This window comes from Paraburkholderia sp. JHI869, from assembly GCF_038900775.1.
Taxonomy (GTDB): Bacteria; Pseudomonadota; Gammaproteobacteria; order Burkholderiales; family Burkholderiaceae; genus Paraburkholderia.
Genome location: NZ_JAYMSC010000013.1, coordinates 57030 through 114700 on the forward strand (window position 1 = coordinate 57030; position 57671 = coordinate 114700).

The following is a 57671-nucleotide window of genomic DNA, read 5'->3' on the forward strand; positions in this document are numbered from 1 at the left end:
TCGCGATGACGCAGCTCTCCGACCTCTACAGCGCGATGAGCGCCGCGAACAACGAGGTCAAGAAGCACCTCTATAACAACGCAAAGGTACGTTATGAGGAGGCCGAAGCAAATTTCCATCTATTCTCGGGCGTGAGCGCCGTCATGGTCGCGCTCGGGCTGCTCGGCGCGGGCCTCGGCTGGGTGATGCTGCGCCGCGCGATCATGGAGCCGCTCAATTACGCGCTCACGAGCCTCAATGAAATATCCTCGGGCAATCTGAGCCAGACTGTGCGCGCGCAGCGCCGCGACGAAATGGGCCTGCTGCTGGAAAACATCGAAAAAACCCGCAAGGAACTGGGCTCCGTAACGGGCGCAGTGCGCTCGGGCAGCGAATCGGTTTCGGTGGCCACGCGCCAGATCGCGGCGGGCATGATCGACCTCTCGGCGCGCACCGAGGAACAGGCTGCGTCGCTGCAGGAAACAGCCGCGAGCATGAACGAGCTGACGTCGGCGGTTAAGCAGAATACCGACAACGCGCGCCAGGGCAGCACGCTCGCGCAAACGGCGGCAAACGTGGCGTCGCGCGGCAGCGACGTCGTGCAGGACGTGGTGAGCACGATGAGCGAGATCGAAGGCAGTTCGCACAAGATCTCCGAGATCACGGCCATCATCGAAGGCATCGCGTTCCAAACCAATATCCTCGCGCTCAACGCGGCTGTGGAAGCCGCGCGCGCGGGCGAGCAGGGCCGCGGCTTCGCCGTGGTCGCGAGCGAGGTGCGCTCGCTCGCGCAGCGTTCCGCCGCGGCTGCCAAGGAGATCAAGGACCTCATTGTGAATTCGGTGGCAACCGTTTCGCACGGCACGGAACTCGTTTCCACGGCGGGCGCGACGATGGCCGAACTGCACACGTCCGTGCAGCGCGTGACTGCGATCATGAACGAGATCGCGTCCGCCTCGGAGCAACAGCAAAGCGGCATCGAGCAGGTCGACACCGCCGTCACGCAGATGGACGAAGTCACGCAGCAGAACGCGGCGCTCGTCGAGCAGGTGACGGCTGCCGCCCAGGCGCTCGACACGCAATCCACGAAGCTTGCTGGCACCGTGCAGGTGTTCCGCGTCGGCTGAGCGCGCCTCTTATAATCGGAAATCGAAGCGACGGCGGGCGCCTCTGTCCCGCAGTCGCGCTTAACGATTTTTCGTACGCGAAGAGGAACGCCGCATGTATATCGCCATGAACCGATTCAAGGTCGCGCTGGGCTCCGAGGCCGCATTCGAGGAAGTCTGGGCCACGCGCGACACGCATTTGAAGCAAGTGCCCGGCTTCATCGAATTTCATCTGCTCAAAGGCCCGCAGCGCGAAGACCACGTGCTCTACGCGAGTCACACGATCTGGGCGAGCCACGCGCACTTCGAAGACTGGACGCGTTCCGACGCATTTCGCGCGGCGCATCGAAACGCGGGCAATGCGGGCGGCGCGAACCGTCCGGTCTATTTGAGCCACCCCGAGTTCGAAGGCTTCGAAGTGGTGCAGACCGTGAAGTAAGCGGCGCACGCGAAATCACGAAGACGCATCGGTAAATCTGTGCACGCGCTGCGCCAAAGCTACACGCTCGCAGCGCGCGTCGGCCCCTGACGCAGCATTGCGCGGCACGATCCTCGCGACAATCGGCGGCTGTAAAAAGTGCCGCTGCGCCCCGCGCTACCCGCCCCTCTCTCCTCGCTCTCCCTTGCATCGCGCTGCATAGCGCGCCATTGGGCCCAAACCTTGCTTGATACAAGCCCCCGCCCTTGCGCGCAATGGCGTTGGAGGCGCGCGCCATCGCGTCCCCAACCGACGAGCCCATGAAGAAAAAAACCGCCACCCGCATCGTAGAAGGACAGCCGTTTCCCCTCGGCGCCACCTGGAACGGCCGCGGCGTGAACTTCGCGCTCTTCTCCGCGAACGCAAAAAAGGTCGAGTTGTGTCTCTTCGACAAGAACGGCCTGCGCGAACTCGAACGCATCGAGTTGCCCGAATACACCGACGAGGTGTGGCACGTGTATCTGCCCGACCTCGAACCGGGCGCCATCTACGGGTATCGCGTGCATGGGCCGTACGAGCCGCAGGCGGGCCATCGCTTCAATCCGAACAAGCTGCTGCTCGATCCCTATGCGAAGGCCCATGTGGGCGCGCTGCGCTGGCATCCCGCCGTGTTCGGCTACACGATCGGCAGCCCCGACGGCGATCTTTCGTTCGACACGCGAGACAGCGCGCGCTATGTGCCGCGCTGCCGCGTGGTCGACCAGGGCTTCACGTGGCATCACCCAATGCGCGAGCGCGTGCCGCGCGAGCGGACGATCATCTACGAAACGCATGTGCGCGGCTATACGATCCGCCATCCCGACGTGCCGCCTGAAGAACGCGGCACCTTCGCGGGCCTCGCACAAACGCCGGTGCTCGAATACCTACGCGGGCTGGGCGTGACATCGGTCGAACTGCTGCCGATTCATACCTTCGTGAACGACTCGCACCTGCTCGAACGCGGCCTCACGAACTACTGGGGCTACAACACCATCGGCTTCTTTGCACCGGACCCGCGCTACTCGGTGGGCGAACACGGCTCGATCGACGAATTCAAGAACATGGTGGACCGGTTGCACCAGGCCGGGCTCGAAGTGATACTCGACGTGGTTTACAACCACACGGCCGAAGGCAGCGAACTGGGACCGACGCTCTCGTTTCGCGGCATCGACAATGCTTCGTACTACCGACTGCCTGAAGACCGGCGCTACTATATCAACGACACCGGCACGGGCAATACGCTCAATCTCTCGCACCCGCGCGTGCTGCAAATGGTCACGGACAGCCTGCGCTACTGGGTGCTCGAAATGGGCGTGGACGGTTTTCGCTTCGACCTCGCGACGATCCTCGGGCGCGAGCCCTATGGTTTTGACGAAGGCGGCGGCTTTCTCGATAGCTGCCGTCAGGACCCGATCCTCGCGAGCGTGAAGTTGATTGCCGAGCCCTGGGACTGCGGGCCGGGCGGCTACCAGGTGGGCGGCTTCCCACCCGGCTGGATGGAATGGAACGACCGCTTTCGCGACACCACGCGCGCCTGGTGGAAAGGCGATGAAGGCCGTGCCCCCGACCTCGCCACGCGCCTGTGCGCGTCGGGCGACAGCTTCAACCGGCGCGGGCGGCGGCCCTGGTCGAGCGTGAACTTCGTCACCGCGCACGACGGCTTCACGCTGAACGATCTCGTTTCGTACAACGATCGCCACAACGAGGCCAACGGCGAAGAGAACCGCGACGGCCATGGCGACAATCTCTCGTGGAACTGCGGCGAGGAAGGCCCGACCGACGACCCCGAAATCCGCGCGTTGCGCGAGCGCCAGAAGCGCAACTTCCTCGCTACGCTGCTGCTTTCACAGGGCACGCCGATGCTGCTCGCGGGCGACGAGTTCGGCCGCACGCAGCGCGGCAACAACAACGCATACTGCCAGGACAACGAGGTGAGCTGGGTAGACTGGGAAGGTATTGACGACACGGGCCGCGCACTCGCCGACTTCGTGCGCAAGCTCACCGCACTGCGCCATGCGCTGCCGGTGCTGCGGCGCAACCGCTTTCTCATCGGCGAGCACAACCCCACACTCGACGTTACCGACGTCGAATGGCTCTCGCCCGCGGGCGTGCCGCTCGCTCAGGAGCAGTGGGACGATTCGGCCATGCGTTGCTTCGGCATGCTAATCGATGGACGATCACAGACGAGCGGCATCATGCGCCTCGCTTCGGATGCGACCATGCTCATCGTGCTCAACGCCTATCATGACGTGGTGGAATTCACGCTGCCTTCGGTGCCGGGCAACGATCAGTGGCGTTGTCTCATCGACACGAATATGCCCGTGCGCGACGAGTTGCCCGAATTCGAAGCGGGCGATATGTACCAGGTGACGGGCCGTTCGCTGCTGCTGTTCGCGCTGCATGCGCGCGGCGCGACGCAGCGCGTGTTCGACCGGCTGGAGGAAGACCTCACGGGGTGAACGGCATGCGTTTTTGCGGAGTGGCGGCGAAGCCGCCGGTCCGTTTTCCGAGGCGTGGCGGGGCTGACAGTTAGTTGCACAACGCGGCGAACAACGGCCGCCTCAGCGCAGCACCGCCGACATCGCCGAGAAGCTATTGAGCGTGCGCACGAGGTATTCGGCAGTCGGCGCCGGAAACCGGATCACGCAGCCCGCCACGCGCTCGACACTCGGCCACTGCGCAAAGAGATCGGCAAGCGCGCTCGTCTGCGTATGGAGTTCGCACGTGCGCACACGCGGCGCCGCGCAGGCGCGGTCCCACCACTCGCCGTCGCGCGCGACCTGCCCCGCGGCTTCGCGTGCCGCGTCGCGAATCCGCTCGCGGCTCGCAGCGGGCGTCAGCAGGTCGCCGCTCGCGTGGCCGCTGGCCCGCTTCACCACTACGAACTTCGCATCGGGGAAAGCGGGCCGCGTTTCGCGCTCGAACACATCGTCGCCGCTCAGGAGCGCCACCCGTGCGCCGTATTCCTGCGCAAGCGCGCCATATAGCCCTGCCTCGCCGGTTGCGACGCCATCCACGAGCACGCGCGCAAACGCGAAGCTGTTGATGGTGTGCGCGAGCATGCCGCGGCTTTGCGCCATAGCGTGATAGCCGATCATGAAAACGAGCGCGGGACGGTGTTCGAGCCCCGCCATCATGCCGAGCGTGCGAGGCTTGCCGAGTATCACGCGTGCGCGCGCATCGATCTCGTCGAGCAAGAGGTTGTTGAAGCCGCCATGCGAGTCGTTGACCCACACTTCGCTCGCGCCGCCCGCGAACGCGCCTTCCACGGCAGCGTTCGCTTCTAGCGTCATCCAGCGGCGGGCCTGCTCGTACTCGGCATTACCCGCGCGCGTTTGCTGAACGTTGAAGACACCGCCTATGCCTTCGATATCGACGGAAATAAGTACCTTCACGCTTGCGCCCCGCCTGCAAGCAGATCGGCGAGGTCCGGCACCGCTTCGCGCAGTGCGAGACGCACGTGGCCATCGCGGCCTTGCACCGTGCTTGCGCTCCACAAGGCGTCGAGAATCGCCTGCTCGATGCAATCGGCGCTGGCCTGAAACAGCGGGTCGAGTTGCGAGTCAGCGAGCAAGGGCGGCAACGCGTGGGTCGGCGCGTCGTGCGCCAATGTGTACGCCGTGCTGAACGCCAGCGCGATATCGCCGCTGCCGTGTCCATAAACGGACCCCGTGCGCGCAAGACCCGCTGCTGCGCGCATCGAAACACGCCGAAGCTGACGCGAGTCGAGCGGCGCATTCGTGGCGATCAGCATGATGATCGACCCCTTCTCGGGCTCCTGCGTTGCCGGCGCCGCACGCGCCGCAAGCTCGCGGCCCACGGGCACGCCGTCGATCGTCAGCATGGGCAGGCGGCCAAAGTTCGCCAGCACAAGCGCGCCTACTGTGTATTGCGCGAATGCCGTCTGCACCACGCGCGACGCCGTGCCGATGCCGCCTTTCAGGTCGAAGCTCGACATGCCGCGGCCCGCGCCTACGCTGCCACGCGAGAAATCGGCGTTCGCCGCAGCGCAGGCAGCGAGATAGTGCTCCTCGTGAATCGCCAGCGCCTGAATATCGTTCAGATAGCCGTCATTGCACTCGAACACGAGCGGATTGACGGTAGGCAGACCGCGCCCAATCTGTGGATTCGCCTCGACTGCTGCGCGAATCTGCGCCTGCGCAAGCGTGCCCACACCGAACGTGTTGGTCAACGCGATCGGCGTTTCGAGCACGCCTAGCTCGTCGAGCTGCATGAGCCCGATGCTCTTGCCGAATCCGTTGATCACGCACGCGCTCGCCGGCACCTTCTCGCGAAAGACGTCGCCTGCATGGGGCATCACCACGGTCACGCCCGTTTGCACATCGCCGGAGTCGAGCGTGCAATGACCCACGCGCACGCCGCTCACGTCGGCAATCGTTCCGGTCGCGCCGCTCGCCAGTGTGCCGATATGCGGCGCGGTTTCTCCGCGATTCGTGCTCATGCACGGTCCAGTTTCGGGTCGAGCGCGTCGCGCAGGCCGTCGCCCAGCAGATTGAACGCGAGCACAGTGAGGAAGATGGCGAGGCTCGGGAACAGCGCGATATGCGGCGCCGTGACCATATCCGCGCGCGCCTCGTTGAGCATGGCGCCCCACTCCGGCGTGGGCGGCTGGGCTCCGAGACCAATGAACGACAGGCTCGCTGCCGTAATGATCGAGGTGCCGATACGCATGGTCAGATACACGATCACGGAGGACACCGTGCCCGGCAGAATATGCCGCATGATGATCGTCCAGTCCGACGCGCCAATGCTGCGCGCGGCCTCGACATACGTGAGGTGCTTGAGCATGAGCGTGTTGCCGCGCACGAGCCGAGCGAACGCCGGAATGCTGAACACGGCCACCGCGCAAACCACATTGATCATGCCGTTGCCGAGGATCGCCACCACACCGATGGCGAGCAAAATGCCTGGGAATGCGAACAACACGTCGGCGACACGCATGGTGATGCGGTCCCACCAGCCTTCATAGTAGCCCGCAAGCAAACCGAAGAACGTGCCCACCACGGCGCCCAGCGCCACCGAAAGAAAGCCCGCCGCGAGCGAGATGCGCGTGCCCGCGAGAATGCGGCTGAAAATATCGCGGCCCAGCGCGTCCACGCCGAACCAGTGTGCAGCCGAAGGACCCGCGTTGAGCGAGTCGTAGTCGAAGTAATTTTCCGGGTCGTAAGGCACGAGATGCGGCGCGAACACCGCGATCACCACCAGCAGCAGCACGAATGCGCCCGCGCCGAGCGCGACATGCTGCTTGCGGAACTTGCGCCAGAATTCGCGCCACGGCGTGCGGATCGCTTCGTCCTGTGCGCGTACGGCTTCGTTTAGGGTCGTGCTCATGACGGGCTCACCTGAATCGAATGGTCGGATTGATGACCGCGTACAGCACGTCCACGATCAGATTGATGACGATGAATTCGAGCGAGAACAACAGCACCTCGGCCTGAATCACCGGGTAATCGCGCATCGCAACCGAATCGACGAGCAGGCGCCCGAGGCCCGGCCAGTTGAACACCACCTCCACGACGATCGACCCGCCCAGCAGGAAGCCGAATTGCAGGCCCATCATCGTGACGACGGGAATCATCGCATTGCGCAGGCAATGCTTGATCACCACCCATTGCTCGGCCACGCCCTTCGCGCGCGCCGTGCGCACGAAGTCTTCGTTGAGCACTTCGACGAACGAGGCCCGCGTGAAGCGCGCCATCACGGCGGCCACCGCCGCGCCGAGCGTAACGGATGGCAGCACATAACTGCGCCACGAACCGTCGCTCACCACGGGCAGCCAGCCCAGGTGCACCGAGAACAACTCCATGAGCGCCATGCCGAGCGCGAAGGCCGGAAACGAAATGCCCGACACCGCGAGCGCCATGCCGATGCGATCGGGCCAGCGATTGCGCCACACCGCAGAGACGATGCCGATCGCCATGCCGAACACTACGGCCCACACCATGCTGGTGAGCGTGAGCAGCAACGTGGGCATAAAGCGCTCGCCGATTTCGGTGACGACCGGGCGCTTGCTGCGCATCGACACGCCAAAGTCGCCTTGGGCGATGCGCACGAAGAAATGGAGGAACTGCTGCGGCAGCGACTGGTCGAGGCCGAGGTCGGCGCGCACGAGCGCGACCGTGGCGTCGTCCGCTTCGGGACCGGCCGCGAGGCGCGCGGGGTCGCCCGGCAGAAGGTGCACGAACAGGAACACCAGGACCGCGACGATGAGAAGCGTCGGCAGGAGACCCAGCGAGCGTTTGACAATGAAATTCAGCATGAGCGCGTTACTGCATTCAGGCGTGCGCGCCGCGCCGGACTCGAACGTTCCGGCGCGGCGCGCAACGCATTAGCGAATCGAGATCTCGTCGAAGTTGAACGAGCCGTCCGGCGCCACGTACGCGCCGGCCAGGCGCTTGCTGCGGGCGTACACGACCTTTTCCTTCACGAGGAACACCCACGGTGCGTCGGCCCAGATGCGCTTTTGTGCATCGGCGTAAAGCGCCGTCTTCTGCGCGCGGTCCGTCGTTTCGAGCGCCTTCGCGAGGTCCTGGTCGACTGCGGGGTTCTTGTAGTACGCCGTGTTCATCAGCTTGGGCGGCCACGATGCCGAAGCGAGCAGCGGCGAGATGCCCCAGTCCGCCTCAGCCGTGGACGACGACCAGCCGATGTAATACATGCGCACGCCCGCCGTTGCCGCGTCCTGCGCGCTTTCCACGCGCGCGACCGCGGTGCCCGTTTCGAGCGCTTCGACGTTCGCCTTCACGCCCACTTGCGCGAGCTGCTGCTGCACGAACTGAATGGCCTTTTGCGCGGTCGAGTTGTTATACGCCGACCACAGCGTCGTTTCGAAACCATTCGGGTAGCCAGCCTGCTTGAGCAGTTCGCGCGCCTTGGCTGGATCGTACGGCCACGGGCCGAGCTTGACCGAATAGTCCACGCCTTGCGGCAGCACGCCGTCCGAAGGCAGCGCGTAGCCCGCGAACGCCACCTTCGCGAGCGCGTCCTTGTTGATCGCGTAGTTCAGCGCCTGGCGCACGAGCGGATTGTCGAACGGCTTCTTCGCGGTGTTCAGGCTGATATAGCGCTGGATGATCGAGGGCGTAGCGATCAGATCCACCTTCGGATTCGACTGGAACGCGCTCGCCTGCTCGAACGGAATGCGGAACGCGAAGTCCGCTTCGCCCGTGCGCATGAGCGCCGCGCGCGTGTTGTTGTCGGCCACCGGCTTCCAGTCGATCTCGTCGATCTTCGGGTAGCCCTTCTTCCAGTAGCCGTCGAACTTGTGCACGACGAGGTCGCCCGCCGGGTCCCACTTCACGAACGCGAACGGGCCCGTGCCCACCGGATGCAGGCCGATATCCTTGCCCCACTTCTTCATGGCGGCGGGCGAGATCATCACCGCCGACGGGTGTGCAAGCACGTTCACGAATGCCGAGAACGGCGCATTCAGCGTGACCTTCACGGTATCCGGATCGACCACTTCGGTCTTCGCGATGCGCCGGAACATGTTGTAGCGCTTCAGGTGATTCGCCGGGTCCGTCACGCGGTCGAAGTTCGCCTTCACGGCCGCCGCGTTGAAGTCGGTGCCGTCCTGGAACTTCACACCCTGGCGTAGCTTGAAGGTGTAAACGAGGCCGTCGCCGCTCACTTCATAGCTTGTGGCCAGCACGTTGGTGAGCTTCAGGTCCTTGTCGAAACCGAACAAGCCCTGGTAGAACGACTTCGAAACCGCCTGCGAGAGCGTGTCGTTGGCGTCATACGGGTCGAGCGTCGAGAAGGTCGAATCGACGGCCATCACGGCGCGCTGTTCAGCGGCTTGCGCGGCCGTCGCACCGGCGATCAACGCGAGAGCCAGTGCGCTACCCTTCATCCATGTTTTGACTTCTTTCATCAATCAGGTCTCCATACCAGTGAATCTTGACGACTCAGCGAAATGATCCAGCTAAAAACAAACGATTGCGAGGCAATACCGCGTTTTCAGTAAGCGCCGCCCACCCGATGCTTCGCAACGAAGTGACCGGGCCCGACCGCCACGAGCGGCGATACCTGCGGCTCGTCGCCCATCGCGCGAATCGGGCTCGGCAGTTCGTCGGCAGCGAGCACGCGCTTCGCGTGGCGGCGCGCAGGATCGGCGATCGGCACGGCGCCCATGAGCTTCTTCGTATAGGCGTGCTGCGGGTTCTCGAACACGGCGCGGCGCGGACCGATCTCGACGATCTGCCCCAGATACATCACCGCCACGCGATGGCTCACGCGCTCCACCACCGCCATGTCGTGCGAGATGAAAAGGTACGCCACGCCGAGCTCCTGCTGCAGGTCGAGCATGAGGTTGACGATCTGCGCCTGCACGGAAACGTCGAGCGCCGACACCGATTCGTCGGCGATCACCACCTTCGGGTTCATCGAAAGCGCACGCGCAATGGCAATGCGCTGACGCTGGCCTCCCGAGAATTCGTGCGGGTAGCGTCCCGCCGCCGACTTCGGCAGGCCCACGCGGTCGAGCAGCCATTCCACGCGCGCCTGCGCCTCAGTGCCCTTCGCAATGCCGTGCACGAGCAGCGGCTCCATGATCGAGAAGCCCACCGTGAGGCGCGGGTTGAGCGAGGCGAACGGGTCCTGAAAAATGAACTGGATATCGCGGCGCAACGTCTGCAACGCGGGTCCGCTGAGGGTGCTGATATTCTGGCCACCAAACTCGATCGTGCCGCTCTGGCTCTCTACGAGGCGCAAAAGCGAGCGGCCCGTGGTCGACTTTCCGCAACCGGACTCGCCCACCAGCGCGAGCGTTTCGCCTGCGTGAAGATCGAAGCTGACTTTTTCGACCGCATGCACGCGGCCCGTCACCTTGCCAAGCAGACCGCTGCGCACGGGAAAGCGCGTAACAAGATCGCGCACGCGCAGGACCGGCGCGGCATCCGTTTTGGGCGCGTTCGCTGCGACCTTGGAAGCGACGCTCGGCTGCGCTGCCTCGTTCATCGACAGCAGCGGGAATTTCCTGGGCAAGTCGGTGCCTTGCATCGCGCCGAGCTTGGGCACGGCGGCAAGCAACGCCTGCGTGTAGCGATGCGAAGGCGCGGCGAAAAGCGTATCGGACGCGCCCTCTTCCACTTTCTCGCCGCGGTACATCACGAGAATGCGGTCCGCCACTTCGGCCACTACGCCCATATCGTGCGTAATGAACACGACGCCCATATCCATCTCGTCCTGCAGACCGCGAATAAGTTGCAGGATCTGCGCCTGGATCGTCACGTCGAGCGCCGTGGTGGGCTCGTCGGCGATCAGGAGCGCGGGCTTGCACGAGAGCGCCATCGCGATCATCACGCGCTGACGCATGCCGCCCGAAAGCTGATGCGGGAAGCGGTCCATCACCCGGCGCGCCTCGGGAATGCGCACGAGGTCGAGCAGGCGCAGCGTTTCGGCGCGCGCCTGCGAGGCGTTCATCTGCTGATGCAGCGCGATCGCTTCGCTGATCTGGTTGCCCACCGTGAACACGGGGTTCAGCGACGTCATCGGCTCCTGGAAGATCATCGCGATGTCCGCGCCGCGCACCGAACGCATGGTCGATGCACTCGCACGCGTGAGATCGAGCATGCTGCCGTTGCGGCGGCGCAGGTCGATGCTGCCGCCGGTAATGCTGCCGCCGCCGTGCTCGACGAGCCGCATCAGCGAAAGCGAAGTGACCGACTTGCCCGAGCCCGATTCGCCAACGATAGCGAGCGTCTCGCCGCGATCGACGTGGAACGACAAATTTCGCACGGCTTCGAACGTGCCCGCGCCACGCCTGAACGACACGCCGAGATTGCGAACGTCGATCACGCGGTTCGGCGGCAGCACCGCCGTATCTGCGGTATCAAGAGAGTGCGAGGACATCTGCACGATGAGGATTCCTTCGTTTGATGCGCAAAGCGATGCGCCGCTTAAGCGTAGATCGACGCAACGGGCGCTTCGCCCACGCGCGCGTAGCCGCGATACATGCCTTCGGTGTTGAACGGCAGCACCACGTTGCCTTGTGCGTCCACGGCGATCAGGCCGCCACGGCCGTCGATGCGCGGCAATTGCTCCATCACGACATTCGTGGCGGCTTCGGAGAGCGAAACACCGCGATATTTCATTTGCGCTGCCACGTCGTAGGCTGCGACCATGCGCATGAACATTTCGCCCGATCCGGTGGTGGACACCGCGCAGGTCGCGTCGTCGGCATAGCAGCCCGCGCCGATCAGCGGCGCGTCGCCCACGCGGCCCACCTGCTTGTTCGTGATGCCGCCTGTGGACGTCGCCGCTGCGAGGTGACCGTGCGCGTCGAGCGCCACGGCGCCCACTGTGCCGTACTTGCGGTTCGGATCGATGGGCTCATGCGGCAGGCTCTCTTGCGCGGCTTTCGCTTCAAGCGTCGCGCCGTCGTGATCGAGCATCGCGCGCGCTTCGCCACGCGCGAGCTGCCACTGGCGGTAGCGCGCATCGGTATGGAAATAGCCGGGATCGACGAATTCGAGGCCCTGTGCCTGCGCAAACGCTTCCGCGCCTTCGCCCGTGAACAGCACGTGCTCGCTCTTTTCCAGCACGCGGCGCGCCGCGAGCACCGGATTGCGCACGCGCTTCACGCAGCACACCGCGCCCGCTTCGAGCGTGCGGCCGTCCATGATCGAGGCGTCGAGTTCATGCGTGCCCGCGGACGTGAAGACCGAGCCATGGCCCGCGTTGAAAAACGGGCAGTCTTCGAGCAGGCGCACCGCTTCTTCGACTGCGTCGAGCGCGCTGCCGCCTTCGGCCAGGATGTGTTGGCCAGCCGCGAGAATGCGGTTCAGCGCGTCGAGATACTGGGCTTCGACTTCGGGCGCCATCGAAGCGCGCAGGATCGTGCCGGCGCCGCCGTGAATGGCAATGACTGCATTCGATTTCATGACTTCTTTTTCGTTGGGGAAGACGGGGCCGAAGGCGCGGCAGGCGCCTGCGCCGAGGTGAGCCACGGCAGCACCGATTCGGTGATGGCCGCCGCGGCGACGACGGAATCTTTCGCGCGCAACGCCACGGCGTCGCAAAGCGCTTCGATGACGGCCAGCACCGCGGCTTCGGAGTTCGCCGCGAGACGCCGTTCGGAGCGGATCAGCAGCGTGAGATCGGCGAAGCGCGCGAGCGGCGAGTCGATGCTGTCGGTGAGCGCGAGCACGCGCGCACCCAGTTTCGCGGCGTGGCGCGAGAGCTTGATCGTGTCGTCCACGTAGCGCGGAAACGCAATGCCGATCACCAGATCGTCCTTGTTCGCGCCGAGCAGCCTGCGCGCCGAATGCGTGGGACCGCCGACCGTGGAAAGCGCCTGCACGTTGTCCAGATACGGCAGCAGCGCGTTCTCCATGAGCCCGGCGAGAAACGCGCTCGTGCCCGAGCCGATCACGTACACGCGGCGCGCCGAGAGGATCGCGTCCACGGCAGCGGCGGCCGCTGCGCTGTCGATCGACTGGCGCGACAAGCGCAGGTTCGACTCGGCCTGCTCGAGCGACGCGCCGAACAGTTCGGCACCGCTGGTAGGCGATTCCTGCGCGCTGCGCAGGCGCTCGACCGGCGCGAGCGTGGCCTCGAAGCCGCGCACGAGCGCCTCGCGAAACTGCGGATAGCCGTCGAACCCGAGCGAGCGCGCAAAGCGGTTGGCCGTGGCCACCGAAGCGCCCACCGCGCCCGCCAGTTCGTCGATACGCATGGTCGCGGCGTGGAACAGGTTCGCGAGCACGTACTCGGCCATGCGCCGGTGGCCCGGCGTGAGAACGGGCATCGCGGCGGTGATACGCGCGACGATCTCGGCTTCGGGTGATTCGGGAGTTGACGGTCGGGCTGGCATTCGTGGGCCGAAATTGGGACGGCGAGTCCGTAAATGAAATTACATAGACGGATCTTAGTGAAAATTAATTTTCATCGCGCCGGGGGTTTACCCTATTCGAGCGAAGCAAGGGGGAAATTAGCTTGAGCGCGCGCAACGAAACGCGAAGTGACTCGTCTCGACGACGTTGCAGATTTTTGAGAGAAGAACCCGGCAGAAGCTGGAATGAAACGTCGCCCGCAGGCGAGATGAGGCGAGCGGCTCGGCGTGGGAAGTGAATCCGCACTTGCCGCCAGCATGGCGCCAGCGGCATTCGAATCAGTCAAATGAAAACGGCATGCGCTGCGTCACGCCGCCACCATCGCCTTGTCGCGAGACCGTCCCGCGACGACGAATGCCTTCGACACCTCGCGGCGGCGTGCTATCCGAGGTGACTGCCATGGCTACCAGCAGATCAGTGACGATCACTCTTGTCGGCCGGGCCTCTGAAAACTCGTAGAGGAGAAAAGCGGCACCGTATGCGGGCGCCGCATTACTCCACAAGAGCGTCGTCTCTTCACCCTTCCCGGGTTGGTCCGCCATCCTCACGACCCATCACAATCCACGTCACCGGGCCCTCGCGGCGGTCGCGGCCAATTCCATCGGGGAACACGTCGCCTTCCTTGAACATGCGCTCCTGGACGAACGCACCCGGCGATTCGAGCACGCCCCAACGACCGGCATACGGGCAGCGCTCGCCGGTCCTGCGCGAGATATGCGGCTTCGGAGCGTCAGCGGCGCGGGCGGCGGCCTGCTGCTCTCGTGCATAGTCCACCAGGTCTTTCGGATACACGAGATTGTCGCGATAGCTGCTGTCGTCAATGTCCCATAGCACCGTCACCAGCGCAGCTTCCAGACACCAGTAGCCGAAGTACAGGCCATCGGTATGCGCACCGTGCCAGTAGGTTGGCTTCATGCCCTTGTACCAGCCCTCGACAAACTCCTTGACCAGTGCGGGCCGTTCTTCCGGCGGCGCAACCGTCGCACGCGCAAGTGGTCGGTACGGTTCAGGATGCAGCAGCACGCGCGGCGCTTCGACGCGCGTGCCAGTCAATGCCAGCACCACGTTCTCGAAGAGCCCGTCGCGCCCCCGGTTGTACTTGTGGGTCTTGTCCACCCAGCTCAGCACCGTTGGAATGAATTCAGAATGGCCCAGCAGCTTGCACAATGCCAGCAGCCAGAAGACGCACACGTAGGCGTCGAGCTGGGTGATTTCCAGCGTGTCGGCCACGTTCTCGGGTGGATTCTTGCTGCGCGGCGAAACCTCGTGCTGAATGTAGACATCGAATCGCTCGATGATCTCCGGCAACTGCGCCTTCAGATCCTCAACGGGCTTGCCTGCTGTGTAGTCGAGAAGAAGTGACTCTAAGCTATTTGATGCAATGGACCATCGATGACGCGAATCGGCGCCAATCGTCTTCGGCTTGTTTGAAGCGAGCGACTCTTGGGATAGCCAAATTCTGTTTTTAAAGCTCCTCTCGTCAATGAGATAGTCTTTTTCGCTTAATAATTTCTGTCGCCGTGTCTTACTGAAACTCACGATTCGGTTCTCCTAGAACGTGTTGCCGCCAGGCTGCGATAGTGTGGGTTCCGGTGTGGCCGGCGCCGATTCCAGGTCCATGCCAGACGTTACAACGTCGATCAGCACAAGTAACTTGGAATCTGAGCCTGCTGGACCTGGCAAACAGATGAACATCCAGCGAGCGTATCCGGCTTCTTCGATCTCATTTCCCTTCCTGTCTCTCTCGTCGGAAGTCATGGCACCGCTTTTTACATTACGCCGCAATGCCTGCGGAATTCTCCTCTCGGACCAAGGCTCGCTCATCTGCGTGCCGTCACACTTCGTTTCCCCCAATCGACGTTTTGCTTCCTTCTTTATCCCGTCAGTATCACTGGGATCAAAGCCCTTCGAGATGTGCTTTGCTTCAAACACCACGAACAGCGGATACGTTGCCGGACTCGTCGCCTCTGGATTGAGTGCCTTGTACTGAGGTTTTGGCGGTCGCGACGTTTCAGGAATGAACACAAGCTTTCCTCCAGGCGGTGGCTCGCTCACGATATTCGGCATCGGGTTCGGCGCGCTCATGTCGCCCTGCTTCTCGAACAGGCCATCGAGACCCCGGCCCTTCGGTGGATCGACAAGCCGCATGTAGCCTAGCGACTTCTCCATCAGGACATAGCCATCGTTCTCGCACTTCGCACCGTTCTGCTTGTTGACTTCCGTTTGCGGCTTGCACTCGTTGTTGACCGTATTCACTACGACGGTGATCTTCACCTGCGGCGCGGGAATCGCCAGCTTTTTTTGTCGTGCATAGGCTTGCTGCTGCTCGCGAATTTTCTTCAGCGCCTCGTCTTCTCCGTCGTTCAGACTGGGGGAATAAGTCAGCAGCGCAATCCCGACGATGATAGGCAACGCAAGTCCGGTCACAATTTCCGTGAGGGTTGCCCCCTCAGCCTCAGCCTCAGCCGCGACGGGAAGCACGGGATTGGGCACGTCCGTCACAGGGGGGCTTTTGAGCCAAGGCGAACTGTCCGGGGCCACAAACGCGACCAGGCTCGACGCCACCTTCAGCTTGCCGTCTTCCTCCTTCAGGGGCATCAGCCACGCCTGGGCTTCCGCCTGCGCCTTCTTCCCGCCGCCCGACCAGTCGAACAATTCGACGTACTGTTTCGCATTGCCATAAGCCTGGCTATGCATGAATGCCCGCACATCCAGCCAGGTTCCGCCGTCGTTCACAATGCCAAGAAAGGTGCGCGACGTGCCGTAGCTCGGCATGAAGCCCGAAAAGAGAAACGACAACTGGTCTGAAGCAAGCGAGCGCTCGCCGCCACTGAGCACCCACGACAGGAAATCGCGTACGAGGTAAAGGAAATCGTCATCATCGTGAAATCCCTCTACACGCGAGAGCCATTGTCCGGCAATCGCCAACGCAGATTCCTGCCGACGGATCACATCAATGGGGTAGAACATGGCGAGAAAGCGCTCGATTTCTGCCACGGACATGCGAACCGCGTCCCTCAGGTCCGGCTTGACCTGGGAAATGGGCAAGACTCTTGCGATCATGAAAGAAATTTCCTCACAAGGCTGATACCGGTTTGCGCGTCGGTGGCCGCACCCGAGTCGATATTGGGCCGCTTCGACTCCCCCATCCATGGGCGCGCGTCCTCGCTCAATTCAACCGTTGCCTTGTCTCGCGGCACGCCGTACAGACGAGCGAAACCCCTGGCGTCGAGCGTGCCGGAGCGCGTTGAGCCGTCCTTGAGACGAACCGTGTATGGCGCGTCCTTGACCGGCTCCATGTCCGCATAGTGGTGGTTGATTTCAAGAAAGTTAGGTGAATCGCCCACCTTGCCCGTCGGCAGTACGGGAAGGTCGGGCCCCTGCGACGCCTTGCCCTGTCTCTGCACAGTGATGGTCTTGAGGAAGAGGTCGCCGGGGCCGCCGAGCGTGATGCTGCCGTCCTTCAACTGCACGAACGCGCCGCCGCACTCCAGGATGATTTCCTTCGCGGCAGACAGATTGACCTTGCTGTTGACGCTGCCGGCGGTCACGTCCTTGTCCGCTGTGAACGACATCGGTCCGTCCTGCGCCTGGAGCTCGACCGGGCCTTTCGCCGCGAGGATTTTCAGCCCGAACTTCTGCGCGAACAGCGAAATCTTTTCGCCCGCTGCGACCGTGAAGCGCTTCAGTACGCTCCAGTCCGCGTTCTTTCCCGCCACGGCGTTGATGTTGTCCTGGGCCGCCAACTGGATGCCGTGCCCCGTGACTAGCGCCGCCGATGCGGGCGTACTCATGAGTAGCCCCGGCTTTTTCAGGCCATCCAGATCGTCCTTCATCTGCTGCTGCGCGTCGGTGTCGGCGGGTTGGGCCTTCGCGCTGCTGGCGGATGCCGCGAGCGCCTTCGCGGTCGCCAGCGCGCTTTCAAGCTGCGCGATGGTCTCCTGCATGTCCAGTTGCTTGCCGGTGGCAGCAAGCCGGTCATACGCCGTGAGCATCAGTCCCTTGCCCGCGCGATTGACCCCGTAACCCGATGTTCTCGTCTCGAAGCCTTCGCCCCGATATTCGAGTTTGTTGTTCACCAGGTAGCCGAGATTCAGTTGTGACTTGCTGGAGTGTTCGGTGCTGAGCTTGACGCCTTCCTGACCCGCCCAGTCCTCCATGCGCAGCTTGTTGTTGCTCTGCGTACGGATCACGTTGCGCGAGAGCCAGCGCCGGTCACTCGTGACCAGATCACGAGACTGCGAATGGTGATGAAACGCAGAAATTTCCGGTTTGTCTGGATCCGCATCCCGAAATGAAATGACGGCTTCGTCGCCGTCCAGCGCCGGAAAGTGCATGCCGGTCTGCCCGTTGCCCGCGAAGGGCTTCGCAAGGCGCAGCGGTACGCTCTCGCCACCGTCGGGCCACGGCTCGAAGTCCAGATCAAAGCGCACGACATAGCGCCCGTCCTTGTTGACGTACGCGTACGTGTAGCGGTCCGGGCTGCAAATCCGTGCGCTGAGTGTGCCGGCCACTTTGGCCCAGTTCTGGGGTTCCAGCTCCAGACGGAAGCGCCGGTCGGCAGGGATGGCCCTGAACGTGTTCGAATAGGGTTTGTCACGCGCGCCGCTGTGCGTGATTTCGATCACGACCATGCCTTTGGGCGCATCAGGCAGCACGATATCCGTTTCGAATACGCGTGCGCACTGCAACGCGAGCACGTTGCTTTCGCCTTCATAAACCACCTGGTGCGCGATCGCCGCTTCGTGTCTGAGTTGCGCCTCCCACCGCGCCCCGGCCGCGTCGAGGTGGTGCGTGCCGTAGACATAGGACTGGCCGTAGGTGGTGGGGTCGCCGGGCGCGGTATTGGCTTCGTCTCGACAACGCTCCCAGGCCGCGTCCGGGTTGTAATCGGCGACCACGAACGACTGCGGCACGGTCTTCGTGTGCGTCTTCAGCGACGTGACCGCCTCGATGCCGCCCGACTCGAGTCCGGCGGCTTCACGGTACGGCACGACGAGTTGCGGCTCATAGATGTAATGGTCGATGTCATCGCCGTAGGTCACCTGGTCGCCGTACTCGCTCTCGGTCATGTAGGAGTAGACCCCGGCCTTCTCCTGCATCATGCGGCTGTACGCAAAATCCGCCATGCCGTACTGCATGCGGAAGGCGTGCTGGGGATACGATCTGCGCAGCCGGAAGCTGAACTGATGGTCCCGTAGCCCATGGGCACACAGACACGCGGCCAGAATGTCGGGCGTGGTGGCGTGCTGGAAAATCCTGTTGCGCGTGACGGCCTTCAGACGGCCCAGATGGGACTGTATCTCCACCTCGTACTGCGTGAAGTCGTGCGTTGTCTTGACGGTCGAGAAGCGCGCGATGAAACCCGAGAATTTCCGCATGGTCCCGTCATCGGCCTTGATGCTGAACACCGCGTCGCGACTCAGGAAGTCGGCGCGCAATAGCTGCTGCGGGTGGGTTAGTTCGATCTGGACGACGTTGGGTTCGCCCATTTTCTCGGTGGCCGTGAACGACACGACCGAGAGCGCGGCCGCCGCGTCTGTTCCGGGCACATCCAGGTGAAACGCTTGCCTGCCACTGACCGCGTTGAACGGATAGATTTCCGCCATACATGAGTCCCCTTTAATTGGGTGGAGTCTCATGCTGCGCGGGCCAGTGCGCCCGCAACAATCGGACGTGTCCGAAACTACTACGGCTCCTCCGCGACGTGGTGTGCCCACGGCAAGAAGGTCGCGACGCTCTCCGGGGCGGTCATAGCCCCGGCGATACAGTCCGGCACTTCACTGGCCGGCGAATCATAAAGGCACGTGCCCCGAACTGCATGATGGGTGATAAAAAGCAAAGCACCGTACGTTTTTGATTTTCCGGGGTCTCGCTATCAAACTCTGGTGCCCCAGCGACGGAACGGCGAGGTCGCCCACGGATGAGCGACGACTAGCGGCTCGATACTGCAGAAGGAACCGCACTTGGTGCCAACAGTGCACCAACAGCTTCACGCGTCCAACGCCACCATCGCCTCAGCCCTCGGCGCCAACCGCCACGTATTGCGCCCGGCGCGCTTGGCTTCATACATAGCCGCATCGGCGAGACAAAGCGGATCATCGGCCAGCGCCTTGTTCTCCGCCTCGACCGAGAGCACCACGTTCGACGCGTCCACCACACCCGCCGCCCCCGCCACGCCGGTCAGCACGACGCCCACGCTCGCGCTCGTCTCGATCACGCGCCCCGCTACGACGAACGCCTTCGACACCTCGCGGCAGATGGCCGCCGCAATGCGCTCGCCGGTGCGCGCGTCGTTCACGCCGCGGCTCGCTATCACGAACTCGTCGCCGCCCAGGCGGCTCACCACGTCACCCGTGCGCACCGTGGCGACGAGCCTGCGCGCGATCTCCTTGAGCAACGCGTCGCCCACGTCGTGGCCATAGCGGTCGTTGATGGACTTGAAGCCGTCCATGTCCATGAAGAACAGCGCGAACGGCTCGCCGCTCGCGCGCAGCGCGCACAGCGCCTCCTGCAGCGCGCGCCGGTTCGCAAGCCCAGTGAGCGGGTCGATCAGCGCGCCCTCGCGCAGGCGCTGCTCGGTGCGACGCTGCTCGGTCACGTCGTGCGCCATCACGTAGAAGCCCGTCACCTTGCCGTCGCGCTTGGCGGGAATGTAGGTGGCCTGCCATACGCGGTCGGCGTCGGCGCGATAGCGCACCTCATCGCAGGTCACGCGTTCGCCGGCCAGCGCGCGCGCAAAAAGCGGCCGCAACTGCTCGAATACTTCGGGGCGCAACGTTTCGCTCAGGCTGCGTCCGCGCAGCGCGGCAGGCTCCGCGTCGAATACGCGCTTGAACGTCTCGTTGTTGAACCGGTAGCAAAGATCGCGATCGACCACGGCGATCAGCGCGGGCACGTTGTCGGTGATGGTCTGCAACGCGTCGCGGCTGCGCCGCAGTTCCGCCGTACGTTCGCGCACGCGCTCCTCGAGTTCGACGTGGTAGTTGCGCAGCGCCTCTTCGCTCTTCTTGCGGCTCGTGATGTCCTGCACGGCCGCGATGAAATGCAGCGGCGCGCCCGACACGTCACGCACGAGCGACACCGCGAGGTTGACCCACACAGCCTCGCCGTCGGGCCGCAGATAGCGCTTTTCCATCGCATACATGGCCTGACGGTCAGCGAGCAGTTCAGCCACTTGCGCGAGATCGGCGGCAATGTCGGCGGGGTGCGTGACCGAAGCGAACGTGCGGCGGCGCAGCTCGCTTTCCTCGTAGCCGATGATCTCGGAGAACTTCTGGTTCACGTCGAGAAAACGGCCGTCGAGATCGACCACGGCGTTGCCAATAGGCGTTTGCTGGAAGACGGTCCGAAAGCGCGCTTCGCTGATGGCGAGCGAGCGGCGGTCGCGCTCGTGCGCGGTGCGGGAGCGGTTCAACTGCCGGCGCAACTCAAGCTCGCGCTCGACGAGGTGCGCGAAGTCCGCGAGCATGGCGCCCTGAGCGTCGTCGAACGTGCGCGGCTTTGCGTCGATGAGGCACAGCGTGCCGACCACCTGGCCGTCGGCGAGACACAGCGGCGAGCCCGCATAGAAGCGGATGTTCGGCGCACCCGTGACGAGCGGATTGTCCAGAAAGCGCTCGTCGTCGAGCGCGTCTTCGACCACGAGCATGCGCTTGCTCAGCACCGCGTGCGCGCAGAACGACATGCTGCGCGGCGTTTCGCACGCGGCCAGCCCGTGGTGCGACTTGAACCACTGGCGTTCTTCGTCCACGAGGGAAATCAGCACGATCGGCATGTCGAACGTGAAAGCGGCCAGCCGCGAGATGCGGTCGAACACCTCTTCGGGATCCGTGTCGAGTATGTCGAGTTGCCGCAGCGCGCGAAGGCGGACGTCCTCATCCAGAGGAAGCGGAGCAGTGATCATCGTGGGGAATTCCGGCAGGGCGGATACGGTTGCGTGGCGCTTTCCGTCCCGGCGCGCCTTACCTGGGTTTACGGCCGGAACAGACAAAAACTGAAGCGCGGGCGTGCCCGGACCCGCCGCGACGCACCCGCCTTGCGCGCCAGGCATTTCCCTGATGCAGGCGCCGCCATTTAAGCGCACGAACGTTCGATATACGTGTGGTTGCGCAATCATCGAGCGTTGCGACGCCTCCAGTCGCGTTGCTCGCGTGGCCCGGCCCACGGGCGTTGGGCAACTCTTATCTGAACCTTCGCTACGATTCGATTGATTCGGCATCCGAAATACATGCCATTTTTAACCGCCCGGTTAACGCGTTGCGAAATCGATCAAGCCCTCAAAAAAAACATGTCTGGCGACTTCAGCAACGCTTTTTCACCGCCGTAAAAAGGGCAAAGCTCCACCCCTTCCGGTGTCACCATGAGAACCCTCGCGCAAACCCTGCGACTGAAACAAGCCACGCGCATCGCCACTGCGGCGCGTACTGCCGCTGGCCGCGGCGCCAGCAATCGCATGAGCGCGGCGCCGCGTGCGCGCCGCGCACTGTCGCGCCGCGCTCATACGCATGCCGGCACGTCGCGCCACTACGCCGTGCGCCGCCTCGCGGCGCAAGTGCGCACGCGCAGAATCTAACGCTACACGGACATGAGACAGGAAACCGCGGCAGCCATGCCCGATCCCGCCGCTGCCTTGAATCCCACGGCAGCGTTCCCCTGGATAGTGCGTGCGCGCGCAGCGTTGCGCGCCTCGATCCGAGCTCGCACGAAGTTCTTCATCGGCCTGTTCTTTGCGCTGTTCGCCACGCAAACTACGCTGCTGGCCAGCCAGCTGGTTGCGTTTGGCCATGCCTTCGAACGCGTGGACACGACCTGGCACGATGAAAACGCCGCGCGGGAAAACGAGGCGCCGCACGCGCAAGCGAATGCCGCCGCGCTGCCCGAGGTGGCTGTCGAGAAGCTGCACAACCAGGTCCAGCGCGGCATCCTGCGCGTGCATCACACGCTCGAAGCCGCCTTTGCCATTGCGCTCGCCACGCTCGCGTTCGGCCTCGTGCTGCTGCATTACCTCGAACGCACGCTGCTGCGGCCGCTCCATACCTTGACCGATTCGCTCGTGCGCCTCGCGCACGGTGAAGACATGCGCGCATTGCCCGACATGAACCGCACCGACGAGATCGGCGCGATGGCGCATGCCTTCGATACGTTGTGCGAAAAGTCCCGCGAGCTGCATATTGCCCACGAGGCCACGCGCGCCGCCGAGGCGCACGCCCAGGCGCTGGCGCGTCACGATCCGCTCACGGGCCTGCCCAACCGGCGTTTGCTCGCAGCGGAAATGAGCGCCGCGCTCGAGCGCACGCAGCACCGCTCGCCCGACTACCTCGTGTTCGTGATCGACCTCGACCGCTTCAAGCCTGTGAACGACTTCCACGGCCACGCCGCGGGCGACACGGTGCTGTGCGAGATCGCCGCGCGCCTGCGCCGCGTGGTGCGCGACGGCGACACGGTCGCGCGCCTGGGCGGCGACGAGTTCGCCGTGCTCGCCCGCGTGCATCGCGACGACCACATCGAGGCCGCGAGCGAACTCGCGCAACGCCTGCTCGCCGCCACGCGCGCGCCCATCGACATCGGCAAGCTGCGCATCAACGTGGACGCGAGCATTGGCATTGCGTGCTGCCCGCGCGACGGCGGGGACCCGGACGCGTTGCTGCGCGCCGCCGACATCGCCATGTATCGCGCGAAGTGCGAAGGCAAGGGCACGTACCGCTTCTTCGAGCAGAAGATGGACGACGAGCTGCGCCTGCAGGCCTCGCTCGAATCGGACCTGCGCCGCGCGCTCGCGGGCGGCGAAATCCGGCCGTTCTACCAGCCGCTCGTGCGCCTCGCCGATGGCCAGACCACCGGCTTCGAGATTCTCGCGCGCTGGCACCACGAACAGCGCGGCTGGATCTCGCCCGAGGTATTCGTGCCGCTCATCGAGCAGATGGGCATTTCGCCCGCGTTCACGGCCTCAATATTGCGACGGGCGTGCCGCGACGCGCTCTCCTGGCCCTCGCGCTACCACCTCGCGCTCAATCTTTCGCCCGCGCAGTTCAAGGACACGCAACTCGCGGCGCTACTGCTCACGATTCTCGCCGACGAGGGCATGCCGCCCGAGCGCATGGAGATCGAGATCACCGAATCGGCGCTCATGTACGACTTCGACGCGGCGCGCGCCGTGCTCGCGGACTTCCGCAATGCGGGGCTGCGCATGTCGCTCGACGATTTCGGCACCGGCTATTCGAGCCTGCAGCATCTGCGCGAGCTGAAGGTGGACAAGCTGAAGATCGACCGCTCCTTCGTCCTCTCCATGACGTCGTGCAACGAGAGCGCCAAGATCGTCGACGCGATCATCGCGCTCTCCACGAATCTCGGCATGAGCACGGTGGCCGAAGGCGTGGAGACCGCAGAACTCGCGCGCACACTCGCGGCGAAGGGCTGCGACTACGCGCAGGGCTATTTTTTCGGCAAAGCAATGGCGGCGCGTGAAATCGACGCCTTGCTGAACGTGGATCGTGCGGCAAACGAGGCGCGGCTCAAGCGTCTCGTCGAACCGGCTTGAGTGGACCGCCGCCACTGGATTGACCCGCATTACTCTGAGAAGGAAAAGGTAGACATCATGTTTGTAGCAATTGGCTGGATCCTCGTGCTCGGATCGGTGATCGGGAGCTTCGTGGGCGTGGGGGGACACCTGCCCGCGCTCGTTCAACCATTCGAACTCCTGTGTATTTTCGGCGCAGCGATCGGTGCGTTCGTGGTGAGCAACCCCACCGCCACGCTCGGCAAGACGCTCAAGGCGCTGCCCACCTGCTTCAAGGGCGGCGGCTACACGAAAGCGCAATACCTGGAGCTGATCGCCCTCCTCTACGAGCTGCTGCAAAAGGCCCGCAAGGAAGGCATGATGGCGCTCGAAGCCGACATCGAAGCGCCCGAGAGCAGCCCGACTTTCCAGAAGTACGCACGCGTGCTCTCCGACCATCATCTGCTCGACTTTATCGTCGACTATCTGCGCATGATGTCGAGCGGCAACGTGAATCCCATGGAAATGCAGGACCTCATGGATGAAGAGCTCGACACGCATCACTCCGAGGTGTCGATCGCGCCGAACGCCATCCAGAAGATGGCCGACGGCCTGCCCGCCTTCGGCATCGTGGCCGCCGTGATGGGCGTGGTGCACACCATGGGCTCGGTCGGCAAGCCGCCCGCCGTACTCGGCGAGATGATTGCGGGCGCGCTCGTGGGCACCTTCCTCGGCATTCTGCTCGCGTACGGATTCGTCGGGCCGATCGCCGACCTGCTCAACGCCAAGGGCCGCGCCGCCAGCAAGCCGTTCCAGTGCGTGAAGGCCGTGCTGCTTGCGTCGCTGGCCGGCTATGCACCGCCCGTGGCCGTGGAATTCGGCCGCAAGGTGCTGTTCACCTCCGACCGTCCGAGCTTCCAGGAGCTCGACGAAGCGGTGCGCGCCACCAAGACGCCAAAGGCCGCTTAGGAGTCCCGATATGGCCGAACGTACTCCAGGCTCGCGCGCCGCGCGCGACACCGAGGGCAGCAAGACCACGCTCGTGGTGCGCCGCGTGAAAAAAGGCGGCCACGAGGGCCACCACGGCGGGGCATGGAAGATCGCCTATGCCGACTTCGTGACCGCGATGATGGCGTTTTTCCTCTTGATGTGGCTGCTCGGCTCGACGTCGCAGTACGACCGCGACGGCATCGAGAAGTACTTCAACACGCCGCTTTCGGCCATGCTCGGCAGCAAACCCAACGCTGCGAACCCCAACCCGAGCGTGGTGCAAGGCGGCGGCCGCGACCTCTCGAGCAAGACGCCCGCCGTGGGCGGCTCGAACGCGCAGCCCACGCTCTCGCACGCCGTGCCCGTCGAAGCGGTGGACAAGTCGCGCCTTTCGCAGCTCAAGGAAAAGCTCTCGGCGCTCATCGAGCGCAAACCGGAGTTGCGCGCGTACCGCGACCAGATCCGCATGTCGATCACGGACGAAGGCCTGCGCATCGAGCTGGTCGATTCGCTCAAGCGCCCCATGTTCGCGACCGGTAGCGCGAAGCTCCAGGACTACGCGTATGAGATCCTCGTGCAGATCGGCAGTGCGCTCAACGACGTTGACAGCGGCGTGTCGATCGCGGGGCACACCGATTCGGTGCCCTACTCGGGGGGCCTAGCCGGTTACTCGAACTGGGAGCTTTCGAGCGAGCGCGCCAACGCCGCGCGCCGGGCGCTGGTGGCCGGCCACCTCAGCGAGGAGAAACTTCTCCAGGTGCGCGGTCTCGCCGACGTGTTGCCGCTCGACCACGACACGGCCGACAGCCCGCTGAACCGCCGCATCAGCATCCTGGTGATGAACAAGGCCGCCGAGCGCGCGTTCTTCGAGCAGGCGAAACGCTACGACGTCGACACGCCGCAAAAAGCGGCCACGCCGGCCTCGTAAGGTGTCTAAAGCGGGCTTCGACGGCGCGCCCGCGTAGTTTCCAGAGTGGTCTCCAAACAGGCGTTTGCGCCCCCGATGCGCCTCGCGCCGGTGCATCGAATCGACGGGCGCGACGCGGTACGCCGCTTGCTGTGTGTCATGGCAGGCGGCCAGAACCGCCGCGGCATCGCCTGCCGCCTGACACGGGAATCGTCGGGAGTCTGGCCGGACTCAACGTTGTTCCCCCATAAATGGAGACCGTCATGCCCACCTTCATTCCTCCGCCCATGCCAACCGGCAATGGCGCGCGCATCGTCGGCAAAGGCCGCGTAAGCGCCGCAGGGCCGGGCCCCGACGTGATGGCCGCCAGCACGCTCGACAGCGACCGCGTGCTGAGTTCGGACGGCCAGGAAGTCGGCAAGATCAAGGAGATCATGCTCGACGTGCAGAGCGGCCGCGTGGCCTACGTGGTGATGTCGAGCGGCGGCTTTCTCGGCATTGGCGACAAACTGCTCGCCATTCCGTGGAGTGCGCTCATGCTCGACACGAGCCGCAAGTGCTTCCTGCTCAATGTGTCGTCCGAGCGCGTGAAGGAAGCGCCGGGCTTCGACCGGGACTGCTGGCCCGCCATGGCTGATGCGACCTGGGGCAGCACGCTGCATGCGTATTACGGTGCAGAGCCGTACTGGGCCGCGGTCGAGCCAGTGACGCCGCGCCACTGAGCTCAAGCGTCTGGCGTTGGGCTCCGAACGGCAAGCGGGCGTTCGGAGCCGCCGCAAATACCGTCGGAGGTTGCCGGCGTTCAGCGCGGCGTCGCCTCTTTGTTCGCGGCCATCAATGGCGCCTCGGGGGCGCCAGCGACTTCCAGTGCCCACGTGTTCACCGTGCGCCGCATCGGGCAAGCGATCACCGTGGCGACGCGGCTCGCCTGCGACGCCTCGGGCACGCTCCAGCCGCCCTCCGCCAGCGCCCGCACTCGCTGCCTGAACGCGATCTGCAAGGCATCCGACTTCACCGACACCTCGCTCTGCCAACTCTCGGGCACGCGCACCGGCCGAATGCGCCGAAGCACGGCGTGATCTTCCTCGAAGATACGCAGGTTGCGCGCACGAAAGCGCCCATCGAAAAGCGGGTTGCGCAGGAAGCTGCGGCCCATCATCCAGAACGTCTGCGTGCGCCCCGCGTCCACAGGCACATGCGCCGACGCGATATGAATGCGCCAGCCGTTGGCCAGCGTCAGTTCGAGCGTCGCGCACGGGCCGCTCAGGTGAAAGCCCGTTTGCGTGATCACGTCGACATGTTCGCCCGTGGGTGCGCGGCGCAGCCAGCCCCGGCGCACGGGCCGCCGCATCACGAGCTGCGCGTGGCCGCTCCAGGCATTGGCGCTCACGTTGACCGCGTCGATCTCGGGGCGGTCGGGCGCGCCGAACGAACTCCCGTGCACGAACGGCGCGTGCGCGAAATCGAGTCCGTTTTCGATCACGCGCTCCCAGTTGGCCTCCCACGCGTAAGTGCCGTGCACGACGCGCATGCCGGGGTCGTCGGCCCAGCCAAGGTCGGGCAGCGGCGGCCGCTCGTCTTCGGGCAGGTCGCCCACGAACGCCCAGATCCAGCCATGACGCTCCACCACGGGGTAGCCGTCCACGCGCGCTCGCGCTGGAATGCGCGCCTGCGGCTGCGCGGGGATGTGGGTGCAAACGCCGTCGCCGCCATAGCGCCAGCCGTGGTACGGGCACTGCACTTCGCCGTTCACGCGGCGGCCGGCCGCGAGCGAGGCGCCGCGATGCACGCAGATATCGGAGAGCAGTTGCGCGCGGCCCTGAGCGTCGCGAAACGCGACGAAGCGGTGGCCGAGCAGCGTGACCGGCAGCAACTGCTCGCGCAGATCCGCGGCGGCGGCCACGACGTACCAGAGGTTTTTCAGCATGACGGATGGGAACAGCGAATCGAATGCCAATTGGACCAGATTTTGGGTCGCGATGGCGACAGGCGCACAATACGTACCGTTACGGCCCGACTTCGACCGCCGTCCGACGATCACATAGGCAACCCCAACCATGACCCAGTTCTTCAGCGAAGCCGCCTCCGCGGAGGCCGTCAATGCGCGTATCGGCGAGAGCGCCGATGAGCGTCTGCGCGAGGTGATGAGTGCGCTCGTGCGTCACCTGCATGCGTTCGCGAAAGAAGTGCAGCTCACCCAGCCCGAATGGGAAACCGCTATCGACTTCCTGACCACGGCCGGGCAGCTGTGCAGCGCCGAGCGTCAGGAGTTCATCCTGCTCTCGGACACGCTAGGGTTTTCCATGCTCGTGGACGCCATCAACAACCGCCGCCCGAGCGCCGCCACCGAAAACACCGTGTTCGGCCCGTTCCACGTGGCCGGCGCACCCGAGCGCGCGATGGGCGAGTGCATCACTGCCGACGGCAAAGGCGAGCGCTGCCTCTTCGAAGGCCGCGTGCTCGATCTCGAAGGCCACCCGGTGGAGGGCGCGCGCATCGACGTGTGGTCGGACAATGCCGAGGGCTACTACGACGTGCAGCAGCCCGGCGTGCAGCCCAAATGGAACAACCGCGGCATCTTCACGACTGGCGCGGACGGCGCCTATAGCTTCGTCGGCATCAAGCCCGTCTCGTATCCGATCCCGCACGACGGCCCTGTCGGCAAGATGCTCGCGAGCCTCAGCCGCCATCCTTACCGGCCCGCGCACATGCATTTCATGATCACCGCGCCCGGCTTCCAGAAGGTCGTCACGCATACCTTCGTGGGCGACGATCCGTACCTGCAGTCGGACGCCGTGTTCGGCGTGAAAGCGTCGCTCGTCGCGCCGTACGAGCGCGTGGCCGACAGCGCCACGCCGTGGCGCTCCACGTTCGACTTCGTGCTCATGCCGCTCGCGCCGCACGCCTGATCCGGCAATGCGGCGAACTGGACGCGATATCGCGCCCTGCTCGCCGCATTGTCCGGTGCTCCCGGGCCATAGACTGGTCTCGCAGTCAAACGAACTACTGCGAACCACTGCGAACGACTGGGGATGGCGATGCGGGTCACGAACTGGATTCTGGTGCTGGAATGCGCGTATATGGAGTTTTCCAGCTGGCGCGGCAAGAACGTGTATCGCCGTACGGTTGCGTACGACAGCGTGGTTTGGTGCTGAAGCGAAGCCATCAGCCATCGACGCAACGGCAATCCTCCCTTACAGTCGAAGACTTTAAGCGCGCCCGCTAGCGGCGCCTCCCGTCATCGTTGCTGGAATCGAGGATTCGAACATGCTGTTCCCCGCCATTGCCACCGTCGCCTTGCTGATCGTGGTGTATGTCCACGTGAACATTCCGCGCTTCACCGAGCGAGGCCCAAAGCGCATCCTCGCCCACACCACGCTGTTGCTGGCCGGCCTGTGCTTCGGCGTGATCGGCGGGATGATGTCCGGCCAGATCGCGCCGCCGTGGGCCGTGATCGCGTGCGGCCTGGGCGTCGTGCATCTACCCGCGCTCTGCGTGATCGTGCTTAAGCGCTTCCGGCATTCGGGGCGCAGCTAATACAAACCGCTCAAGCCGCACCCGCCTTCCTCAAACGCGATTCAACGCGGGCCGTCCGTCCAGCACGGCGGCCACGTTATCCAGCGCCGTAAAGCCCATCTGGTCGCGCGTTTCCACCGTGGCGCTCGCCATGTGCGGCGTGAGAAACACGTTGTCGAGGCTAGCGAATCGCTTGTCCACATTGGGCTCGTTGCGATACACGTCGAGGCCCGCGCCGAACAGGTGGCCCGAGGTCAGCGCGTCGTAAAGCGCGTCTTCATCCACGAGGCCGCCGCGCGCCGCGTTGACGAATACCGCGCCCTTCGGCAAACGTTCGAATTCCTTTTTCGTCATCAAGGGCGCGCCGCCGCCTGGCACATGCAGCGTGAGCACTTCGCAATGCGGCAGCATCGCTTCGAAGCTTGCGTAGTAAGTCGCACCGTTCTCCACGGAAGGCGCGGCACGATTGATGTCGGTGTAGATCACGCGCATGCCGAACCCGAGCGCGCGCTTGGCCACCGCCCGGCCAATGCGGCCAAAGCCCACGATACCCAGCGTCTTGCCGTTCACGCGCGTGCCCAGCATGTCGGTCATGCCGAACGACTTGCCCCAGCCGTTGCGCATGATCCGTTCGTACTCCGATGCACGCCGGCATGCCGCCAGCACGAGCAGCATGGAAAAGTCGGCGGTGCATTCCGTCAAGGCGTCGGGCGCGTTCGTGACGACAATGCCGCGTTCGCGCGCCGCGGCCACATCCAGGTGATCGACGCCCGCGCTCGCGTTCGCGATGATCTTCACCGACTCGGGCAGCGCGGCAATGTGCTCCGCCTGCAAGCCCGACTTCTTGCCGATGAGCACCGCCGGCACGTCATGCTGCTTGCAGAAGTCGACCACGGACCACGCGTCCATATCGGCGTCGGTCACGAAGGCATGGAACTCGGCCACGGCGCGCTTCGCCACAGCAGCGGGCACTTTTCGCGCGATCAAAAGCCTGGTGCGTTGATTTTCCGGCATGGTGTTTTTCCCTTTGGGTATGGACAGACGTCGAGAGACTACGAAAGCGTCCGCCAGCCGGTCAATGTTGATTCGGTGAATCAAGATCGGATGGGCGCTGTGGCCCTGTATTCGCCTCAAAGCGTGTGCACACGCCGCGCGGCGCTTTCAGCGCATCAGGAAAACCCTGATCCGACGCCCAGTTATCAAGGCCCCGGATGTTGATTCAACGAATCAAGATTGCTGCGTACCTTACGCGAATGCAATTCTTTTCCCGTGTTCAATGGAATCGGGAAGAGGACGCGAAATGTCTGCATCGAAAAAGGTCGCCGCCGTAACGGGCGCTGGGTCCGGTATCGGCCGCGCGAGCGCCGTGGCGCTCGCCAGCGCGGGGTTCGCGGTTGCACTGATCGGCCGCCGCATCGAGCCGCTGCTGGAGACGAAGGAACTCATCGGCAACGTGGGCGGAGAATCCCACGTGTTTTCCGCAGACGTGACCGATGCGGCATCGGTGGAACACGCGTTCGCGCAAATCGCGCAGACCTTCGGCCGCCTCGACGTGCTGTTCAACAACGCAGGCCGCAATGCGGGCGCCGTGCCGCTGGAAGACTATGAAGTGGACTTCTGGAACGATGTGGTCGCAACCAATCTCACCGGCGTCTTTCTGTGCGCGCGCGCCGCGTACCGGCTCATGAAAGCGCAGTCGCCGCAAGGTGGACGCATCATCAACAACGGTTCGATCTCTGCGCATTCGCCGCGGCCGCACACCATCGCCTACTCGGCCACGAAACACGCCGTGACGGGCATCACCAAATCGATCGCGCTCGACGGCCGCGCGTACAACATCGCGTGCAGCCAGATCGACATCGGCAATGCGGCCACGCCGCTCACCGAGCGCATGAACAAGGGGGTGCTCCAGGCCGACGGACGCCTCGCGCCCGAAGCCCGCATGGACGTGACGCACGTCGCGAATGCGGTCGCGCACATGGCGAGCCTGCCGCTCGAAGCCAACGTGCTCAACATGACGATCATGGCGAGCGCGATGCCGTTCGTCGGCCGCGGGTAGCGACACGCTGCACCCAAATCGAACGCCCAAATAAAAAAAGCAGGCGTCAAAACTGATATTGGAGACACCGATGAAAGTCATAGAGGAACAAGCCTTGCCCGCGCAAACCCAGGCCTACGCCGAAAGTGCGGATAGCGCGAAGCGCTCCAGGGTCCGGTACTTCGTGCTCTCGATGCTGCTCGTGGCGACCGTGCTCAACTTCGTCGACCGCTCGGCGCTGGGCATCGTGGCGCCTGGGCTTTCGAAAGACCTCGCGCTCAACAAGATGCAGATGGGCGAATTGTTCGCGGCATTCGGCCTCGCCTATTCGATCGCGCTCGTGCCGGGCGGCATTCTCACCGACGTGCTCGGCTCACGCGTGGCCTATGCGCTTTCGCTCGTCGGCTGGTCGATCGCCACGCTCACGCAAGGTCTCGCGAGCGGCTATCACATGCTGCTCGGCTCGCGCCTTTCCATGGGCGCGCTCGAAGCGCCGGCCTTCCCCTCGAACACCCGCGCCGTTACCTTGTGGTTTCCCGCGCAGGAACGCGGCTTCGCAACGAGCGTGTACGTGATGGGACAGTACGTTGGCACGCCCTTGTTCACCGGCCTGCTGCTGTGGATTTCCTCGGCTTATGGCTGGCGCACCGTGTTCTTCGTGACGGGCGGCTTCGGCATTCTCTTCAGCATGGTCTGGTATCGCCTGTATCGCGATCCGCACAAGCATGGCTCGGTCAACGCCGCGGAGCTTCAATACATCAACGAAGGCGCAACGCCTGCCGCACGCAAGCCGCGTGAGAAGTTCGACTGGCGCATGGCGCTCAAGCTGCTCAGCTACCGCCAGATTCTCGCCATCTGCCTCGGCAAGTTCTGCAACAACACGCTGCTCGTGTTCTTCACGACGTGGTTCATGACGTACCTGATCGAAGCGCGTCACATGTCGATGATCAAGGTGGGCATTTTCCAGGCCATGCCCTTCATTGGCGCCACGATCGGCATTCTCTCGGCGGGCTTTCTCTCGGACTTCTTTATCCGGCGCGGCGTGTCGATCTCGGCGGCGCGCAAAGCCCCGCTCATCATCGGCACGATGCTGGGCGCCTCCATCGTGCTCGTGAATTTCGTCGAGTCGAACGAAGTCGTGATCGCCATTCTCACCGTGGCCTTCTTCGCGCAGGGCATCGGCTCGATGTCGTGGGCCGCCGTTTCCGAAATCGCGCCGCGCCAGTACGTGGGCCTCACGAGCAGTATCACGAGTCTCGCGGCCAATATCGCGGGCGTGACCACGCCGCTCATGATCGGCTATATCACGCAGCACACCGGGCACTTCTACTGGGCGCTCAACCTCATGGGCGCGATCTGCCTGCTCGGCACACTCTCGTATTCACTGCTGCTCGGCAAGCTCTCGCGCATCGAACTCTGACACTCGCACACACACGGGGTGAAAATCGCATGATCGAATTCAAGTGGGACCATCTCCAGCTCTGCTCGGCAAATGCAGAGGCTACCGCTGCATGGTTCGAACGCTGTTTGAACGCTGAAATCGTGCGCAGGCCGGGGCGCGTGGATCTGCGCATCGGCGAGATCAACCTTTTCATCACGCAATTGACGGGCGAACCCGGCGCACCGCAAACGCATGAGGCGCGCTTGCAAGGCATCGATCACTTCGGCGTGGTGGTGGACGATCTCGACGCGGCCTTCGCCCACCTCGCGCTTCACGAAGCGGAAATCATCAAACCCGTGCATCAGATTCGCGCGGGTGTGCGCGCCTGCTTCGTGCGCGCGCCGGGCGAGATTCTCATCGAAGTGCTCGAGCGGCGGCCCGCCGAGATGACTTTTCGCTGAAAAACCGTCAATATTGCCGCTGAATCTCCGCTCTGCCCCGTCTGCCCTGCCATGCCAAACTGGATCACCCTGACTGAAGCCGCCCGACAACTCGGCGTGCAGGCGCAGACCGTCTATGCCTACGCAAGCCGCGGCAATATCGCGGTCATGCCCGATCCGCACGACCCGCGCAAGAGCCTCTACCGCGCCGAAGACGTCGCAAGCCTCTGCCGCAAGAAACAGGTGGGCCGCAAGCGTGAGGCGCTCGCCGCGGGCACGATCTTCGGCGCGGAGCCTTGCATCTACAGCAGCATCACCACCTTTTCGAAGGGCCGCCCGTATTACCGGGGACGCGACAGCATCAGCCTCGCGCAGACGGCCACGCTCGAAGACGTGGCCACTCTCCTGTGGAACGCACGCGCGGACGTGACGTTCGAAGCCGCCGACGTACGCCTGCATGGCGACGAACGCGGCCGCGAATGCGCGTTCACCTCGCTTGCGGCCATCGCGGCGCGCGGCCACTCCACGCTCGGGCGCACGGACACGGCCTTGCATGTCGAGGCAGGCCGGCTCGTGGCGGTCGTCGCCCATGCATTCGGCGCACGTTGCGAGGCGTCGGCGAGCCCGGCCCTGCCGCCGGTTCACGAACGCCTCGCGCTAGGCTGGGGCCAGGGTCGCGAGGGCGCTGAGCTCATCCGCCGCGCCATGGTGCTCGTGGCCGATCACGAGATCACGAGTTCGGCGTTCGCCGCACGCATCACGGCTTCGACGGGCGCGTCGCTGCCGGGCTGTCTGCTCACGGGCCTCGCCACGCTTTCCGGCCCGCTGCACGGCGACGCCTCGGGCCGCGTGCGCGCGGTATTCGATGACGTGGGCCGGCTCGGCGCTGAGCATGTCGTCGCGCATCATTTGCAATCGGCCATTCCCATTCCGGGGTTTGGACACCATCTCTACCCCGACGGCGACCCGCGCGCGGACGCCCTGCTGGAAGTGCTTGACCCGCCCGCGGAACTCGCCTCCTTCATCGAGAAGGTCGTGGCGCTCACGGGCCTCAAGCCGAATATCGACGTGGCGCTCGCCACCCTCGCCGCGCAACTGAAGCTACCGCGCGACGCCTCGTTCGCGCTCTTCGCCACGGCGCGCAGCGTCGGGCTGCTCGCGCATTGCATCGAGCAGCTCAGGGTGGGCAAGGTCATCCGCCCGCGCGGCCGCTACACCGGGCCCGCGCTCGAAGACACCAGCGCCCCCGCGAACGCGGAAGACAACACCAGAACACCCGACGCGGCCACGCTCGAAAAGAACCGCCTGTTCAAGTCTGTGGCGCGCTGAAGCACTCAAGCACGCGCAATTTTTTCCGATTGGATCGGGAAAACCACAATTGCGCGAAGCCGCCTGCACCGGCCTTCAGTTCCCTCGCCAAACGCCGTAAACATGTCCTGAGCGTGTTCAGTGCCTTGCCGTTTCGCACGCGCAAGGCCACTGCCGTTTTTCTGCTACGTAGCCCCTCGCGTTCTGGAGCCCTCTTCGTGTTTGCACGACTCTCTATCTCTGTCCGTCTGCGCATCGCCGTCGGGGTGCTGGCCTTGCTGATCGTGGCAGCCGGCGTTTCCGGCCTTGCAGGCATGTCGCGCACCAATACGGCGCTCGGCTATGCCTATTCGAACCAGTTGGTCGCCGCCATCAACATCGGCAAGTCGAACCTGAATCTGACCATCGCGCGCACGACGCTCGACCGCATCCTCCTGCACCCCGACGCGCCCGACGTTCAGCCTCTGCTTGAAAAAGCGCAGAGCTATCTCGCGACCTCGAACAAGGCGTGGGAGGTCTACCGCTCGCTGCCGCACGCCCCCGAAGAACAGGCGCTCGCCGACGGCGTGCAGGCCGCCCTCACCGACATGCTGGAGCAAGGCATCCAGCCGCTCATGGCCGCGATCAAGCAAGGCGACCGGCAGGGTCAGGACGACATCGCGATGAAGCGCATTCCGCCGCTCTCGGTTGCGCTCACCAAAGCCTCGACCGCGCTCGAGGCGTGGCAGAAGACGCACGGCGAGCAGGCATTCGACCGCGCGCAGGACCGCTACGAGTGGCTGCGCGCCGGCAGCATCGCGCTGATCGTGCTCGGTCTCGCCGTGGCGCTCGTGTGCGCCGCGGGCCTGCACCGCGCGATCGCGGCTCCCCTCGAAAACGTTCAGGGCGCGCTCCAGCGCATTGCGGACGGCGACCTGACCGCAAACCTCGAAACGCGTTCCAGCGACGAAATGGGCCGCCTCGTGGCGAGCCTGAAGTCCATGCAGGACGCACTGGCGCATACGGTGCGCAAGGTCAGCCATAGCTCCGAATCCATCTCTACGGCGACGCGCCAGATTGCCGCCGGCAACGACGACCTGTCTCAGCGTACAGAGGAACAGGCCGCCTCGCTGCAGGAAACGGCCGCGAGCATGGAGCAGCTCACCGCCACGGTGAAGCAGAACGCCGAAAACGCGCGCACTGCGCAAACGCTCGCCAACAGCGCGCAGGAAGTTGCCGATCGCGGCTCGCAGGTCGTGAGCAACGCGGTGCAGACGATGGAGCGCATCGACGGCAGCTCGCAGAAGATCGCCGATATCACCGGCATCATCGAAGGCATTGCTTTCCAGACCAATATTCTCGCGCTCAACGCGGCGGTGGAAGCCGCGCGCGCGGGCGAACAGGGCCGCGGATTCGCCGTTGTCGCGAGCGAGGTGCGCTCGCTTGCGCAGCGTTCCGCGGCGGCGGCGAAAGAGATCAAGACGCTGATCGCCGAGTCGGTCGAGCACGTTTCGTCGGGCTCGGAGTATGTGCGCTCGGCGGGCGAGACGATGAACGAGATCGGCGAGTCCATTGGCCGCGTGACGACCATCATGCACGAGATCGCGAACGCTTCCGAAGAGCAGCGCGACGGTATCGAACAGGTAAATCTCGCGGTCTCGCAGATGGACCAGGTTTCGCAGCAGAACGCCGCGCTGGTGGAAGAAGCGGCCGCAGCCGCGATGGCGCTGAGCGAACAGGCCGACTCACTGCGCGATGCCGTTGGGGCCTTCCGGCTCGCGCACTAAAGCGCAGCACGGCCGCTAGAAGCGATTGATCGAGGCGCGTTGCCGGCTAACCGGCCGCCTCAATTCGACGCGTTGTTCAGCAAGAGGCGCCGCGCGCTTGCATACCGGCGCGGCCAACTGCTCTCTCTTGCCGCGCGCGGCTCAGCTCGCGCAGGCCAACTCCGGCATCCGGCGCGACGCGTCGAAGTCCCGGGCTTGCGCGGCAGCCGCAGCGCAGCCGCGCTTTTCCAGCCGCTCGGCCAGCAGCCAGCAAAACGCGTCCAGCGCGGCCCCGCCGTGCGTCGCTATGAATTCGTGCATGACTTCGTACACGGCGTTTTCCTGTGTCGCCACCGAAAGCATGCTCGAAATATGCGAGGCGCCACGCGCGAGTTCGAGCGAATACGCCGCTTCGTAGTAGCACAGGCCGCCTTGACGCGGTTTTTTGTGGCTCTTTTTCATGTTTCCCCCGTTCGCCTGAATCTCACAGGCGCCTGCATCTTTGCAGGTGACGCATGACGCGGCAATGAATCGGCGGTGCGCGAAGCCAAATCTGTCGTTACGTCTCAAATACTTGTTGTTTTGTCTCACAAGCGGCTTGCGCGATCTACGTGATTCATGCTCAACGCATCAACGCCATCCAGTAGCGCCAGTCGTCCGCGCCGGTCTCCTTCGCCAGTTCAGTTTCGCCATTGAGCGCCAGCATGCGTACCGCCCGCGGCGAGAGGCCAATCGAGCGGCGAAATGCGCGCGTGAAATTCGCGGCGTCGGTGAATCCGTGCATGGCGGCAATATCGGCAATCGACATGGTGCGCCGCGCCGGGTCGGCGAGCATCTCGCGGCAGCGCCGCAGGCGGCGCTCGCGCACATATGTCGCGAACCCGCCTTCCTGCTCGAAAAGGCGGTACAGCGTGGCGCGCGACATGCCGAATGCGCGCGCAACGATTTCCGCGTTCAGTTGCGGATCGGTCAGGCGTTTCTCCACGTAGCGGCATATCGATACGAACGCGCATTGCTGAACGGCCGGCATGTGCTCCGGGCTCACGCTCGCATTGAGCGCGCTGGCCGCGAGCTGAAGCGTGGCGGGCATGACTGCCTGGGCGTTGGCAAGCGTCATCTGCGGGGCGTGCCGGTAAAGCGCGGCCAGATGCTCGCGCAGCAGCGCGACCGTCGGGTCGGCGCCGCGAATCACACGCATGCTCTGCTGGTCGGGCGCAGTCAGCAACGGTGCGAGCAAGCGGCGCGGCACCGCCAGATTCAGGAATTCGCTTTGCGTGGCTTCGGTCGCGAGCGGTTGAGCCGCGTCCACGATGAACATGTCGCCCGGCTGCGTACACGTTTCGGGGCCGCCGTCACGCGCCCGGCAATGGCCGCCCAGATAGAACTGCAGAATATATTGATCGTGGCCGTCGCGCCCGATCTTTGCGTTCGAGCGGTCGTAGCGCTGCGCGCCCGTGTGGATCGAACCCAGCACCACGTCGCCGAACAGATAGCCGGTCACGCTGGTTCCGAATCCCGCGTCACGCGCTTCGGCAGTCTGCGTGTCGAAGATGACGCTCACCGCCTCGCGCCATGCGGAAAACTGCTGGTCGCGCGGCAAGACGCGGGTGTCGAACGCGGAATGCGGCAAGGAGTTTGGCGTTGGGCTCATAGGCCACCTGACTATGCGAAACGGCTAAGGGATGGGAATCCTCCACTCGATAACTGCGCTATCGGTTGCGCACACAAATTCTTTAGGGCGTGCGCGGCAATGAATGCTGAGTACAGGGAACACACCTGGTTAAGCGCGTGGCCAGGGAAATAGCGACCGAGGGGGCGCGCTCAGGTTTGATCGCGGCTCGCAGGAATGAATGTTTGCGAACCATATCCACTCACGCCACCTTGTGGATCCGGATCGCTGCCATCGAGGCGTTGGTCAGGCTCGCACCTCGATGCGGTTGACCACGCCCGCAATCGTGTCCAGACACCACGCATCCATCTCTGCCTGCTGCTTCTCGGCTTCGGTCGCCACAGACCCCGCGAGCGTGATCCGCTGGTTCTCCACATTGATGGTGATTTGCCCAGCGTGCAGGCGTGGATCGGCTTCGAATACGAGCGCGAGAGCCTCGCCGATCTCTTCATCGCCATCTGCCTCAGCGGGCACCAACTCCAGCAGATTCACCACGTCCCGGCAGCCGCCGACCCACCACGCGATCGCACCCGCGAGCCGCCGGTGCGACAGACTGATCACCTGGCCCGTCAAGGTCGCGACGCCAGCTTCAACTGTCACCTCAACAACGCCGCCGCCCTCCTCACCCGCTTCGTCCATGGTCCCGCGCAGCATTTCGAGCTGGCCCTTCACGCGCGCACAAATCACGCAGTTGCGGAATTCCATCGTCTGCAGAATCCGTTCGCAGATGCGCGTACGCAGCTCGCCGTCTCCGATCGGCGGCGCAGCGCTAACGCGCAACTGGTCGATGAGCGGTTCGCCGTTGCTGTAAGCCCGGGTCAAATGAATCAGCCGCTTTTTCGACGCAACGTCCGGCACCTCGCCTGCAACGGTCATGGCACCGTTCTCGAGGCTGATATGAATGGGGCAATGGTGGAGCTTCAGGTGTGATTCGCGTTCGAACGCCGCCATCACCTGTCTGAGGATCGCATCGGTGCGTTGCATGACCGGCCTCGCGAAAAGGGGGACGAAGCAGAGCCCTCCTCTCACGCGGTGCGGGTTCTGCTCGGTTCATTATAGTTAGTGCGCTCTTTCTGACTTGCGCGGCGCGAAAGGAAACGGCCGTATCATCGTCCAGTTACATAGGACTCTGAAGCAAATCGAACTCTTAAGTCACCGTTAAGCCTGCCTCCGTAGAGTCCGAAGTATGACCAACACCGCGAGTCATCGAAGCTTCGCCACGCAGATCGAGATCCGGATCGTGGCGCTCGCCCTCTTCGTCGGCTCGATGTGGGCGGTCTTCTTCCTGTCCGCGGCCTTCCCGTCGCTGCGCCTTACCCACCACGGCGTCGTGCCGCGCACCGTCTCCGGCTTCCAGGGCATTCTGTTCGCGCCGTGGCTTCACGGCAGCCTCGCCCACATCATGGCGAACACAGGCGGACTCGTGGTTCTCGGGTGGCTCGCAATGTGGCCGCGCATCGGGAATTTCGTCGTCGCGACCGCAGGGGGCATGCTCGGCGCGGGGTGTTGCGCCTGGCTCCTTGGCGCCCCGCAAAGCGTCCATATCGGCGCGAGCGGGCTCGTTTTCGGCTACGCGGGCTATCTGGTCGCACGCGGCATTTACACACGCCACTTCCTCGCCATGCTGGTCGCCCTCTTCGTCGTGGCCGCTTACGGCGTCAGCCTGCTATCGGGCGTGCTGCCGATCTATCCCGGCATCTCGTGGCAGAGCCATATCGGCGGCGCGCTCGGCGGCGTCCTTGCTGCGCGCCTGACGATCCAGCCCCGGCCCTGATGAGGGCCCCTCAAAATAGAGGGAAAACTCAATGGCGACACCCGGACACATCTCTTGATACGCGGCACGGCGCACACTAAAGGCTGCGTCAACGATCCGCCTGTTGCTCTCTGTGCGGCTTTATTGCGGAGGCAACATGTCCTTCACTCCGAACACCCTCACCCAGATTCCCGTTACTCATTCGCATCTGATTCGCCTGAGCGCACTGCTGCGGCGCTGCGCCGGTGCGCTGACGATGATTCTGCTGAGCCCGATTCTGGCGGGAGTCGCGTTGCTCGCTTACAGCGAGGACTACCTCAGTGGCGAGCAGGAGCGCTCGAGGAGAGTCATCGTCGTCGGCCAGGTGGCGGGCTGGAAGCCACCGCCCGAGGCACAAAGTCTGGCGAGCGCGACTGAGGTTGCCGTGCAGTCTCGCCGACCCGGAAGGCTCAATGCCGCCGTGCAAGTCTGGGCTTCAAAGCTGAACTTTACCGCCCTTGAACAGCGCTTCGGACTGCCAACCGGATTGCTTGGGGCGCTCGCGCAGCAGGAATCGTCAGGCAACGCCCGCGCGGTCAGCCACGCCGGTGCCCTGGGCTTGTTCCAGCTGATGCCGACGACGGCGAGGGAATATCATGTCGACCCGATGAATCCTTCGCAGTCCGCATGGGCCGCTGCACGAAAGCTTTCCGGCCTGATTCGGCACTACGGGGGAGATCTCACGTCGGCGTTACGCGCCTACAACTGGGGAGAAGGCAATCTCGACCGCAAAGGCCTCGGGCTGGCGCCGACACAAACACTGTCCTACGCACCGTCGGTGCTATCACGCATGGGCGATTACAGTGGCGACGCAGTCTCACCTCAGCTCGTGGCCTTCCGGCCCCGGACATGATTCCACCCGCGAGCAACGACGACTGCCGGACATTGCGACCGCTTTCAACGCAGTATCAGATGTCGAAGTACAGATAAAACTCCCACGGATGCGGGCGTAGCCTGATCGCCTCGATCTCACGCTTGCGCTTGTACTCGAGCCACATATCGATCACATCATCAGTGAAGACATCGCCTCTGCGCAAAAACTCGTGATCGGCCTCGAGCGCATTCAGCGCTTCATCGAGCGAACCCGGCACCTGGCGGACATGCTTCGCTTTCTCGGGCGGCAAGTCGTAAATGTTCACATCGAGCGGGTCGCCCGGATCCGTCCTGTTTTCGATGCCGTCGAGCCCGGCCATCAGCATCGCCGAGAACGCGAGGTACGCATTAGCCGACGGATCGGGACAGCGGAACTCGACGCGCCGGGCATTGGGCGAATCGGAGTACATCGGAATACGTGCGGCCGCCGAGCGGTTGCGTTGCGACATCGCCAGATTCACCGGCGCTTCGTACCCTGGTACGAGACGCTTGTAAGAGTTCGTGGTCGGCGCGCAGAACGCCATCAGCGCTGGCGCATGCTTGAGCAGGCCGCCAATATACCAGCGGCATAGGTCCGACGTGAGCGCCCAGCCGTGTGCATCGTAGAACAGATTCTCGTTGTCCTTCCACAGGCTTTGATGGCAGTGCATGCCGCTCGCGTTGTCGGCGAAGAGCGGCTTCGGCATGAAGGTCGCCACCTTGCCACGCTGGCGCGCCACATTCTTGCAAATGTACTTGTAGATCATGACGTTGTCGGCCATGCGCGTGAGCGTGGCAAACCGCATGTCGATTTCGTTCTGCCCTGCAGTCGCCACCTCGTGGTGATGCACTTCCACCTGCACACCCGCCTGCTGAAGCAACAACACGATCGTTGAGCGGAGATCCTGCAGCGTGTCATGCGGCGGCACCGGGAAATACCCCTCCTTGTAGCGAGGCTTGTAACCCAGGTTGCCGCCGCCATACGCGCCTTCGTCGCGCCCCGTATTCCAGTCCCCTTCGGCAGATTCGACGTAGTAGTAGCCGCTGTGTGCATCCTGGCCAAACCGGATCGAATCGAAAATGAAGAACTCGAGTTCGGGTCCGAAGTAGCACGTGGTCGCCATGCCGCTCTGCCGCAGGTACGCTTCTGCCTTCCGCGCGATGTAGCGCGGATCGCGCGAATACGCCTGATGCGTCACGGGATCGACCACGTCGCAGATCATCGACAGCGTGGGCGTTTCGCTCACAGGATCGATGAACGCCGTCGTTGGATCCGGCCTGAGAAGCATGTCGGATTCCTGAATTTCCTGGAATCCGCGAATCGATGAGCCATCGAAGCCAATTCCTTCGGCAAAGAGGCCTTCGTGAACCTCGGGCAGCGTGATCGAGAAGTGTTGCCAGAGACCGGGCAGGTCGGTGAACTTCAGGTCGACGATCTGGATCTTGTGCTCGCGCAGTAGTTCGATAACCTGCTGCGGGTTGTCAGGACGCGAAACGCGAAAACTGCCGGCGTCGACGGATACATCGAACGGCGATGCACCTTGTGAACTGGACATGGGGACCCTCCCTGCGCAGCTACTGATCGTGTGCGAGCGCTTCGAGACGAGCGAGGCCTGCGTCTTTCGCCGCGCGCTCCGTGGCGAACGGTTCTTCGGCGACGAGCGAGCGCCGCACTTCGCGCGCATCGAAGTCGACCAGCGTGATGACCCACACCCAGCCGCCGATCTGTTCGGCGGTCTGCACGGATGCGCGCATGTTGCCTTTGTCCTTGGTGTTCATGTGACCTCCTCAATAAAAAACACCGGAAGCATCCCCCGCCCCGCGCAGCAGGGGAACATGGGTTACACGGTCGACAGGAATTGTGCAAGCACTACATAACTCGTCATGGCGGTTCCCCGTTACGAGTCAACGCCCGGAAATGCCGCGTGGGGTACGGCCCTGCTGCCCCTGCCTCCGCAACACTTCATTTTAGGTAATGGGAATAGACATACCACGGGTTCCCGCGAACCGGCCCCCGTTATGCGCGCTGGCTGGAAGTGATCGCCGCGACAACTTTCAGTGCGAATTCCACCGCCGCGGAACTAGAATTCAGGCATGGTCGCATTCCCGAAGGAGGCTGCCATGACTCAGTCAATGATCAGTTTTTGGGTTGGCCTTGTGGTTCTCGTCGTCATTGCCATGATCCTGTCCCGTCGCTACAGGCGCGATCACACGGGAGAGAGCCTGAGCCAGTGGCTCGACACGCACCATATGAGCTGGATGCATCGCAAGCACTAGCGTTCTCGTTAGAGGAATAACATGCCGACTTACCAGTACAGGTGCGAGAAGTGCGGCGAGATGTTCGAGCATGCCGAGCATCTCGCCGAACATGTCACCGCTCATCCGCCTTGCCCGAAGTGTGGAAGCGAGAAGGTTCAGCACCTACCCACACCATTTGTGGCGAAAACGTCCAGAAAGTCCTGAGATCGCTTCAGTCGCTCAGGCCTCTTCGGGATGCGCCCTGTCCCGATGATGGTCTGCAGCGAGGAACATATACATCGCGGGCACGACGAACAGCGTGAACAGCGTGCCGATCGACATCCCCGTGAAGATCACGAGTCCCATCGCGTTGCGGCCGGCCGCGCCCGCACCCGATGCGATCACGAGCGGCAGCACGCCCAGCACCATCGCGGCCGTCGTCATCAGGATCGGCCGCAAGCGCACGCCCGCCGCTTCTTCGAGTGCTTCGCGCTTGCCGCGGCCCGCGCGTTGTAGCTCATTCGCGAACTGCACGATCAAAATGCCATGCTTGCTGACGAGGCCCATCAGCGTGACGAGGCCCACCTGCGTGTAAATGTTGAGCGTAGTGAGTCCCACGTTGATGAAGATCAGCGCGCCGAACAGCGCCATCGGCACCGACACGAGAATCACAACCGGATCGCGAAAACTCTCGAACTGGGCGGCGAGCGCGAGAAACACGATGATCGTCGCCAACAGCAGCGTGATTACGAAGCCGCCGGACTCCTGCACGAACTGTCGCGACAAACCGGAATAGTCGGCCGTGTAGCCCGTCGGCGCGACGGCGGTGGTGGCCTGGCGCAAGAAGTCGAGCACTTCGCCCTGCGAGATGCCCGGCGCGAGCACGCCGGAGATCGTTGCCGAGTTGAGCTGCTGGAAGTGATTGATCGACTCGGGCACGACGTTGCGCTGCAGATGCGTGACCGTCGATGCGGGAATTACGCTGCCACCTGGCGTGCGCAAGTAATAGTCGAGCACTTGCGACGGGTTCAGCCGGTCCGTTTGCAACACTTGCGGAATCACCTTGTACGAGCGGCCTGCAATTGAAAAGTAGTTGACGAAGTTACCGCCGAGCGCCGCGCCCAGCGTCTGCCCAACATCGCTTTGCGTCAGGCCGAGCGAAGCGACTTTGTCGCGATCCACGAGCAACACGCTTTCCGGCTTGTCGATCTTCAGATCGCTGTCCACGAAGAAGAACATGCCGCTTTCGCGCGCCTTTTGCAGCACGGCTTGCGACACTTCGTTGAGGTTCTCGAACGGCTCAGTCGTGCTGATGACGAACTGCACGGGCAATCCTTGCGCGCCCGGCAGGGGCGGAAACTGAAATGCGGCGACACGCGCGCCCGCGATGCCGTTCCACTTCTGCTGCAATTCCTGCTGCAATTGGGTCGCGCCCTTCTTGCGCTTGTCCCACGTCTTGAAGAGCACGCCGCCGATGCCCTGGTTCAGCGTCGGCACGCCCGTTAGCTGGAACATCTGCGAGTACTCGGGCAGCTGCTTCGAGATCTCGAAGACCTGGTCCGCGTAGGTCTGCATCTGCTGGATCGTCGCGTTCGGCGGCCCCAGCACCTGGGACAGCACGATGCCCTGGTCCTCCTGAGGTGCAAGCTCCGACTGCGATGTCACGAAGAGATACACGGCGCCGCACAGCAGCAGCGCGCCCATCACGACGAACACGGGCCACGTATCGAGCATCGCATGCAACAAGCGCCGGTAGCCGTGATGCACGCGCTCGAACTGCCGGTCGACGAAGCGCGCGAAGCGCCCCGACTGCTGGTCCGTGCGAAAAAAGCGCGAGCACATCATCGGCGAAAGCGTCAGCGCGATCACGCCCGAGACGGTGACGGCGCCCGCCAGCGTGAACGCGAACTCGGTGAAAAGCGCGCCTGTCAGTCCGCCCTGAAAACCGATCGGCGCATACACGGCGATCAGCACGACCGTCATCGCGAGAATCGGGCCGCCGAGTTCGCGCGCGGCAATCAGTGCGGCGTCGAAAGGCTGCTTGCCCTCTTCCTTCATGTGGCGGTCGACGTTCTCGACCACGATGATGGCATCGTCGACGACAAGGCCGATGGCAAGCACGAGCGCAAGCAGTGACAGCAGATTGATGGAATAGCCGAGCACCTGCATCACGAAGAACGTGCCGATCAGCGAGAGCGGCATCGCGATCACAGGCACGATCACCGCACGCAAACTGCCAAGGAAAAGAAAGATCACGACGGTCACGATCAGCAGCGCTTCGACGAGCGTCTTCACCACTTCTGCGATCGCTGTGTTGATGAAGTCCGTCGCGTCGTAGACGATGTCGCCCGTCATGCCCGTCGGAAACTGCTTCTGCAGGTCCGGGAAGATCGCTTTCACGCGCTTTGCGACGTCGAGCACGTTCGCGTCGGGCGCCACCTTGATGCCGATGAACACCGATCGCTTGCCGCTGAACGCGACGTTGAAGTCGTAATTGTCCGCGCCGAGCACGACGTTCGCGACGTCTTCGAGGCGCACGATCGCGCCGTTCTTCTGCGTGACGACGAGTTTCCTGAAGTCTTCGACGGAATGCAGGTCGGTGCCCGCATTCAGATCGACGCTGATCATCTGGCCTTTAGTCGTGCCAAGCGTCGCCAAATAGTTGTTGTTGCCGAGCGCCGCGAAGACGTCGCCAGCCGTTACGTTGTGTGCGGCGAGCCTGCTCGAGTCGAGCCAGGCGCGCAGCGCGAACTGACGGCCGCCGAGCACTTCCGCGGTCTGTACGCCCTGGACCGAATCGAGCTTCGGCTTCACGACACGCAGCAGATAGTCCGTGACGTTGTTGCTCGGCAGCACGTCGCTATAAAAGCCCATGTACATCGCGTCGGTCGTTTGCCCCACCTGCACGGTCAGCACCGGCTGTTGCGCCTGCGGCGGCAACTGGTTGCGCACCGAAGCGATCTGCGTATTGATCTCGGTGAGCGCGCGATTGGAGTCGTAATTGAGGCGCAGCGTCGCGGTGATCGTCGAGACGCCCGTGGTGCTCGTCGACGACATGTAGTCGATACCCTGTGCCTGCGCGATCGCGGCTTCGAGCGGCTGCGTGATGAAGCCCGCCATCGTGTCGGCGCTCGCGCCATAGTACGCGGTGGTGATCGTCACCACACCGTTTTCGGTTTGCGGATACTCGCTGACCTTCAGCGCCGCCAGCGAGCGCAAGCCGAGCACGAGTATCAGCAGACTCACCACCGATGCGAGCACCGGGCGTTCAATGAAGAGGTCGGTGAATTTCATCGCGCGCCCCTCTATTGTTCCTGAGGCGTCGGATTCGCGCTGTCCGCAGGCAGCACGCGGTTGTCGATCACGAGCGGTGTGCCATTTTTCAGTTTTAGCTGACCGCTCGTCACGACCTGCGCGCCTTCGCTGATGCCCTTGAGGATGGCGACCTGGTCGCCGCGCGTCGGACCCGGCGTGACGAATACCTGTTGTGCGACGGGCAGGATCTTGCCTTGCGCATTCTTTTGCTCGCCGGGCTTCACGATGAACACGGTCGCGCCATACGGGTTATAGGTGATCGCTGTTTGCGGCAAGGTCAGATAGCGCTGCGCGCTGCCCGCATCGATCTTCACGTTCGCATACATGCCGGGCAGCAGCTTGCGCTCGCGATTGTCGACGGTCGCTTCGATCTGCACGTTACGCGTGGTGCTGTCCACGCGCGGATTGATCGAGCGGATCTTGCCGTCGAACGTACGGGTGCCGAACGCATCCGTATCGACGACGATGGCCTGACCCACCTGCAACTGGCCGAGCTGCTGCTGCGGCAGAAAGAAGTCGGCGTAGATCGGGTCGATGGCTTGCAGCGTGACGATGGCGTCGCCCGGATTGAGGTACTGACCGGGGTTGACCGTCGTGATGCCCACGCGTCCCGCGAACGGCGCGCGAATCGTCTTCTTTTCGACGAGCGCGGCCTGTTGATCGACCTGGGCTCTTTTACTCTTAAGGTCGGCGGCGTCGCCGTCGAGCTGCGCCTTGGCAATCGCCTGAATGCCGAACTGCGCCTTGTCGCGGTTATAGACCGTTTGCGCAAGGTCCGCCGCTGCTTGCAGCGATGCGAGCTGCGCGCGGTCCGAATCGTCGTTCAGGCGCACGAGCACCTGGCCTGTCCGCACCTCCTGGCCCGAGTTGAACGCGATCTCGCGCACGAGCCCCGCCACTTCCGTCGTCACGTCGACGCCCCGCACCGCGCGCAGGCTGCCCACCGCGGCAAGCTGCGGCTGCCATGTTTGATAGCCTGCGACAGCGGCCGTGACGGTGGCGGGCGGCGCGGTATTGCTCGCCATGAACTTACGGATCATGTGAGCTCTGAACAAATTGAAACCGACCAGCGCGGCGAGCAGGATGCCCACGCAGATCAGCATGATGATCATCCGCTTTGTCATCGGTTTTTTCGTCGTCATCGTCGCGTCCTTGCAGGAGCGGCTACTGCATGAGGATTCACTTCGGCGTCGCCGGCGCTGGCTGGGCTGCCTGGCTCGTCGCCGTGTCGTTCCACCAGCCGCCGCCGAGCGCCTGGAACAGCGCCGCCGTGTCCGCGTAGCGCGCGGCCCGCGCCTGCGCGAGATTCACGACGGTCTGCTGGTATTGACGCTGTGCATCGAGCAGCGCCAGATAGCTCACGCCGCCGATGCGAAACTGGCCGCGCGTCAGGTCGAGCGAATCGCTGGCCGCGCGCCAAGCTTGCGTCTGCGCGCTCAGGCCGGTTGCATCGTGTTCGAGCGCGCGTAACGTGTCAGCGACGTTCTGGAAGGCGAGCAGCACCGTTTGGCGGTATTGCGCGTTAGCCTCGTCGAATGCCGCTTCTGCTGCACGCTTTTGCGCGCTCAACTGGCCGCCGTGAAAGATCGGCTGCGTGATGCCTGCGCCGAGGCTCCAGATCATGTCGGCGTACTTAAGAAGGCCCGCGGGCGTCAGCGCCTGCGGACCGTAACTGGCGGAGAGCGTGAGCTGCGGATACATGTTCGCCGTCGCGACGCCGACCTGGGCGCTCGCCTGATGCAGCGTGGCATCGGCGGCGAGAATGTCGGGGCGCTGCCGCACGAGCGAAGACGGCACGCTCACGGGCAGCGTTTGCGGCAGCGTGAACATCGACATCCTGAACTCGGGCACGTCGGTATCGCTCGGCGGCTTGCCCGCGAGGACCGCGAGCTGGTCACGCGTCTGGTCGAGCGACTGACGCAACGGCGGCAAGGTCGCGCGCGTCTGCGCCACCAGCGTTTCCTGCGCCAGCAGCGCGGTGCGGCTCACGCCGCCCAGCTCGAGCTGCTGGCGCATGATGCGAAGCTGCGCATCTTCGTCGTCGGCGATGCGCTCGGTCGCATCGATCTGCTCGCGCAGCGAGGCTTCCTTCACGGCCGCGGTCACGATGTTCGCGGTCAGCGCGAGATACGCGGCTTGCAATTGAAAGCCCTGGTAATCGACCTGCGAGCGCAGCGATTCGAGCTCGCGCCTTCCGCCGCCGAACACATCGAGGTTGTACGACACGCTCACCGATGCGTTATAGAGGTTCAGCACTTCTGTGAGTTGCGGCTCGCCGAACGTGACGCCGTTGAACTTCTCGCGCGTCGCATTGGCCTTCGCATCGACGGACGGATACAGCGTGGTGCCGATTTGCGCACGAAGATTTTCGCCGGCCTGCCTGAGCGCCGCTTGCGCCGCGGCGACGTTGGGGCTGTTGGCGAGCGCTTCGCGGATCAGCGTGTCGAGCGGCTCGCAATGAAAGAGCATCCACCACTGCGCAGGAATGTCCTGGCCGGCCACGAACTGTTGCGGGACACCCGAAGCGCCCGGCGACGAGGCCGTTTGACCGGGTAGCGGCGTGGACGTGTAGGTGTCCGTAGCGGGCGGGGCGGGCGTATGGTAGTTCGGGCCGACCGTGCAGCCGGACAAGGCGGTCAGGACAGCGACCCATGCAGCGCGCGCGAGCACCCCGCGGGCTGCATGGCGGCGAGACGCACGGCGCGAACGCCGGTGCAGGCGGCTGCGACTGAATCCGTGGTTGACGTCATCGATCATCGATCCACCTTGTTTCACTGCGTGGAATACGAACGAAACGGCAGATGCAGAGTTTGAAATCATGCCACAGGTGGCGCCGGCCTGATCGACCTGGACTACCATTGATCTACTCTCTCGCTGGCCACGTCCCCACGGAGGTCGATATGAGCGGTGACGCATCGAATGAAAGCGGGCCTGATCTGGCCCAGGGCGTGCCCGTCGAATCTCTCGGCGAAGCGGGCCTGTTGTCAGGGCACGTCGGGAATGACGCGGTGCTGATCGCACGGCTCGGTGACGAATTCTTCGCGATCGATGCTGCCTGCACCCACTACCACGGCCCGCTCGCCGAAGGGCTGATCGTCAGGGACACGGTACGGTGCCCATGGCATCACGCGTGCTTCAGCCTGCGCACGGGGGAAGCGGTGCGAGCGCCCGCGCTCAGCCCGGTCGCGTGCTGGGCTACAGAGATCCGCGGCGACAAGATTGTCGTGCTGCACAAAAAAGCGCCGTCCGCGGGTTCCGTGACCTCGCCGGCCGGCGCGCCACAGAAGATCGTGATCGTCGGCGCAGGGGCTGCCGGTTTCGCTGCTGCCGAGCGTCTGCGGCGCCTCGGCTACGCGGGCAGTCTCACGATGCTGAGCGACGACGACGCGCCGCCGGTGGACCGGCCGAATCTCTCCAAGGACTATCTGGCCGGCAGCGCGCCCGAGGACTGGCTGCCGCTTCGCGACGACGCTTTCTACGCCGATCAACGCATCGATCTGCGGCTGAACGCCGGCGTCACCCGCCTTCACGTCGCCGCGCAGGAAGTGGAACTCGCGGATGGGAGCAAGGTGCCCTACGACCGTCTGCTTTTAGCGACGGGAGCCGAAGCGGTCCGCTTGCCGATCCCCGGCATGGATTTGCCGCACGTGCGTACCCTGCGCACATTGGCCGACAGCCGCGCCATCATCGCTCGCGCGGCGAACTCGCGGCGCGCGGTGGTCATCGGAGCCAGCTTCATCGGGCTCGAAGTGGCGGCGTCGTTGCGAGCGCGTGGACTCGAAGTCCACGTCGTCGCGCCGGAGCAGCGTCCGATGGAACGTGTGCTGGGGCCGCAGATGGGTGAATTCGTGCAGCGGTTGCATGAAGAACACGGCGTCGTCTTCCACCTCGGGAACACCGCCAGCGCGATCGATGCGCAGCAGGTATCGCTCCAGGCGGGCGGCAAACTGGACGCCGATCTGGTGGTGGTCGGCGTCGGCGTGCGGCCACGGCTGGCGCTGGCCGAGCAAGCCGGCCTCGCGATCGATCGCGGCGTGGTGGTCGATGCCTGCCTGCAGACCAGCGCGCCCGGTGTGTTCGCTGCCGGCGACATCGCTCGCTGGCCCGATCCTCACAGCGGCACGGCAATTCGTGTGGAGCACTGGGTCGTCGCGGAGCGCCAGGGACAAACGGCGGCGATGAACCTGATTGGCGGACGCGAGAAGTTTGACGCCGTGCCATTCTTCTGGAGCCAGCACTACGATGTCCCGATCAATTATCTCGGGCACGCGCAGAGCTGGGACGAGATTTCAGTCGAAGGCGATATTGCAGGACGCGACTGTTTCCTGCGCTACAAGCAAGGCGGACGTGTCCTCGCCGTGGCCTCTATCTATCGCGACGTAGAAAATCTGCGTGCAGAAGTCGAGATGGAGCACGACTTGCGTTGACGCCGAAACGCATCGCACCGGTCACCGCCCGGCCAGACTCTTGAGGATTTTCCGCACGATCCGTTCGTGCCGCTCGAGCGCCTCTGCGAGCGTGCCGGCGCCATAGCTCTCGTTGTCATCTCGCGCTTCCATTCCGGCGATTCGCGTCACGAAGAGCGCGGGTTCCCCTGCCTTCGTGTCGGCCACACCGCGAAAACGCGTCGTGACCGTCACGCCGGACTCTTCGAGCAGCGTGCGGCGAAAGATCAATTCGTTCTCGGCCATCCAGCGCGACCACTCGCTGTGGTCGAACACCTCGACAGGCCTGTTCTTCGTATCGAGGACGTAGAAGCGTTCACCCTTGGGCGGCAGAGAGCGGGATCTCATCTAGCTGGCATCGGCGACTAGTCGAGTTTCATGATGCCCATGTGCATCGCGGTGTCGGCACACATGACGACCAGCTTGTCGTGCGAAACACCTTCGGTCAACCGATGATTCAGCACCTCGTCGAATGTCCCGGCGCACTCCGAGACCGCGCTCATCGCGTCTCCTTCCGTCCGGTTGTAGGCGCCAGCGAGAAGCCATCGCGCCCGGCATTTTGCGGAGTCTATCGTTTCCTGAACTGAAGCATCAGGGCCTGCTGCGTGGCATTCGGGAATCGCTAGCGGCTGGAATGCTTGCGACAAGGTGGGGATGAGGAAGGCAGCGGCAACGATGTATCGACGGCACATGGCAGCTCCTTTCTTGAGGATCTTCTTACCGCCGTTGATTCGCGACGATGAGTCAATCGACAATCTATCACTTCTGCCAAAGTCGGTGAGTGTGCCAGCCGTCACATCAGCGCGGACTCCTTCTGGCCGACGCGCAGCCGATCCATCAAGTCGTTGGTCACCCGGCGAGCCGTCGATAAATCGCGTCGCAACCGTTCAAAGGCAACCATCGCCCATGGAACGACGAATACGAATACAACGCATTCCAGTCCGGTCAGCACGGCAGCCATCGCCCGGTTTGCCTGCGTACCGTTATGCGGTAACCAGTGAAGGTGCCACACGAATGCCGGTTTGATCCCAACGTCGAAAGTCATTGCCAAAACCAGCATCAACGCGACGTGCAATGCCCGCTGCATTTCGAGGACAGCCGTCGTGTCGTCATTGTCTTCGTGAATGAGCACGATCATCCGGCCAGCGATCGCGAGCGTCATTAACGCGAGGGCGCAAAAACAACTCAATTCGAACATATGACTTTATCGTCCACCAGAAACGAGAACGGCGTCCTGCACATCAGGTCTTTCAACCCGTTACGCAGGACGCCGTTGCCCAGTGAGCCCGTTGCCGGGCAGTTCAGTATTCAGTGATGCTCAGTGCTACGGAGCGAATCGCCATTGACACGCCTTGGTGCAATGCAACGCAAGTGTCGTGCCAGTCCGTTTCGCCCGTCGCGTGCATGCATAGTGCTGCACTGCGGCGCAGCGCGGCACGGTTCTGGTGCGCAACGGCACCGATCGCGTTCAAAGTCAGCGGCGATCAAGGCAGATTTGCACGGGCGTGATCTTCCAGATCCGTTCACAGTATTCGCCGATCGCGCGATCGGACGAGAACTTCCCCGAGCGCGCCGTGTTCAGGATCGACATGCGCGTCCAGCGCGCCTCGTCTTTCCAGACTTCGCTCACACGCTCCTGGCACGCGACATAGTCGGCGTAATCGGCGAGCACGAGAAAAGGATCGGCCCGCATCAGGTTCTCGACGAGGAGACGAAACATCTGCTGGTCGCCACGCGAAAAGCATCCGGCGGCAATCAGGTCCAGCACGTCGCGCAACTCCGCATTGCCTTCGACGTACTGCGCGGGCCGATAGCCTTCGCGTTTGATGTGTTCTACCTGCTCCGAAGTCAGACCGAACAGAAAGAAGTTTTCGTCACCCGCTTCTTCGCGGATCTCGACGTTGGCGCCGTCCAGCGTGCCGATCGTGAGCGCGCCGTTCATCATGAATTTCATGTTGCCCGTGCCGGATGCTTCCTTGCCGGCCGTTGAAATCTGCTCGGACAGATCGGCGGCGGGATAGATGAATTGCGCGTTCTTCACATTGAAGTTGGGAAGGAATACGACCTTCAGCCTGCCCTCCATCATGGGATCGTTGTTCACGACCTCGGCGATGCCCGTGATCAGCCGGATCATCAGTTTCGCCATCTTGTAGCCTGGCGCCGCTTTTCCGCCAAAGATAAAACAGCGCGGCACGCAACCCTGCTCCTGACTACGGCGCAGACGCTGGTAAAGCGTGATGATGTAAAGCGCGTTCAGATGCTGTCGCTTGTACTCGTGAATGCGCTTTACCTGAATGTCGAAGAGTGCGTCGGAATCCACGATGACGTTCGTGGCGTTGCGGATGCGCTCCGCCAGCACCGCTTTGTTCGCCCGCTTCACTGCACGCCACGCTTCCCGAAACGCCGGATCGTCGGCGTATGCCTCCAGCTTCCGAAGCCGCGTGAGGTCGGCGACCCATCCCTTGCCCACCGTTTCATCAAGCAACTGCGCAAGGCCCGGATTGGCGAGCAGAATGAAGCGGCGCGGCGTGACGCCGTTCGTGACGTTGAGAAAACGTTCGGGCCACATCTGCGCGAAGTCGCGCAGTACGGTCTGCGTGAGAAGCGCAGAATGCAGCGCCGCAACACCATTCACCGCGTGGCAACCGATGGTCGACAAGTGAGCCATGCGCACTTTTTTCTCGCCTGCCTCGTCAATGATCGACATCCGCGCCGCACGCGGCTCGTCACCCGGAAATCTCTGCCGCACCTCGTCGAGAAAGCGGCGGTTAATCTCGTAGATGATCTCGAGCGGACGCGGCAGCAACCGCGCGAACAGCGGCAATCCCCACGTCTCGAGCGCTTCGGGCAGCAGCGTATGGTTGGTGTAGGCCAGCGTGCGCCGCGTGATGTCCCATGCCGCTTCCCAGGAAAGCAGCCGCTCGTCCACCAGCAGACGCATCAGTTCGGCGACTGCAATGGCAGGATGCGTGTCGTTCAGTTGCGCGGTGAACATGTCGGCGAAACGCGAAACGGGTTCGCCCTTCAGGTCGAGCAGACACAGCATGTCCTGCAGCGAGCACGAGACGAAGAAGTACTGCTGCTCGAGGCGCAGCCGCTTGCCGGCTTCGGGCTCGTCATTCGGATACAGCACCTTGGACAGCGTTTCGGAGATCACCTTTTCCTGCACGGCCCGGTAGTAGTCGCCCGCATTGAAGTCCTCGAGGCCAAAGGATTCGATCGCCTCGCTCTTCCACAGTCGCAGCGTGTTGCACGTATTGACCCGAAAGCCGGGCATCGGCGTATCGCAGGCCACGCCCTTGACCATGCGCGCAGGCAGCCAGCGCACGCGAAGGCGGCCTTGCGCATCGTTCCACATTTCCGTATGTCCGCCGAACGAGACGTAATAGTTCACGTTGGGGCGCACGATCTCCCACGGATTGCCCTTTTGCAGCCAAAGGTCGGTGACTTCGACCTGCCAGCCATCGCGAATGTCCTGATTGAAGATTCCGAACTCATAGCGGATGCCGTAGCCCACGGACGGAATTTCGAGCGTCGCGAGCGAATCCAGATAACAGGCTGCAAGCCTGCCGAGCCCGCCATTGCCGAGCCCCGGCTCTTCTTCGAGCGCAAGCAGTTCGTCGAGATCCTGACCGAGCGCGCGCATGGCCTCGCGCGCATTGTCTTCGATACCGAGATTGACGAGGCTATTGCCCAGTTGCGGACCAATCAGGAACTCGGCGGAGAGGTAGCATGCCACCCGTAAATCGCGTTCGGCATAGGTCTGAATCGTCGCAGCCCAGCGTTCCAGCATGCGGTCGCGCACGCTATAGGCCAGCGCCATGTACCAGTCGTGCTGGGTTGCTATACCCGGCGTGCGGGCCTGCAGGCAGACCAGATTGTCGAGCACGTCGCGCCGCAATGCGTCGACGCTCAGGCCGCTACGCGCGGATTCGGCGCTCGGGTTCACGCCTGATGTCGGGGTGGTGGCCACGATGCATCCCCATGTTTCACCGGTTCAAGAATCTATTCGGGCCATGCCCAGTCCGTGACCTCGGGGCGATCCTCGCCCCCCGAACGCCGGAGGTCACCCGATGCCTGCGCGCGGGCATCGGGTTTCGCAAGATGCAGGACATCGAAGCCTGTTAGCCGTTTGATGAAGAGAATGATCAAAACTCAGTGTTTCTCAATTTCCGGTTCCAGTATTCGATCACGCGCGTCCGTACAGAACGTCGAACCACAACTCATGTTTCCTGTAAGTCACCTTTTCCCGGTTTCCGACATGGGCTCGCCGCAAGCCTTGCATCGATAGCATGTGTACCCTTGCGGGTCCGTGCCGTTTTCCACCAGTCCGGTCGTGCGAATCGGTTCCCACTCAGACGAGTACTGCGGGTCTTCCTCGCACCCCACCTCTTCACCGTCGTGTCCGTTGATGCACACGAAGTATCGCCGTATCAACGTCGTCATCGCTGCCCTCCTGCGGCTTACGATTACTGCGAAGCGACGCTTCAGCCGCGCAAGCTGGCCGTACAGGCCCACTCGTGCAGGATCGAACTCCTGACGAGTCGTGTCCTGCACCGTGCGCTCCGTAGTTTCTAGTATTCCTTAATTAATCAATCCGAGGTCCCCGCCTCTCGTGCGACCGCTTCGTCTGCTGATACGCCGTTACGTATCCATGACTGAACGTTATCTGCGAACCCATTTTTTCGCGCCGCACAACTGAGTGATGTCTATTTTAGTTCTATCAACACCGAGGAAGCTAAACGCTTCGATCCGCCGTACGTTCGCTTGATGCTCCAGGTATCGCCGCTACGCCTGGCTCGATAAGCAAGAGCCGGCCGCATGACGCCGTGACGCACCAACCGGCCCCGCCGAAGCCGTTCCTCCACTTTTCAATAGCCGCCCCTCACACGGTCCCAACCGTATCGCACTGCGGCCTTGAATCGCTCCCACCGATTTTCCGGATAGCGCGACTCCCAGGTTTCGCGAAGACTCTGCTCGGCCCCGGTCCAGTCCGACCCGCGATATCGCTCCTCTTGCCCGAGCGTGGCACCGTGCGTGTAGGCCCGGCGATACTCGTCGTATGAAGCGCCCGTGCTTGCGTAGTGCGCTTCATAGTCCTTGCGCAGTTCGCTTTCGTGGGCTTCGTCTTTGGGCAACGGCGCTCCGAGATTAGGGTCACCCGCGTACCCAGACGGAGGTTCCGCTTTTGCCGAGCCCGATTTTGGATTGTCATCCAGCGCGCCTCGCGTGGCCCCGGCTTCAGGTGCGCCCGCTTCCTGCGACGCAGCATAACCCCACGGAATCGATCCATGATGCTCTGTGCGCGTCGTTGCCTGCTGCGTCTTGTCAGCCGCTTTTGGAGCCGCTGAAGAAGCGGCTCTGCCATGCATCCCGGCGTTTGCGCTGGCAGGAGCGTCGCCGGTGGTGGTCTTGCGAGCATTAGAAGCCGACAACGTGTTGCGCGGCCTGGCGGCCTCGTCCGTTCGGTGAGACTGGGGTGCAGGGTCCGCACCCCGCTGGGAGCCGTCGCTGGAAGCCGAGTCCTGCCGATGTAATTCCGCACCCGGTGTCCTGGCGTCTACAGGCCGGTTGCGCCATTCGTCGGCGCGTTCCCCAATGTCCGCCGCACCCGCCCGGCGCATCAGATCGAGCGTCGTGTCGATCTGCGGCTCGGAAACATCGGCACTGACAAGCGTGCCGCCACGGCGGACAAACTGCCTGTAGTCATCGGCTTCCGGCGGATACTCGCCGGCCTTGAAGAGCCGCGCGAACAATTGTTCGAGTCGATCGAACATTGCCTTGTGATGGCGCACCTCCCCACTGCCCGGGGCATAGACACGCGGCCCCTTTTCGACCGGAGCGTCAGCGCTCGTCGAGTAGATCGCCATATCGGCTTGCAGTACGCCTGCTCCACGGAGCGCCAGTTGCGCCGAATGCGCCTGCGCGTAGCTGTCGAATACGCCTATCACCGTCTGCTTCACGATAGCCTCCATCGCTATTCAACGAGACGCTCTCGCCGCCTCCTGGCGATGCGTGCAACGCGCGTGCCCAGCCCATGCGACACGCGCCGCCTCAAGCCGCTGCTGCCGGCGGGCGGGTGCGCTGGCGCGCGCCCGCCATCCCGTTATAGCTTAGTGCCGGCGCGATTGCGCCTCATTGGCCCAGGACGTTCTGTAGCCGCTGAATGACATCCGGCCATCCCTTGCTCATGCCTTCGAACGCGGCCTTGCCAAGCGGCGAATCCAGATCGAAGCCCTTGTGCTCGAGTGTCAAGCGAGTCCCGCTTGCTTCGGCTGCGAGCCGCCATGTGATCGTCGTATTCAGCGTGCCGGGTGCGAACGAATAAGACAGTAGCCGTTCAGGCTCGACGGCGACGACCTCGCACGACTGCAAGCCCCACGGTCCCATATCGAGCGTGAAGCGATGCCCAACGACCGCGCGCACATCGCCAGCGGCCCACCATCTGGCGTGAATGGCGGGGTCGGTCAGCGCCGCCCAGACTTGGGCCGGCGGGTGTGCAATGAAGCTGGTGTGATGGATGCGTCCGGGTTCTGTCATTTCGTCTCCTCAATGGCGTGTGCAGAAGCGATGCTACACGCCTCGCGTGACGGCGCGCTCATGAACTCAGGCGCGCACCACCGTCACGCCGGCCGCCTCGATCGGCTCGATGAGCTTCGCGTCCGTCGAACGCTCGACGACGATGGTCTGCGCCATGTCGAGCGGACCGATGCAGTACGGCGAAGCGGCGTTGAGCTTGGCCGCCGAAGCCAATACGACCGTTTCCGCGGCGCGCGCGGCCAGTGCGCGTTTTACATAGGATTCCTCGAAATCTCCCGTGCTCAAGCCCGCCTGCGCGTGAACGCCCGTCACGCCCATGAAGTACAGGTCCGCATGGATGTGCGAGATCGCCTCCACGGCCGCCGCGCCCACCGTGACCACCGAATGCTTGTACAGCTTCCCGCCAATCAGCACGACCTCGATGCTGGGATGCTCAGCGAGCGCCACCGCGACACCGGGGCTATGCGTGACGATGGTCGCCCGCAGTTCGCGCGGCAGGCACTCGACGAGGAGCGCCGAGGTCGTCCCGCCATCGACGATCGCCACCTGCCCCGGCGCGATCATGTCCGCGGCCTTTTGCGCAATGCGCCGCTTGGCCGC

At 63.7% G+C, this 57671-nt stretch carries 49 protein-coding genes (2 of these 49 cut by a window edge); 19 read left to right on the forward strand and 30 right to left on the reverse strand.

Annotated elements, in window-relative coordinates; all coding sequences use genetic code 11:
• The 3 genes from VSR72_RS22205 to glgX all read left to right on the forward strand — a co-directional run.
• Positions 1–1106, forward strand: the 3' portion of a protein-coding gene (locus VSR72_RS22205) for a methyl-accepting chemotaxis protein (RefSeq protein ID WP_342954482.1). Its footprint begins 430 nt before the window's first position; 1106 of the gene's 1536 nt are visible here — the last part of the coding sequence; its start codon lies beyond the left edge, outside the window; its stop codon occupies positions 1104–1106.
• Between the two features lie 94 nt (positions 1107–1200).
• The gene (locus VSR72_RS22210; protein WP_201699064.1) at positions 1201–1524 is read left to right on the forward strand and encodes an antibiotic biosynthesis monooxygenase; all 324 of its coding nucleotides are present in this window, start codon (positions 1201–1203) and stop codon (positions 1522–1524) included.
• A 299-nt stretch (positions 1525–1823) separates the two neighbouring features.
• Entirely contained in the window at positions 1824–4001 is a 2178-nt protein-coding gene (gene glgX / locus VSR72_RS22215; protein ID WP_342954483.1) for a glycogen debranching protein GlgX, read from the forward strand.
• Between the two features lie 102 nt (positions 4002–4103).
• Here the strand turns inward: glgX and VSR72_RS22220 are convergent, their stop codons facing one another.
• From VSR72_RS22220 to VSR72_RS22275, 12 genes are all read right to left on the reverse strand, one after another.
• Entirely contained in the window at positions 4104–4937 is an 834-nt protein-coding gene (locus VSR72_RS22220) for a M55 family metallopeptidase (RefSeq protein ID WP_342954484.1), read from the reverse strand.
• Positions 4934–6004, reverse strand: a complete 1071-nt coding sequence (locus VSR72_RS22225) for a P1 family peptidase (RefSeq protein WP_342954485.1) — start codon at positions 6002–6004, stop codon at positions 4934–4936. Before VSR72_RS22225 ends, VSR72_RS22220 begins: the two co-directional genes overlap by 4 nt.
• Positions 6001–6894 (reverse strand): glutathione ABC transporter permease GsiD, encoded by an 894-nt coding sequence (gsiD, locus tag VSR72_RS22230; protein WP_342954486.1) that lies wholly within the window; start codon positions 6892–6894, stop codon positions 6001–6003. The genes VSR72_RS22225 and gsiD overlap by 4 nt, the downstream gene beginning before the upstream one ends.
• Positions 6895–6901: 7 nt before the next feature.
• Positions 6902–7822, reverse strand: a complete 921-nt coding sequence (gsiC, locus tag VSR72_RS22235) for a glutathione ABC transporter permease GsiC (protein WP_342954487.1) — start codon at positions 7820–7822, stop codon at positions 6902–6904.
• Between the two features lie 69 nt (positions 7823–7891).
• Positions 7892–9415 (reverse strand): glutathione ABC transporter substrate-binding protein GsiB, encoded by a 1524-nt coding sequence (gene gsiB / locus VSR72_RS22240; RefSeq protein ID WP_342954627.1) that lies wholly within the window; start codon positions 9413–9415, stop codon positions 7892–7894.
• A gap of 107 nt (positions 9416–9522) precedes the next feature.
• Positions 9523–11415, reverse strand: a complete 1893-nt coding sequence (locus tag VSR72_RS22245) for a dipeptide ABC transporter ATP-binding protein (protein WP_342954488.1) — start codon at positions 11413–11415, stop codon at positions 9523–9525.
• 47 nt (positions 11416–11462) lie between these two features.
• Positions 11463–12446: an isoaspartyl peptidase/L-asparaginase gene (locus VSR72_RS22250; protein ID WP_342954489.1), complete on the reverse strand. Its 984-nt coding sequence runs from the start codon at positions 12444–12446 to the stop codon at positions 11463–11465.
• Entirely contained in the window at positions 12443–13378 is a 936-nt protein-coding gene (locus VSR72_RS22255; RefSeq protein ID WP_342954490.1) for a MurR/RpiR family transcriptional regulator, read from the reverse strand. Before VSR72_RS22255 ends, VSR72_RS22250 begins: the two co-directional genes overlap by 4 nt.
• 535 nt (positions 13379–13913) lie before the next feature.
• Entirely contained in the window at positions 13914–14936 is a 1023-nt protein-coding gene (locus VSR72_RS22260; RefSeq protein ID WP_342954491.1) for a PoNe immunity protein domain-containing protein, read from the reverse strand.
• Positions 14937–14948: 12 nt separating this feature from the next.
• Positions 14949–16460, reverse strand: a complete 1512-nt coding sequence (locus tag VSR72_RS22265; protein WP_342954492.1) for a hypothetical protein — start codon at positions 16458–16460, stop codon at positions 14949–14951.
• A complete protein-coding gene (gene vgrG / locus VSR72_RS22270) occupies positions 16457–19006 on the reverse strand; it encodes a type VI secretion system tip protein VgrG (RefSeq protein WP_342954493.1) in 2550 nt (849 codons plus the stop codon). The genes VSR72_RS22265 and vgrG overlap by 4 nt, the downstream gene beginning before the upstream one ends.
• A gap of 383 nt (positions 19007–19389) precedes the next feature.
• Complete coding sequence (locus VSR72_RS22275; RefSeq protein WP_342954494.1) at positions 19390–21303, reverse strand: PAS domain S-box protein; 1914 nt, start codon at positions 21301–21303, stop codon at positions 19390–19392.
• Between the two features lie 456 nt (positions 21304–21759).
• Here VSR72_RS22275 and VSR72_RS22280 point away from each other — a divergent pair, with 456 nt between their 5' ends.
• From VSR72_RS22280 to VSR72_RS22300, 5 genes are all read left to right on the forward strand, one after another.
• Positions 21760–21972 (forward strand): hypothetical protein, encoded by a 213-nt coding sequence (locus tag VSR72_RS22280; RefSeq protein WP_342954495.1) that lies wholly within the window; start codon positions 21760–21762, stop codon positions 21970–21972.
• Positions 21973–21984: 12 nt separating this feature from the next.
• Positions 21985–23937 carry an EAL domain-containing protein gene (locus VSR72_RS22285; protein ID WP_342954496.1) on the forward strand — a complete coding sequence of 651 codons (1953 nt, stop codon included), beginning with the start codon at positions 21985–21987 and terminating at the stop codon, positions 23935–23937.
• Positions 23938–23994: 57 nt separating this feature from the next.
• Positions 23995–24864 carry a flagellar motor stator protein MotA gene (gene motA / locus VSR72_RS22290; protein WP_342954497.1) on the forward strand — a complete coding sequence of 290 codons (870 nt, stop codon included), beginning with the start codon at positions 23995–23997 and terminating at the stop codon, positions 24862–24864.
• Between the two features lie 10 nt (positions 24865–24874).
• Positions 24875–25813, forward strand: coding sequence for a flagellar motor protein MotB (gene motB / locus VSR72_RS22295; protein WP_342954498.1), 939 nt, complete (start codon positions 24875–24877; stop codon positions 25811–25813).
• A 242-nt stretch (positions 25814–26055) separates the two neighbouring features.
• Positions 26056–26514, forward strand: coding sequence for a PRC-barrel domain-containing protein (locus VSR72_RS22300; protein ID WP_342954499.1), 459 nt, complete (start codon positions 26056–26058; stop codon positions 26512–26514).
• Positions 26515–26594: 80 nt separating this feature from the next.
• Here the strand turns inward: VSR72_RS22300 and VSR72_RS22305 are convergent, their stop codons facing one another.
• The gene (locus tag VSR72_RS22305) at positions 26595–27719 is read right to left on the reverse strand and encodes an aromatic ring-hydroxylating dioxygenase subunit alpha (RefSeq protein WP_342954500.1); all 1125 of its coding nucleotides are present in this window, start codon (positions 27717–27719) and stop codon (positions 26595–26597) included.
• A gap of 130 nt (positions 27720–27849) precedes the next feature.
• On the opposite strand from VSR72_RS22305, the gene VSR72_RS22310 reads away from it, so the two are divergent.
• Both VSR72_RS22310 and VSR72_RS22315 read left to right on the forward strand, forming a co-directional pair.
• The gene (locus VSR72_RS22310; protein ID WP_342954501.1) at positions 27850–28701 is read left to right on the forward strand and encodes an intradiol ring-cleavage dioxygenase; all 852 of its coding nucleotides are present in this window, start codon (positions 27850–27852) and stop codon (positions 28699–28701) included.
• Positions 28702–29059: 358 nt separating this feature from the next.
• Positions 29060–29329: a hypothetical protein gene (locus VSR72_RS22315; protein ID WP_342954502.1), complete on the forward strand. Its 270-nt coding sequence runs from the start codon at positions 29060–29062 to the stop codon at positions 29327–29329.
• A 30-nt stretch (positions 29330–29359) separates the two neighbouring features.
• Here VSR72_RS22315 and VSR72_RS22320 read toward each other — a convergent pair whose 3' ends face one another.
• A complete protein-coding gene (locus tag VSR72_RS22320; RefSeq protein ID WP_342954503.1) occupies positions 29360–30322 on the reverse strand; it encodes a D-glycerate dehydrogenase in 963 nt (320 codons plus the stop codon).
• A gap of 286 nt (positions 30323–30608) precedes the next feature.
• Between VSR72_RS22320 and VSR72_RS22325 the strand changes: the two genes are divergently transcribed.
• The 5 genes from VSR72_RS22325 to VSR72_RS22345 all read left to right on the forward strand — a co-directional run bounded on the left by VSR72_RS22325 (position 30609) and on the right by VSR72_RS22345 (position 36241).
• On the forward strand, positions 30609–31367 hold the full coding sequence (locus VSR72_RS22325; protein WP_342954504.1) for an SDR family oxidoreductase: 759 nt from the start codon (positions 30609–30611) through the stop codon (positions 31365–31367).
• Between the two features lie 70 nt (positions 31368–31437).
• Complete coding sequence (locus VSR72_RS22330) at positions 31438–32766, forward strand: MFS transporter (RefSeq protein WP_342954505.1); 1329 nt, start codon at positions 31438–31440, stop codon at positions 32764–32766.
• Between the two features lie 29 nt (positions 32767–32795).
• Positions 32796–33188 (forward strand): VOC family protein, encoded by a 393-nt coding sequence (locus VSR72_RS22335; RefSeq protein ID WP_342954506.1) that lies wholly within the window; start codon positions 32796–32798, stop codon positions 33186–33188.
• A gap of 51 nt (positions 33189–33239) precedes the next feature.
• Positions 33240–34496 (forward strand): citrate synthase, encoded by a 1257-nt coding sequence (locus tag VSR72_RS22340; protein WP_342954507.1) that lies wholly within the window; start codon positions 33240–33242, stop codon positions 34494–34496.
• Between the two features lie 197 nt (positions 34497–34693).
• Entirely contained in the window at positions 34694–36241 is a 1548-nt protein-coding gene (locus VSR72_RS22345; protein WP_342954508.1) for a methyl-accepting chemotaxis protein, read from the forward strand.
• Between the two features lie 141 nt (positions 36242–36382).
• Here the strand turns inward: VSR72_RS22345 and VSR72_RS22350 are convergent, their stop codons facing one another.
• From VSR72_RS22350 to VSR72_RS22360, 3 genes are all read right to left on the reverse strand, one after another.
• Positions 36383–36682, reverse strand: coding sequence for a hypothetical protein (locus tag VSR72_RS22350; protein WP_342954509.1), 300 nt, complete (start codon positions 36680–36682; stop codon positions 36383–36385).
• 160 nt (positions 36683–36842) lie between these two features.
• Positions 36843–37871, reverse strand: coding sequence for a helix-turn-helix domain-containing protein (locus VSR72_RS22355; RefSeq protein ID WP_342954510.1), 1029 nt, complete (start codon positions 37869–37871; stop codon positions 36843–36845).
• Between the two features lie 264 nt (positions 37872–38135).
• Positions 38136–38840 carry a BON domain-containing protein gene (locus VSR72_RS22360; protein ID WP_342954511.1) on the reverse strand — a complete coding sequence of 235 codons (705 nt, stop codon included), beginning with the start codon at positions 38838–38840 and terminating at the stop codon, positions 38136–38138.
• A gap of 235 nt (positions 38841–39075) precedes the next feature.
• Here VSR72_RS22360 and VSR72_RS22365 point away from each other — a divergent pair, with 235 nt between their 5' ends.
• Both VSR72_RS22365 and VSR72_RS22370 read left to right on the forward strand, forming a co-directional pair.
• A complete protein-coding gene (locus VSR72_RS22365; protein WP_342954512.1) occupies positions 39076–39663 on the forward strand; it encodes a rhomboid family intramembrane serine protease in 588 nt (195 codons plus the stop codon).
• Between the two features lie 136 nt (positions 39664–39799).
• Positions 39800–40534 (forward strand): lytic transglycosylase domain-containing protein, encoded by a 735-nt coding sequence (locus tag VSR72_RS22370; protein ID WP_342954513.1) that lies wholly within the window; start codon positions 39800–39802, stop codon positions 40532–40534.
• A 55-nt stretch (positions 40535–40589) separates the two neighbouring features.
• Here the strand turns inward: VSR72_RS22370 and glnA are convergent, their stop codons facing one another.
• From glnA to VSR72_RS22385, 3 genes are all read right to left on the reverse strand, one after another.
• Positions 40590–42089, reverse strand: a complete 1500-nt coding sequence (gene glnA / locus VSR72_RS22375) for a type I glutamate--ammonia ligase (protein WP_342954514.1) — start codon at positions 42087–42089, stop codon at positions 40590–40592.
• Positions 42090–42108: 19 nt separating this feature from the next.
• The gene (locus VSR72_RS22380; RefSeq protein WP_342954515.1) at positions 42109–42312 is read right to left on the reverse strand and encodes a hypothetical protein; all 204 of its coding nucleotides are present in this window, start codon (positions 42310–42312) and stop codon (positions 42109–42111) included.
• 351 nt (positions 42313–42663) lie between these two features.
• Positions 42664–42903: a hypothetical protein gene (locus tag VSR72_RS22385; protein WP_342954637.1), complete on the reverse strand. Its 240-nt coding sequence runs from the start codon at positions 42901–42903 to the stop codon at positions 42664–42666.
• On the opposite strand from VSR72_RS22385, the gene VSR72_RS22390 reads away from it, so the two are divergent.
• Positions 42832–42996, forward strand: coding sequence for a zinc ribbon domain-containing protein (locus tag VSR72_RS22390; protein ID WP_342954516.1), 165 nt, complete (start codon positions 42832–42834; stop codon positions 42994–42996). The two genes, VSR72_RS22385 and VSR72_RS22390, sit on opposite strands and share 72 nt — an antisense overlap.
• Before the next feature lie 15 nt (positions 42997–43011).
• On the opposite strand, the gene VSR72_RS22395 is transcribed toward VSR72_RS22390, so the two are convergent.
• Genes VSR72_RS22395 through VSR72_RS22405 form a run of 3 tightly spaced genes read right to left on the reverse strand, consistent with a single transcriptional unit; the run spans position 43012 to position 48843 of the window.
• Positions 43012–46065, reverse strand: coding sequence for an efflux RND transporter permease subunit (locus tag VSR72_RS22395; RefSeq protein ID WP_342954517.1), 3054 nt, complete (start codon positions 46063–46065; stop codon positions 43012–43014).
• A gap of 11 nt (positions 46066–46076) precedes the next feature.
• Complete coding sequence (locus tag VSR72_RS22400) at positions 46077–47228, reverse strand: efflux RND transporter periplasmic adaptor subunit (protein ID WP_342954518.1); 1152 nt, start codon at positions 47226–47228, stop codon at positions 46077–46079.
• 37 nt (positions 47229–47265) lie between these two features.
• Entirely contained in the window at positions 47266–48843 is a 1578-nt protein-coding gene (locus tag VSR72_RS22405) for an efflux transporter outer membrane subunit (protein ID WP_342954519.1), read from the reverse strand.
• A 143-nt stretch (positions 48844–48986) separates the two neighbouring features.
• Between VSR72_RS22405 and VSR72_RS22410 the strand changes: the two genes are divergently transcribed.
• Positions 48987–50513, forward strand: coding sequence for an FAD-dependent oxidoreductase (locus VSR72_RS22410; RefSeq protein ID WP_342954520.1), 1527 nt, complete (start codon positions 48987–48989; stop codon positions 50511–50513).
• A 21-nt stretch (positions 50514–50534) separates the two neighbouring features.
• On the opposite strand, the gene VSR72_RS22415 is transcribed toward VSR72_RS22410, so the two are convergent.
• The 7 genes from VSR72_RS22415 to VSR72_RS22445 form a co-directional block, all read right to left on the reverse strand.
• Positions 50535–50879 (reverse strand): hypothetical protein, encoded by a 345-nt coding sequence (locus VSR72_RS22415; RefSeq protein WP_342954521.1) that lies wholly within the window; start codon positions 50877–50879, stop codon positions 50535–50537.
• 17 nt (positions 50880–50896) lie between these two features.
• Complete coding sequence (locus VSR72_RS22420) at positions 50897–51286, reverse strand: hypothetical protein (protein ID WP_342954522.1); 390 nt, start codon at positions 51284–51286, stop codon at positions 50897–50899.
• 38 nt (positions 51287–51324) lie between these two features.
• A complete protein-coding gene (locus VSR72_RS22425; RefSeq protein WP_342954523.1) occupies positions 51325–51729 on the reverse strand; it encodes a hypothetical protein in 405 nt (134 codons plus the stop codon).
• Positions 51730–52005: 276 nt separating this feature from the next.
• Complete coding sequence (locus VSR72_RS22430) at positions 52006–54504, reverse strand: glycogen/starch/alpha-glucan phosphorylase (protein ID WP_342954524.1); 2499 nt, start codon at positions 54502–54504, stop codon at positions 52006–52008.
• 898 nt (positions 54505–55402) lie between these two features.
• Positions 55403–56494: a hypothetical protein gene (locus VSR72_RS22435; RefSeq protein WP_342954525.1), complete on the reverse strand. Its 1092-nt coding sequence runs from the start codon at positions 56492–56494 to the stop codon at positions 55403–55405.
• A gap of 172 nt (positions 56495–56666) precedes the next feature.
• Positions 56667–57071: an SRPBCC domain-containing protein gene (locus VSR72_RS22440; RefSeq protein WP_342954526.1), complete on the reverse strand. Its 405-nt coding sequence runs from the start codon at positions 57069–57071 to the stop codon at positions 56667–56669.
• Between the two features lie 66 nt (positions 57072–57137).
• Positions 57138–57671: the 3' portion of a DeoR/GlpR family DNA-binding transcription regulator gene (locus tag VSR72_RS22445; protein WP_342954527.1), read on the reverse strand. Its footprint extends 285 nt past the window's final position; 534 of the gene's 819 nt are visible here — the last part of the coding sequence; the start codon falls outside the window, past its right edge; its stop codon occupies positions 57138–57140.

Bases quoted from the DNA above. Each gene is read 5' to 3' on its own strand.
- vgrG (WP_342954493.1), bottom strand. From the start codon at position 19,006: ATGGCGGAAATCTATCCGTTCAACGCGGTCAGTGGCAGGCAAGCGTTT.
- VSR72_RS22380 (WP_342954515.1), bottom strand. From the start codon at position 42,312: ATGAACACCAAGGACAAAGGCAACATGCGCGCATCCGTGCAGACCGCC.
- VSR72_RS22300 (WP_342954499.1), top strand. From the start codon at position 26,056: ATGCCCACCTTCATTCCTCCGCCCATGCCAACCGGCAATGGCGCGCGC.
- VSR72_RS22330 (WP_342954505.1), top strand. From the start codon at position 31,438: ATGAAAGTCATAGAGGAACAAGCCTTGCCCGCGCAAACCCAGGCCTAC.
- gsiC (WP_342954487.1), bottom strand. From the start codon at position 7,822: ATGCTGAATTTCATTGTCAAACGCTCGCTGGGTCTCCTGCCGACGCTT.
- VSR72_RS22400 (WP_342954518.1), bottom strand. From the start codon at position 47,228: ATGACGACGAAAAAACCGATGACAAAGCGGATGATCATCATGCTGATC.
- VSR72_RS22415 (WP_342954521.1), bottom strand. From the start codon at position 50,879: ATGAGATCCCGCTCTCTGCCGCCCAAGGGTGAACGCTTCTACGTCCTC.
- VSR72_RS22360 (WP_342954511.1), bottom strand. From the start codon at position 38,840: ATGGCGGCGTTCGAACGCGAATCACACCTGAAGCTCCACCATTGCCCC.
- VSR72_RS22340 (WP_342954507.1), top strand. From the start codon at position 33,240: ATGCCAAACTGGATCACCCTGACTGAAGCCGCCCGACAACTCGGCGTG.
- VSR72_RS22370 (WP_342954513.1), top strand. From the start codon at position 39,800: ATGTCCTTCACTCCGAACACCCTCACCCAGATTCCCGTTACTCATTCG.
- VSR72_RS22365 (WP_342954512.1), top strand. From the start codon at position 39,076: ATGACCAACACCGCGAGTCATCGAAGCTTCGCCACGCAGATCGAGATC.
- VSR72_RS22405 (WP_342954519.1), bottom strand. From the start codon at position 48,843: ATGATCGATGACGTCAACCACGGATTCAGTCGCAGCCGCCTGCACCGG.
- VSR72_RS22210 (WP_201699064.1), top strand. From the start codon at position 1,201: ATGTATATCGCCATGAACCGATTCAAGGTCGCGCTGGGCTCCGAGGCC.
- motA (WP_342954497.1), top strand. From the start codon at position 23,995: ATGTTTGTAGCAATTGGCTGGATCCTCGTGCTCGGATCGGTGATCGGG.
- VSR72_RS22425 (WP_342954523.1), bottom strand. From the start codon at position 51,729: ATGTTCGAATTGAGTTGTTTTTGCGCCCTCGCGTTAATGACGCTCGCG.
- VSR72_RS22250 (WP_342954489.1), bottom strand. From the start codon at position 12,446: ATGAAATCGAATGCAGTCATTGCCATTCACGGCGGCGCCGGCACGATC.
- gsiD (WP_342954486.1), bottom strand. From the start codon at position 6,894: ATGAGCACGACCCTAAACGAAGCCGTACGCGCACAGGACGAAGCGATC.
- motB (WP_342954498.1), top strand. From the start codon at position 24,875: ATGGCCGAACGTACTCCAGGCTCGCGCGCCGCGCGCGACACCGAGGGC.
- VSR72_RS22385 (WP_342954637.1), bottom strand. From the start codon at position 42,903: ATGTTCGGCGAGATGCTCGGCATGCTCGAACATCTCGCCGCACTTCTC.
- VSR72_RS22350 (WP_342954509.1), bottom strand. From the start codon at position 36,682: ATGAAAAAGAGCCACAAAAAACCGCGTCAAGGCGGCCTGTGCTACTAC.
- VSR72_RS22335 (WP_342954506.1), top strand. From the start codon at position 32,796: ATGATCGAATTCAAGTGGGACCATCTCCAGCTCTGCTCGGCAAATGCA.
- VSR72_RS22255 (WP_342954490.1), bottom strand. From the start codon at position 13,378: ATGCCAGCCCGACCGTCAACTCCCGAATCACCCGAAGCCGAGATCGTC.
- VSR72_RS22325 (WP_342954504.1), top strand. From the start codon at position 30,609: ATGTCTGCATCGAAAAAGGTCGCCGCCGTAACGGGCGCTGGGTCCGGT.
- VSR72_RS22355 (WP_342954510.1), bottom strand. From the start codon at position 37,871: ATGAGCCCAACGCCAAACTCCTTGCCGCATTCCGCGTTCGACACCCGC.
- VSR72_RS22280 (WP_342954495.1), top strand. From the start codon at position 21,760: ATGAGAACCCTCGCGCAAACCCTGCGACTGAAACAAGCCACGCGCATC.
- gsiB (WP_342954627.1), bottom strand. From the start codon at position 9,415: ATGAAGGGTAGCGCACTGGCTCTCGCGTTGATCGCCGGTGCGACGGCC.
- VSR72_RS22410 (WP_342954520.1), top strand. From the start codon at position 48,987: ATGAGCGGTGACGCATCGAATGAAAGCGGGCCTGATCTGGCCCAGGGC.
- VSR72_RS22320 (WP_342954503.1), bottom strand. From the start codon at position 30,322: ATGCCGGAAAATCAACGCACCAGGCTTTTGATCGCGCGAAAAGTGCCC.
- VSR72_RS22265 (WP_342954492.1), bottom strand. From the start codon at position 16,460: ATGATCGCAAGAGTCTTGCCCATTTCCCAGGTCAAGCCGGACCTGAGG.
- VSR72_RS22225 (WP_342954485.1), bottom strand. From the start codon at position 6,004: ATGAGCACGAATCGCGGAGAAACCGCGCCGCATATCGGCACACTGGCG.
- VSR72_RS22275 (WP_342954494.1), bottom strand. From the start codon at position 21,303: ATGATCACTGCTCCGCTTCCTCTGGATGAGGACGTCCGCCTTCGCGCG.
- VSR72_RS22245 (WP_342954488.1), bottom strand. From the start codon at position 11,415: ATGTCCTCGCACTCTCTTGATACCGCAGATACGGCGGTGCTGCCGCCG.
- VSR72_RS22390 (WP_342954516.1), top strand. From the start codon at position 42,832: ATGCCGACTTACCAGTACAGGTGCGAGAAGTGCGGCGAGATGTTCGAG.
- VSR72_RS22315 (WP_342954502.1), top strand. From the start codon at position 29,060: ATGCTGTTCCCCGCCATTGCCACCGTCGCCTTGCTGATCGTGGTGTAT.
- VSR72_RS22285 (WP_342954496.1), top strand. From the start codon at position 21,985: ATGAGACAGGAAACCGCGGCAGCCATGCCCGATCCCGCCGCTGCCTTG.
- VSR72_RS22305 (WP_342954500.1), bottom strand. From the start codon at position 27,719: ATGCTGAAAAACCTCTGGTACGTCGTGGCCGCCGCCGCGGATCTGCGC.
- glgX (WP_342954483.1), top strand. From the start codon at position 1,824: ATGAAGAAAAAAACCGCCACCCGCATCGTAGAAGGACAGCCGTTTCCC.
- VSR72_RS22440 (WP_342954526.1), bottom strand. From the start codon at position 57,071: ATGACAGAACCCGGACGCATCCATCACACCAGCTTCATTGCACACCCG.
- VSR72_RS22310 (WP_342954501.1), top strand. From the start codon at position 27,850: ATGACCCAGTTCTTCAGCGAAGCCGCCTCCGCGGAGGCCGTCAATGCG.
- VSR72_RS22395 (WP_342954517.1), bottom strand. From the start codon at position 46,065: ATGAAATTCACCGACCTCTTCATTGAACGCCCGGTGCTCGCATCGGTG.
- glnA (WP_342954514.1), bottom strand. From the start codon at position 42,089: ATGTCCAGTTCACAAGGTGCATCGCCGTTCGATGTATCCGTCGACGCC.